The sequence below is a fragment of the Streptomyces sp. NPDC057137 genome (assembly GCF_042670825.1).
In the GTDB taxonomy this organism is placed as follows: Bacteria; Actinomycetota; Actinomycetes; order Streptomycetales; family Streptomycetaceae; genus Streptomyces.
Genome location: NZ_JBHUUW010000061.1, coordinates 1 through 45,647, shown reverse-complemented (window position 1 = coordinate 45,647; position 45,647 = coordinate 1). Strand labels below are relative to the sequence as shown.

45 protein-coding genes are annotated in these 45,647 nt (G+C 71.7%); 27 read left to right on the top strand and 18 right to left on the bottom strand.

Annotated features, from left to right (window positions below; genetic code table 11):
• Positions 1-77: 77 nt before the first annotated feature.
• From ACFT9I_RS32630 to ilvA, 3 genes are all read right to left on the bottom strand, one after another.
• Positions 78-950 carry an ABC transporter permease gene (locus ACFT9I_RS32630; RefSeq protein ID WP_382570256.1) on the bottom strand — a complete coding sequence of 291 codons (873 nt, stop codon included), beginning with the start codon at positions 948-950 and terminating at the stop codon, positions 78-80.
• Entirely contained in the window at positions 947-2,044 is a 1,098-nt protein-coding gene (locus tag ACFT9I_RS32625) for an ATP-binding cassette domain-containing protein (protein ID WP_382570255.1), read from the bottom strand. The genes ACFT9I_RS32630 and ACFT9I_RS32625 overlap by 4 nt, the downstream gene beginning before the upstream one ends.
• A gap of 200 nt (positions 2,045-2,244) precedes the next feature.
• The gene (ilvA, locus tag ACFT9I_RS32620; RefSeq protein WP_382570266.1) at positions 2,245-3,408 is read right to left on the bottom strand and encodes a threonine ammonia-lyase; all 1,164 of its coding nucleotides are present in this window, start codon (positions 3,406-3,408) and stop codon (positions 2,245-2,247) included.
• 411 nt (positions 3,409-3,819) lie between these two features.
• On the opposite strand from ilvA, the gene ACFT9I_RS32615 reads away from it, so the two are divergent.
• The 3 genes from ACFT9I_RS32615 to ACFT9I_RS32605 are packed head-to-tail and all read left to right on the top strand — an operon-like array spanning position 3,820 to position 5,138.
• Positions 3,820-4,350 carry a MarR family winged helix-turn-helix transcriptional regulator gene (locus tag ACFT9I_RS32615; RefSeq protein ID WP_382570264.1) on the top strand — a complete coding sequence of 177 codons (531 nt, stop codon included), beginning with the start codon at positions 3,820-3,822 and terminating at the stop codon, positions 4,348-4,350.
• Between the two features lie 30 nt (positions 4,351-4,380).
• A complete protein-coding gene (locus ACFT9I_RS32610; protein WP_382570254.1) occupies positions 4,381-4,890 on the top strand; it encodes a sigma factor-like helix-turn-helix DNA-binding protein in 510 nt (169 codons plus the stop codon).
• A complete protein-coding gene (locus ACFT9I_RS32605) occupies positions 4,887-5,138 on the top strand; it encodes a hypothetical protein (RefSeq protein ID WP_382570252.1) in 252 nt (83 codons plus the stop codon). Before ACFT9I_RS32610 ends, ACFT9I_RS32605 begins: the two co-directional genes overlap by 4 nt.
• A gap of 31 nt (positions 5,139-5,169) precedes the next feature.
• Here ACFT9I_RS32605 and ACFT9I_RS32600 read toward each other — a convergent pair whose 3' ends face one another.
• A complete protein-coding gene (locus ACFT9I_RS32600) occupies positions 5,170-6,315 on the bottom strand; it encodes a cystathionine gamma-synthase (protein WP_382570250.1) in 1,146 nt (381 codons plus the stop codon).
• Positions 6,316-6,381: 66 nt separating this feature from the next.
• Between ACFT9I_RS32600 and ACFT9I_RS32595 the strand changes: the two genes are divergently transcribed.
• The 4 genes from ACFT9I_RS32595 to abc-f all read left to right on the top strand — a co-directional run bounded on the left by ACFT9I_RS32595 (position 6,382) and on the right by abc-f (position 11,382).
• A complete protein-coding gene (locus ACFT9I_RS32595) occupies positions 6,382-7,485 on the top strand; it encodes a hypothetical protein (RefSeq protein ID WP_382570248.1) in 1,104 nt (367 codons plus the stop codon).
• A 151-nt stretch (positions 7,486-7,636) separates the two neighbouring features.
• Complete coding sequence (locus ACFT9I_RS32590) at positions 7,637-8,731, top strand: hypothetical protein (protein ID WP_382570247.1); 1,095 nt, start codon at positions 7,637-7,639, stop codon at positions 8,729-8,731.
• 83 nt (positions 8,732-8,814) lie between these two features.
• On the top strand, positions 8,815-9,525 hold the full coding sequence (locus tag ACFT9I_RS32585) for a phosphotransferase (RefSeq protein ID WP_382570245.1): 711 nt from the start codon (positions 8,815-8,817) through the stop codon (positions 9,523-9,525).
• Between the two features lie 237 nt (positions 9,526-9,762).
• The gene (gene abc-f, locus ACFT9I_RS32580; RefSeq protein WP_382570243.1) at positions 9,763-11,382 is read left to right on the top strand and encodes a ribosomal protection-like ABC-F family protein; all 1,620 of its coding nucleotides are present in this window, start codon (positions 9,763-9,765) and stop codon (positions 11,380-11,382) included.
• 49 nt (positions 11,383-11,431) lie between these two features.
• Here abc-f and ACFT9I_RS32575 read toward each other — a convergent pair whose 3' ends face one another.
• The 3 genes from ACFT9I_RS32575 to ACFT9I_RS32565 form a co-directional block, all read right to left on the bottom strand.
• The gene (locus ACFT9I_RS32575) at positions 11,432-12,424 is read right to left on the bottom strand and encodes a GNAT family N-acetyltransferase (RefSeq protein ID WP_382570241.1); all 993 of its coding nucleotides are present in this window, start codon (positions 12,422-12,424) and stop codon (positions 11,432-11,434) included.
• Between the two features lie 208 nt (positions 12,425-12,632).
• Entirely contained in the window at positions 12,633-13,901 is a 1,269-nt protein-coding gene (locus ACFT9I_RS32570) for an Ig-like domain-containing protein (RefSeq protein ID WP_382570239.1), read from the bottom strand.
• Positions 13,902-14,079: 178 nt separating this feature from the next.
• A complete protein-coding gene (locus tag ACFT9I_RS32565; protein WP_382570238.1) occupies positions 14,080-14,457 on the bottom strand; it encodes a hypothetical protein in 378 nt (125 codons plus the stop codon).
• 108 nt (positions 14,458-14,565) lie between these two features.
• Between ACFT9I_RS32565 and ACFT9I_RS32560 the strand changes: the two genes are divergently transcribed.
• Positions 14,566-14,730, top strand: coding sequence for a hypothetical protein (locus ACFT9I_RS32560; protein ID WP_382570236.1), 165 nt, complete (start codon positions 14,566-14,568; stop codon positions 14,728-14,730).
• Positions 14,731-14,796: 66 nt separating this feature from the next.
• Here ACFT9I_RS32560 and hutH read toward each other — a convergent pair whose 3' ends face one another.
• From hutH to ACFT9I_RS32535, 5 genes are all read right to left on the bottom strand, one after another.
• Positions 14,797-16,338 carry a histidine ammonia-lyase gene (gene hutH, locus ACFT9I_RS32555; RefSeq protein ID WP_382570263.1) on the bottom strand — a complete coding sequence of 514 codons (1,542 nt, stop codon included), beginning with the start codon at positions 16,336-16,338 and terminating at the stop codon, positions 14,797-14,799.
• Positions 16,339-16,863: 525 nt separating this feature from the next.
• Positions 16,864-18,027: a diguanylate cyclase domain-containing protein gene (locus tag ACFT9I_RS32550; protein WP_382570234.1), complete on the bottom strand. Its 1,164-nt coding sequence runs from the start codon at positions 18,025-18,027 to the stop codon at positions 16,864-16,866.
• Between the two features lie 91 nt (positions 18,028-18,118).
• Positions 18,119-18,922, bottom strand: coding sequence for an enoyl-CoA hydratase/isomerase family protein (locus ACFT9I_RS32545; RefSeq protein ID WP_382570232.1), 804 nt, complete (start codon positions 18,920-18,922; stop codon positions 18,119-18,121).
• Between the two features lie 62 nt (positions 18,923-18,984).
• Complete coding sequence (locus tag ACFT9I_RS32540) at positions 18,985-20,145, bottom strand: adenylate/guanylate cyclase domain-containing protein (RefSeq protein WP_382570230.1); 1,161 nt, start codon at positions 20,143-20,145, stop codon at positions 18,985-18,987.
• A 186-nt stretch (positions 20,146-20,331) separates the two neighbouring features.
• Complete coding sequence (locus tag ACFT9I_RS32535; protein ID WP_382570228.1) at positions 20,332-21,210, bottom strand: biotin--[acetyl-CoA-carboxylase] ligase; 879 nt, start codon at positions 21,208-21,210, stop codon at positions 20,332-20,334.
• 145 nt (positions 21,211-21,355) lie between these two features.
• Between ACFT9I_RS32535 and ACFT9I_RS32530 the strand changes: the two genes are divergently transcribed.
• The 5 genes from ACFT9I_RS32530 to ACFT9I_RS32510 all read left to right on the top strand — a co-directional run bounded on the left by ACFT9I_RS32530 (position 21,356) and on the right by ACFT9I_RS32510 (position 25,183).
• On the top strand, positions 21,356-22,951 hold the full coding sequence (locus ACFT9I_RS32530; RefSeq protein ID WP_382570226.1) for an acyl-CoA carboxylase subunit beta: 1,596 nt from the start codon (positions 21,356-21,358) through the stop codon (positions 22,949-22,951).
• A gap of 9 nt (positions 22,952-22,960) precedes the next feature.
• Positions 22,961-23,167, top strand: a complete 207-nt coding sequence (locus tag ACFT9I_RS32525) for an acyl-CoA carboxylase epsilon subunit (RefSeq protein WP_382570225.1) — start codon at positions 22,961-22,963, stop codon at positions 23,165-23,167.
• Positions 23,168-23,254: 87 nt separating this feature from the next.
• Positions 23,255-23,383 (top strand): morphogenic membrane protein MmpB, encoded by a 129-nt coding sequence (gene mmpB / locus ACFT9I_RS32520; RefSeq protein WP_382570223.1) that lies wholly within the window; start codon positions 23,255-23,257, stop codon positions 23,381-23,383.
• Between the two features lie 111 nt (positions 23,384-23,494).
• Positions 23,495-24,472, top strand: coding sequence for a hypothetical protein (locus ACFT9I_RS32515; protein ID WP_382570221.1), 978 nt, complete (start codon positions 23,495-23,497; stop codon positions 24,470-24,472).
• A gap of 108 nt (positions 24,473-24,580) precedes the next feature.
• Complete coding sequence (locus ACFT9I_RS32510) at positions 24,581-25,183, top strand: Maf family protein (RefSeq protein WP_382570219.1); 603 nt, start codon at positions 24,581-24,583, stop codon at positions 25,181-25,183.
• Positions 25,184-25,187: 4 nt separating this feature from the next.
• Here ACFT9I_RS32510 and ACFT9I_RS32505 read toward each other — a convergent pair whose 3' ends face one another.
• Positions 25,188-25,652: a hypothetical protein gene (locus tag ACFT9I_RS32505; RefSeq protein WP_382570261.1), complete on the bottom strand. Its 465-nt coding sequence runs from the start codon at positions 25,650-25,652 to the stop codon at positions 25,188-25,190.
• A 338-nt stretch (positions 25,653-25,990) separates the two neighbouring features.
• Here ACFT9I_RS32505 and ACFT9I_RS32500 point away from each other — a divergent pair, with 338 nt between their 5' ends.
• Both ACFT9I_RS32500 and ACFT9I_RS32495 read left to right on the top strand, forming a co-directional pair.
• Complete coding sequence (locus ACFT9I_RS32500; RefSeq protein ID WP_382570218.1) at positions 25,991-27,745, top strand: acetyl/propionyl/methylcrotonyl-CoA carboxylase subunit alpha; 1,755 nt, start codon at positions 25,991-25,993, stop codon at positions 27,743-27,745.
• A 205-nt stretch (positions 27,746-27,950) separates the two neighbouring features.
• Positions 27,951-28,556 (top strand): TetR/AcrR family transcriptional regulator, encoded by a 606-nt coding sequence (locus ACFT9I_RS32495; RefSeq protein WP_382570215.1) that lies wholly within the window; start codon positions 27,951-27,953, stop codon positions 28,554-28,556.
• Between the two features lie 136 nt (positions 28,557-28,692).
• Here ACFT9I_RS32495 and ACFT9I_RS32490 read toward each other — a convergent pair whose 3' ends face one another.
• A complete protein-coding gene (locus ACFT9I_RS32490; protein WP_382570259.1) occupies positions 28,693-29,631 on the bottom strand; it encodes a DeoR/GlpR family DNA-binding transcription regulator in 939 nt (312 codons plus the stop codon).
• Positions 29,632-29,797: 166 nt separating this feature from the next.
• A complete protein-coding gene (locus tag ACFT9I_RS32485; RefSeq protein WP_382570213.1) occupies positions 29,798-31,237 on the bottom strand; it encodes an NAD(P)H-quinone dehydrogenase in 1,440 nt (479 codons plus the stop codon).
• Between the two features lie 213 nt (positions 31,238-31,450).
• Here ACFT9I_RS32485 and ACFT9I_RS32480 point away from each other — a divergent pair, with 213 nt between their 5' ends.
• From ACFT9I_RS32480 to ACFT9I_RS32470, 3 genes are all read left to right on the top strand, one after another.
• The gene (locus ACFT9I_RS32480) at positions 31,451-31,888 is read left to right on the top strand and encodes a gamma-glutamylcyclotransferase (protein WP_031229841.1); all 438 of its coding nucleotides are present in this window, start codon (positions 31,451-31,453) and stop codon (positions 31,886-31,888) included.
• A gap of 156 nt (positions 31,889-32,044) precedes the next feature.
• Positions 32,045-32,875: a purine-nucleoside phosphorylase gene (locus tag ACFT9I_RS32475; RefSeq protein WP_382570211.1), complete on the top strand. Its 831-nt coding sequence runs from the start codon at positions 32,045-32,047 to the stop codon at positions 32,873-32,875.
• A 110-nt stretch (positions 32,876-32,985) separates the two neighbouring features.
• On the top strand, positions 32,986-34,635 hold the full coding sequence (locus ACFT9I_RS32470) for a phospho-sugar mutase (RefSeq protein WP_382570209.1): 1,650 nt from the start codon (positions 32,986-32,988) through the stop codon (positions 34,633-34,635).
• A gap of 408 nt (positions 34,636-35,043) precedes the next feature.
• On the opposite strand, the gene ACFT9I_RS32465 is transcribed toward ACFT9I_RS32470, so the two are convergent.
• A complete protein-coding gene (locus ACFT9I_RS32465; protein ID WP_382570207.1) occupies positions 35,044-35,679 on the bottom strand; it encodes a PH domain-containing protein in 636 nt (211 codons plus the stop codon).
• A 135-nt stretch (positions 35,680-35,814) separates the two neighbouring features.
• Here ACFT9I_RS32465 and deoC point away from each other — a divergent pair, with 135 nt between their 5' ends.
• From deoC to ACFT9I_RS32450, 3 genes are read left to right on the top strand one after another with little or no spacing between them, the layout of a single operon-like run.
• A complete protein-coding gene (gene deoC, locus ACFT9I_RS32460; protein ID WP_382570205.1) occupies positions 35,815-36,792 on the top strand; it encodes a deoxyribose-phosphate aldolase in 978 nt (325 codons plus the stop codon).
• Positions 36,793-36,798: 6 nt separating this feature from the next.
• Entirely contained in the window at positions 36,799-38,229 is a 1,431-nt protein-coding gene (locus tag ACFT9I_RS32455) for an aldehyde dehydrogenase family protein (protein ID WP_382570203.1), read from the top strand.
• Positions 38,222-39,124 carry an aldehyde dehydrogenase family protein gene (locus ACFT9I_RS32450; protein WP_382570201.1) on the top strand — a complete coding sequence of 301 codons (903 nt, stop codon included), beginning with the start codon at positions 38,222-38,224 and terminating at the stop codon, positions 39,122-39,124. Before ACFT9I_RS32455 ends, ACFT9I_RS32450 begins: the two co-directional genes overlap by 8 nt.
• 82 nt (positions 39,125-39,206) lie before the next feature.
• On the opposite strand, the gene ACFT9I_RS32445 is transcribed toward ACFT9I_RS32450, so the two are convergent.
• Positions 39,207-39,623: a hypothetical protein gene (locus ACFT9I_RS32445; protein WP_382570199.1), complete on the bottom strand. Its 417-nt coding sequence runs from the start codon at positions 39,621-39,623 to the stop codon at positions 39,207-39,209.
• Between the two features lie 128 nt (positions 39,624-39,751).
• Between ACFT9I_RS32445 and ACFT9I_RS32440 the strand changes: the two genes are divergently transcribed.
• Positions 39,752-40,429 carry a hypothetical protein gene (locus ACFT9I_RS32440; RefSeq protein WP_382570197.1) on the top strand — a complete coding sequence of 226 codons (678 nt, stop codon included), beginning with the start codon at positions 39,752-39,754 and terminating at the stop codon, positions 40,427-40,429.
• Between the two features lie 236 nt (positions 40,430-40,665).
• Here ACFT9I_RS32440 and ACFT9I_RS32435 read toward each other — a convergent pair whose 3' ends face one another.
• Positions 40,666-41,445 (bottom strand): SigE family RNA polymerase sigma factor, encoded by a 780-nt coding sequence (locus ACFT9I_RS32435; RefSeq protein ID WP_382570195.1) that lies wholly within the window; start codon positions 41,443-41,445, stop codon positions 40,666-40,668.
• Between the two features lie 192 nt (positions 41,446-41,637).
• Here ACFT9I_RS32435 and afsQ1 point away from each other — a divergent pair, with 192 nt between their 5' ends.
• From afsQ1 to ACFT9I_RS32410, 5 genes are all read left to right on the top strand, one after another.
• Positions 41,638-42,315 (top strand): two-component system response regulator AfsQ1, encoded by a 678-nt coding sequence (gene afsQ1 / locus ACFT9I_RS32430; protein WP_023539102.1) that lies wholly within the window; start codon positions 41,638-41,640, stop codon positions 42,313-42,315.
• Positions 42,213-43,952, top strand: a complete 1,740-nt coding sequence (locus ACFT9I_RS32425) for an ATP-binding protein (protein ID WP_382570257.1) — start codon at positions 42,213-42,215, stop codon at positions 43,950-43,952. The genes afsQ1 and ACFT9I_RS32425 overlap by 103 nt, the downstream gene beginning before the upstream one ends.
• Positions 43,949-44,572, top strand: coding sequence for a hypothetical protein (locus ACFT9I_RS32420; protein ID WP_382570193.1), 624 nt, complete (start codon positions 43,949-43,951; stop codon positions 44,570-44,572). The genes ACFT9I_RS32425 and ACFT9I_RS32420 overlap by 4 nt, the downstream gene beginning before the upstream one ends.
• A gap of 127 nt (positions 44,573-44,699) precedes the next feature.
• Positions 44,700-45,299, top strand: coding sequence for a VanZ family protein (locus ACFT9I_RS32415; RefSeq protein ID WP_382570192.1), 600 nt, complete (start codon positions 44,700-44,702; stop codon positions 45,297-45,299).
• A 91-nt stretch (positions 45,300-45,390) separates the two neighbouring features.
• Positions 45,391-45,594, top strand: coding sequence for a PspC domain-containing protein (locus tag ACFT9I_RS32410; protein WP_382570190.1), 204 nt, complete (start codon positions 45,391-45,393; stop codon positions 45,592-45,594).
• Positions 45,595-45,647: the final 53 nt, after the last annotated feature.

Here is a 45,647-nt window from a genome sequence, read left to right as displayed (position 1 = left end):
CCCGGTTCTCCCCTCCATCTACGGCCGGGGCGGGCCGCACAACGCGGCCCCCCCGGCGATCGAGGTCCGACGATGTACTACGCGGTGGCCGAGCGGTAGCGCCGTACGGCCAGGGTGCGGAACACCACGATGATCAGGACCGACCAGATCAGCGAGGCCCAGACCGGATGCTCCATCGGCCACGCCCCGGTCACCGACGCCTCCCGGCCCGGGATCGTGTTGCCGAACAGCTCACGCGCCGCCTGCACGGTCGCGCTGAACGGGTTCCACTCCGCGACGTGTTGGAGGAACGCGGGCATGCCGTTGACCGGCACGAAGGCGTTGGAGATGAACGTCAGCGGAAAGAGCCAGATCAGCCCGCCGGACGTGGCGGCCTCCGGCGTACGGACGATGAGCCCGATCAGCGCGCCGATCCAGGAGAACGCGTACCCGAGCAGCAGCAGCAGCGCGAAGCCGCCGAGGACGCTGCCGATGTTCTCGTGCGTGCGCCAGCCGATGATCAGGGCGACGGCCGCGAGGACGACGAGCGTCAGGGCGGTCTGTACGAGGTCGGCGAGCGTACGTCCGGTGAGGACCGCGCCGCGTGCCATGGGCAGTGAGCGGAACCGGTCGATGAGCCCCTTGTGCATGTCGTCGGCGATGCCGGCGCCCGCGCCCGCCGTGGCGAAGGTGACGGTCTGCGCGAAGATGCCCGCCATCAGGAACTCGCGGTAGGCCTGGGCGCTGCCGGCGGGGGCGCCGGGGATGTTGATGGAGCCGCCGAAGACGTAGGTGAAGAGCACCACGAACATGATGGGCTGGATCAGCCCGAAGATGATCATCTCCGGGATGCGCATCATCCGGATGAGATTGCGCTTGGCCACCACGAGCGAGTCGCGGACGGACTGGACGATGCCGCCGCGCGGGTGCGGGGCGAGGGCCTTGGGCGAGGCCTCGGTCACGGCGCTCACTTGGCGCTCTCCTTCGGGTCCGTGGTCGTCTTCGGGTCCGTGGTCGTCTCGGTGTCGGACGGCTTGGCCGCTGTCGCGCCCGGTGCCGTGCCCGGTGTCTTGGCATCCACCGGGCCGTCGCCCTTCTCGCCGTTCTCGCCGTTCTCCCGGCCCTCCTCGGCCGCGTGGCCGGTGAGCGAGATGAAGACGTCGTCGAGGGTGGGGCGGCGCAGGCCGATGTCGTCGATCTCGACGCCGCGGGCGTCGAGTTCCCTGATGATCTCGGCGAGCAGCTTCGCTCCGCCGGTGACCGGGACGGTGAGCTTGCGGGTGTGGTCGGCGACCATCACGTCGCCCTTGCCGAAGCCGGCGAGCACGTCATGGGTCGGGGTGATCTGGTCGCGCTCGTGGACGACGACCTCGACGCGCTCGCCACCCGTGCGGGCCTTGAGTTCGTCGGCGGTGCCGCGCGCGATGACCTTGCCGTGGTCGATGACGCAGATGTCGTGGGCGAGGTGGTCGGCCTCTTCCAGATACTGGGTGGTGAGCAGCAACGTCGTACCGCCCGCGACGAGTTCCTCGATGATTCCCCACAACTGCTGGCGGTTGCGCGGGTCGAGGCCGGTCGTCGGCTCGTCCATGAACATCACCGGCGGGGAGACGACGAGCGCCGCGGCGAGGTCGAGGCGCCTGCGCATGCCGCCGGAGTAGGTCTTGGTGGTGCGGTCGGCGGCGTCGGTGAGGTTGAAGCGTTCGAGGAGTTCGACGGCCCTGGCCTTCGCGGCGCGGGCGCTCTGCTGGTAGAGCTGGCCGACCATCTGCAGGTTCTCACGGCCCGTCAGATACTCGTCGACCGCGGCGAACTGGCCGGAGAGGCCGATGTTCCTGCGGACCTCGTTGGGGTGCTTGAGCACGTCGATGCCCGCGACGAAAGCCTTGCCACTGTCGGGCTGGAGCAGGGTGGTCAGCACACGGACCGCGGTGGTCTTGCCCGCTCCGTTGGGGCCGAGCAGTCCCAGGACCGTGCCTTCGGGGACATCGAGGTCGACGCCGTCCAGTGCTCGTACGTCGCCGAACGTCTTGACCAGGCCTTCGGCATAGATGGCGCCTGGCATAGGGGTACTCCCAGAGTTGTGTCAGATGCTGTCAAATGGTGCAATCCGTGCTAACGGAGAGCTTAAGCCGACGGAAGCAGGCCCTGACGCTAACGCGATACATCGCGACAGGCAAGGTATTTAAGTAAGCTCTATGTAAAGGCGACTGGGCGGTGGTCAGCGGCTCGGACAAGGGGTCCGCCGAGGGGTGAGCCGAAGGCTCAGCCGAGGATCGTGTAACCCGCCTCGCGCAGCGCCGTGGCCACGTCCGCGCAGTGCTCGGGACCCTTGGTCTCCAGATGCAGTTCCACGTCCGCCTCGGTCAGCCCGAGCCGGGGATCGGTCCGTACGTGACTGACGTCCAGCACGTTGGCGTCCGCCACGGACAGCACCCCGAGCAGCGTCGCGAGCGCCCCCGGCCGGTCGGTGATCCGCAGCCGCAGCCCCAGATAGCGCCCGGCCGCCGCCATCCCGTGGCGCAGGATCCGCTGCATCAGCAGGGGGTCCACATTGCCGCCCGACAGCACGGCGACCACCGGCCCCCGGAACGCCTTGGGCGTGCTCAGCAGCGCGGCGACCGGGCTCGCCCCGGCCGGCTCGACAACCAGCTTCGCCCGCTCCAGACAGAGCAGCAGCGCACTGGACAGCTCGTCCTCGGAGACCGTACGCACCTCGTCGACCAGGTCCCTGATCATCGGGAACGTGATCTCGCCCGGCCGGCCCACCTTGATGCCGTCCGCCATCGTCTGCTGCTCGTCGATCGACATCGGCCGCCCGGCCCGCAGCGAGGGCGGAAACGCGGCGGCGCCCTCCGCCTGTACGCCGATCACCTTGATGTCCGGGCGCACCGACTTCACCGCGAGGGCGATGCCCGCGGCGAGCCCGCCGCCGCCGAGACCGACGAGGATCGTCCGTACCTCGGGGCACTGCTCCAGGATCTCCAGGCCCACCGTGCCCTGTCCGGCGATGATGTCCAGGTGGTCGAAGGGGTGGATGAAGACCGCGCCGGTCTCCCGCGCGTACTCCTGCGCGGCGGCCAGGGTCTCGTCGACGACCTGGCCGTGCAGCCGTACCTCCGCGCCGTACTCACGGGTCGCGGCGACCTTGGGCAGCGGCGCCCCGAGCGGCATGAACACGGTGGAGCGCACACCGAGCAGGGTCGACGCGAGCGCGACGCCCTGCGCGTGGTTGCCGGCGCTGGCGGCGACGACACCGGCCGCGCGCTCCTCGGGCGAGAGCCCGGCGATCCGCACGTACGCGCCGCGCAGCTTGAACGACCCCGTCCGCTGCAGGTTCTCGCACTTGAGGTGGACGGGTGCGCCGACCAGGTGCGTCAGATGCCTGCTGCCCTCCATCGCGGTCATCCGCGCCACACCGGTGAGCATCTTCTGCGCCCCGCGGATGTCGTCGAGGATCAGCGCGGGCACGGAGCCACGCGGCGAGGCGGAACTGAATGATCCGGAGGGACGAGACGTACCGAAGGTCATGACGGCCAGTCTCGCAGCTCATCGACCGGTCGGCCGCCCGGAAGAAGGCGGCGTCCACGGGTTTACGCGGGGCTGGTACGGCTACCGGCAGGGCCGCGTACTCTGTCCCCCACCATCCGACCACCGCACGAGAGAGCCCCAGCCATGCCCCCTACTCAGGACATGACTTCCGCTGTGTCGGCCTCCCCGGGCTCCGGCTCCGAATCCTCCGGTTCCGACCCCTCCGGCTCCGCACCTTTAGAGACCGCACCGGCATCTTCCGTCGGTACCGAACCCGTCGCCACCGAACCCGTCGCCGCGGCCGGCGACATCGCGGCTGACGACGCCGCACTTCTCGACGCCCTTCAGCACCAGGTGGCCGTCTTCGCCCGACGGGCGGAACAGACCCGCCTCGGCGGCGTCGGCCAGGTGCGCAACTCCATGGACCGCGCCGCCTACCTGCTGCTCAACCGGCTTGATCTGGAAGGCCCGATGGGCGTCAAGGCGCTGGCCGCGGGGATGGGGATCGACTCCTCCACCGTCACCCGCCAGGTCGCGCCGCTGGTCGACACCGGCCTGGTCAAGCGCACATCACACCCGGAGGACGGCCGCGCCGTCGTCCTCGAACTCTCGGTACGCGGGCTGAGCCGCCTCGAAGAGGTCAGATCCTCGCGCCGTGAGCTGATGTCACAGGTCACGGACGGCTGGACGGAGGACGAACGAGAATCGTTCTGCACCCTCCTGACCCGGTTCAACTCCGCCCTGTCCGCACGGCAGTCGGGCCCCGCGTCGGCCGAACCGCCTCCGCACCGGGCCCCGGTGGACGAACCCTCCGGCACGGAGCCACCGCCGGCCTCTTGACCTGGGCCCGGGTCTGTCCTCATATGAGGTGTGCGAGAGCGACGGCAGGCGAGTACGGATCGCCGTCGCGCCCGGGAGTTCGAGGCGTTCGTCGCGGGCGCGGCAGGCCGGCTGCTGCACGCCGCCACACTGTTGACGGGTGAGCCGGCCGACGCCAAACCACGCGCGGAGCAACTGCTGACGGCCGCCCTGGCCCGTACGTACGCGGACTGGGACCGGCTGCGCGACGGGGACCCGTACGACCGCGCACGCCAGGAGCTGGTCACCCGCTACGCGCGGGGTGCCTGGCGGCACCCCCGGACGGGTGAGGGCCTGCTCGGCCGGCTCAGCCCGCAGGAGCGCCTCATTCTGGTGCTGCGCCTGTACGAAGGGGTGGCCGAGGAGCAGACGGCGGCGCTGCTGGGGCTGCCGGTCGATCGGGTGCGCGCGATCTGCGCGCGGGCGGTCGCCGCGATGCGGCGGCCCGCGCCGCCCCGCCGGCCGGCGGGGCACTGGCCGCTGTCGCTGCTCTCGGCGCACTCCCGGCAGGCCGCGCGATGAGCGGCCACAGCCGTAAGGAGGACGAGGTCCGCCGGATGCTCGACCTGCCGCATCCGCCGGTCCCCGTCGATCTGCCGGCCCGCGCGGCCGCCCGTGGCGTCCGCGCCCTGAACCGCAGGCGCACCGCGCGCCTGCTGTTCTGGTCGTTCGTCGTGGTGGTCGTGATCGTCTTCGCGGTGTGGGCGTGGGTCGTGGAGCCGTGGACGGTCCCGCCGTCCGAGAAGACCCCGCCGCTGGAGGGCTGGTGACCGCCCCCGGCGCCCCCGCGCCCAACTGGCTCTAGGCGAGCGCCTGCTGAAGGTCCGTCAGCAGATCGTCACCGGACTCGATGCCGACCGACAGCCTGATCAGGTCGTCCGGCACCTCCAGCGGGGAGCCCGCCACCGAGGCGTGCGTCATCCGCCCCGGGTGCTCGATCAGCGACTCGACACCGCCGAGGGACTCCCCCAGCGTGAAGACCTTCGCCTTGCCGCAGACCTCGATGGCCGCCTGCTCGCCGCCGACGACCTGGAAGGACACCATGCCGCCGAAGGACTTCATCTGCTTGGCCGCGACCTCGTGCCCGGGGTGGTCGGGCAGGCCCGGGTAGTAGACCTTCGAGACCTTCGGGTGCCGGACCAGCATCTCCGCGACGCGCGTCGCGTTCTCGCTGTGGCGGTCCATCCGGACGGCGAGCGTCTTCACACCGCGCAGCACCAGCCAGGCGTCGAACGGGCCGGAGATCGCGCCCATCGCGTTCTGGTGGTAGGCGAGTTCGTCGCCGAGCGTGTCGTCCGCGGTGACCAGCGCGCCGCCGACGACGTCCGAGTGACCGCCCATGTACTTGGTCGTCGAGTGCACGACGACGTCGGCGCCCAGGGCGAGCGGCTGCTGGAGGTAGGGGCTCGCGAAGGTGTTGTCCACGACGAGCCGCGCGCCGGCGCCGCGCGCGACCTCGGCGAGAGCCACGATGTCGCTGATGCCGAGGAGCGGGTTCGACGGGGTCTCGACCCAGATCGCCTTCGTACGGGGCCGGAGAGCCGCCCGTACCGACGCCGGGTCCGAGGTGTCGGCCACCGACCACTCCACGCCCCAGCGCGAGACGACCTTCGCGAAGAGCCGGAAGGTGCCGCCGTACGCGTCGTTGGGGATCACGACGTGATCGCCCGGCGACAGCAGCGTACGGAGCAGGCAGTCCTCGGCGGCGAGGCCCGACGCGAAGGCGAGCCCGCGCCGGCCGCCCTCCAGGGCCGCCAGGTTCTCCTCCAGCGCGGAGCGCGTGGGGTTGGCGCTGCGGCTGTACTCGTAGCCGCCGCGCAGTCCGCCCACGCCGTCCTGCTTGTACGTGGACACCTGATAGATGGGGGGTACGACCGCGCCGGTGAGGGAATCAGGTGTGTTCCCCGCGTGGATGGCGATGGTCTCGAAGCTGTGCTGGTCGCTCATGAGCCCCGAGGGTAGCGGGCCGGGGCCCGGCGGAGAGCGCCGTCCGCGTCCGGGACAATGGAACGTATGGAGATTCTCTGGTTCCTGATCGCGATGGGCCTGGTGGCGGCGGCCGTCGGCCCGTTCGTACGGCGCCGCCGCGGTGGCATACGCCAGGTCGCGCCCGGCTCGCCCGACGCCGCCGACCCGGACGCGTACGAATTCGTCCGGCAGGAGGACCTCGACGTCCGGCTGCCGGGGCCTGACCAGGACCTTCTCGACGTACTCGACGTCGTGCAGCGCACCCAGGACTGGCGGGCGGCGGCGCAGCTGCTCGCCGGGACGGCCAAGGAGGGCGAGGTGCGCTGGCAGCGCGTGCAGGCGTTCGCGGGCGCCGCTTCGCTGGAACTCCAGCAGAAACCGGGCGTCGGCGGCGCGTGGCTGCGGGCGTGGCGCGCGGACTCGCCGAAGGACGCGGGCGGCGCGCAGGTTCACGCGGAATTCTTGGTTCAACAGGCATGGCGGTCGTCGGCGGCGGGCACGGACGAGTTCCGGATCATCCTGGAGGAGGCGCGCTCGGTCTGCGGCGACGCGGCGCTGCTGTCGCCCGGCGACCCCGTGCCGTACATCGTGGAGCTGGCCGTGGCCCGCGGGCTCGGCTATCCGCACGAGCGGTTCGACCAGCTGTGGGCGAAGATCATCGACCGCGCGCCGGACCACATGGGCGCGCATCTCGCGGCGCTGCACTACTGGTGCGAGAAGTGGCACGGCTCACGCGAGGAGGCGGACCGGTTCGCGACGGCGTCGGCGGCGCGGGCCCCGAAGGGCTCGCTGCTCGCCGCGCTGCCGCTGTTCGCGGTGTACGAGCATCTGCCGGAGGTCGCGCTGGTGCGGGACTTCTACGGCAGCGCGGTGGTCTCCAAGGCGATGGAGGGCGCGCTCTACGCGGTGCACGCGGCCCGCCCCGACGACCCGATGCTCGCGCACGTACGGCATCTGCTGATCCACTTCCTGGTGGGCGGCGGTCGCTGGTCGGAGGCGATGCACCAGCTCGTACGGGTGGACGGCTACGTCGGCGCGCTGCCGTGGACGGTCGACGAGGACCCGGCGGCGCAGTACGCGACGTACCGGGCGCTGGCGGTGGCGGGTTACGAGGCGAACGGCGGCAATCCGGCGACGCTGCCGCGGTAGCGGCTCCGGCCCTTCGGCCGCCGCACCAGGGAGCGCGGCCGGGACCGGACAGCGAGAGGCACCATTGCCCGGCTGACCTGCGGTGGTGCATACTCCGCAGATCCCCCACACCATCTCTTCACCTGTTCTCCGTACCCCTGGGGGCCATCCCATGGCACGCGTTCTGCCCTTCGTCCTCTTCGCGTTCGGCATCTGGTTCTGGCTGAAGGCCCGCCGGAGTGTGTCCTCGCTCGTCGGTACGGAGGCCGAGCTGGGGCTGCTCCCCAGAGACCGGCAGAACACGGAACTGGCGGGCGCGGACGCCGCCCTGGAGCATGCCCTCGCCGAGGCGCGGGCGGACCGCTGGAGGCCGGCGGCGGAGCTGCTGGCCGCGACGGGCAAGGACCGGGACTGGGAGCGCCGCGCGCTCTACGTCCGGGTGCTGGGCGAGGCGGCGGCGCAGGAGGACTCCTGGCTGCGGGCGTGGCGCGCGACGGGCTCCGACGGCTCCCCCGACGTGGACGCGGAGCTGGTCCAGGCATCGGCGACGGTCTCGCGCGCGTGGCTGCTGCGGGGCTCGCCGTACGCCAAGCACACCACGCCGGAGCAGGCGGACAGCTTCCACGAGCTGCTGCCGGGCGCCCGCGCCGACACCGCCCGCGCGGCGGCGCTGGGCCCGGACGACCCGTCGCCGTACATCGTCGAGATCCGTACGGCGCTGGGCGTCGGCTACGGCCCGGAGCAGATGCGCGAACTGTGGGCGGAGATCACGGCCCGTACGCCGCATCCCACGTCGGCGCCGCTGTACGGGGCGCACGAGGCCGCGATGGAGTACTGGAGCGCGCGGTGGCACGGCTCGGCGGAGCTGGCGGAGGAGTTCGCGGCCCAGGCGACGGCCGACGCGCCGCTGGGCACGCTGATGACGGCGTTCCCGCTGATCGCGTGGTTCGACCACCACGACGCGACGGCGAGCGCGCGCGACTACACGACCCAGCGCCTGATGGCCCTGGTCGACGCGGCCCTGACGGACACGGAGACGGCGCCGCAGGACCACCCGCGCCTGCCGGAGCTGCGGCATCTGCTGGCGTACTTCCTGACCCGGCAGGGCCGGCACGAGGAGGCGCTGGAGCAGTTCCGCCTGATCGACGGCTATGTGAACGCCCTGCCCTGGCGTACCCGCCGCGATCCGGTGGAGTTCTTCACATCGACGCGCACGACGGCGATACGCGGCACGGACGCGCGCACCCGGATCCGTAACGGGGTATGACGGGGTGCGGCCGGGGCCGGCCCCCGGCCTGTTGAGGCGGCTGCCCCGAGCCGGACGGAGCGGGGGCCTGGCATCGTGGGGGTATGGAAGAGACTCCTCTGCCCGGCGGGTTCGTCAATCAGGTCGTACGTGTCGGGGACACCGTGCGCCGCTCCCGCACGCCGTCTCCCCAACGCGCCGCTTTCACAAGCGAGTTGCTGGGGCTGTTCGAGGAGCGGGGCTGGGGCGGGGCGCCCCGGTACCGGGGTGTGGACGAGCAGGGGCGCGAGGTGCTCGGTCATATCGAGGGGGAGGTCGATCTGCCCGTGTCGGACGCGCGGCTGGCGCGGGTCGCGGAGCTCGTACGGGAGTTCCACGATCTGACGGCCGGATCACCGCTCGCCGACGGGCGCGAAGTGGTGTGCCACAACGACCTGTCGCCCAGGAACACGGTCTACGCCGACGGGCTGCCCGTGGCCCTCGTCGACTGGGACCTGGCCGCCCCCGGCGAGCGTATCCACGACGTCGCCCATGTCTGCTGGCAGTATCTGGACCTCGGCCCCCGCATCCCCGACGTCGCCGACGCGGCCCGCCGCATCACCCTGGTCTGCGACGCCTACGGCCTGGACGACCGGGACGGCATCGTCCGCACGATCCTCTGGTGGCAGGACCGCTGCTGGCGCGGCATCGACGAGGCCGCCGACCGGGGCGACCCGGCGATGACCGCGCTGCGCGAGCGGGGCGTGGTGGACGAGGTGCGGGCCGCGTACACGTGGGTGTCGGCCCACGCCTTCGAGCTGGCCTCGAAGCTGTAGCCGGAGGGGCGGGCGGGGCGGGCGTAAATTCCGGGCGCCTTCCGGCGTCCCTCGTTACACTCGCCCGCATGGGTGTGTACTCGTACTACTTCTTCCGCTGATTCCGGGCACGGACGCCTAGGCCCAGGTCCTCCTCAGGACCGCCGGCGTCCCCCTCTCCGCCCGTCCGACATCACGCAGCCTCGCCGTGCGCCGACGCGCGCACGCTCGCGGGCATGTCACTTTCAGGGAAGAATCATGCGCGAACGCGCCCAATTGTCGATGAAAGACGTCTCCAAGTCGTACGGCGACCGGACCGTCCTCGATCAGGTGTCACTCTCCGTCCGGCCCGGCGAGAAGGCCGGTGTCATCGGGGAGAACGGCTCCGGCAAGTCCACCCTGCTCCGGCTGCTCGCCGGGGCCGAGGTGCCGGACGGCGGAGAGGTCACCGTCCAATTCCCCGGCGGGGTCGGGCATCTCACCCAGACCCTCGGACTCGACCCCCGGCGGACCGTCCAGGCCGCCGTCGACGCCGCCCTCGCGGACCTGCGGGACCTCGAACGCCGGATCAGGGCCGCCGAGGCCGCGCTCGCGGACGCCACCGACGCCGAACTGCTCGCGTACGGCGATCTGTTGACCGCCTACGAGGACCGCGGCGGCTACGAGGCGGACGCCCGCGTCGACGCCGCCCTGCACGGACTCGGGCTCGCCCACGTCGGCCGGGACCGCCCGCTCGGGTCGCTCTCCGGCGGCGAGCAGTCCCGGGTGGCGCTGGCCTGCGTCCTCGCGTCGGCGCCCGAACTGCTGCTGCTCGACGAGCCGACCAACCATCTCGATCTCCGGGCCACCACCTATCTGGAGGAGCAACTCCGGTCGCACCGCGGCACGGTGGTCGCCGTCACCCACGACCGCGCGTTCCTGGAGCGGGTCGCGACGACGATCCTGGAGGTCGACCGGGACACCCGCGCCGTGACGCGGTACGGCGACGGCTGGACCGGCTACCGCACGGCCAAGGCCGCCGCCCGCCGCCGCTGGGAGCAGGACCATCAGGAGTGGCTGGACGATCTGGCCCGCACGAAGGAGCTGGTCACGGCCGCCGGGCAGCGGCTCGCGGCCACCGGGAAGGACCCGCAGCAGGGCTTCGGCAAGCACCGCCGCTCGCACGAGGCGAAGCTGTCCGGGCAGGTCAGGGCGGCGCGCGTACGGCTGGAGCGACTGGAACGGGAGCCGGTACCCGCCCCTCCCGAACCGCTCACGTTCGCCGGTGTCCCGGCCACCTCGGGGGCCGACGGCATGCTGGCCGAGCTGTCCGGCGTCGTGGTCGGGGACCGGCTGCGGCTGGACTCGCTCCAGGTGAAGGCGGGGATGCGGCTGCTGGTCGACGGGCCCAACGGCGCCGGCAAGACGACGCTGCTGCGGGTGCTCGCCGGGGATCTCGCGCCGGACGCGGGCACCGCGCGCCGTACGGCCGAAGTCGGCTATCTGGCACAGGAGTTGGCCACCGCGTCCACACACTCACGGCTCTCGCTGCTGGGCGCGTTCGCGGCGGGCCGCCGGGGCCTGCCCGAGGAGCACACCGACGAGCTGCTGGCTCTCGGGCTGTTCCGTGCGGAGGATCTGGCCGTGCCCGTCGCCGGACTCTCGGTGGGGCAGCGGCGCCGGCTCGAACTGGCGCGGCTGCTGACCCGGCCCGCCGATCTGCTGATCCTGGACGAGCCGACGAACCATGTGGCACTGAGCCTGGTGGAGGAGTTGGAGCGGGCGCTCGTCGGTTACGAGGGCGCCGTGGTCGTGGTCTCGCACGACCGCCGCTTCCGGAGCGAATTCACGGGCGCCCGGCTGGAGTTGCGGGCGGGAAGGATGGTGTCGGAGAGCTGAGACGGGCCAACGCGCCCCGCCCGTCTGGGTCCTGTCCGGCGGACAGGACCTAGAGCTTGGCCTGGAAGATCCCGGCCGGCCGCTCACGCCGGTAGCCGAGCGCCGCGTTCACGGCCAGCATCGGCGCGTTGTCGTCGGCGACGCTGGTGCTGATCTCCCGTACTCCGGGGTGGCGTTCGGCGAGCGTGCCCAGCAGATGGCGTTTGACCGCCCGGCCGAGTCCGCGCCCGCGGTGCTCCGGGACGACCACCGTGTCGTACTGGAGCGCCCGGGTGTGGGACGGGTCGCGCAGGACGAGTTCGGTGTACGCGGCGACGCTCCCGGCTCCCGTACCGTCCGCGTCCGCGAGCACCACCGAGGTGAGCAGGATGCCGCCCCGGTCGTCGACGAGCCGGGCGGCGCCCCGTACCCGCTCCCTGTCCCAGCTCGGCGTCCGCTCGTCCATACCACCGCTGGGGGCGTCCTCCATGACCTCGTGCGCCCGCGCGAACTCGTCCGCCAGCGCGTCCGGCACGACGCCCTCCCAGTCCACGAAGCGATAGCCGTCGGGCAGCCGCGCCTCGGGCAGCTCCGCGTTCGCCTCCGGGACCCGCTGGACGTACCAGGCCAGCGGCAGCACCTTGCTGAAGCCGAGCCCGTCGACGAACGCCTCACCGGCGCCGCCCAGTTCGAGCATCGTGGAGACCGAGCTGCGCCCGTCGGCGGTCAGTTCGGCCCGTATCGCACCCCACAGCTGTGCGCCCACGCCGCGGCGTCTGGCCTCGGGGCGGACGACCAGGGCGTCGAGAAAGGCCGTGTGCCGATTGCTCTCCTCGGTGAACAGGAGCAGCGTGGCGACACCGTCGTACGACCCGTCGGGGGCGGCCCACACCAGATGCAGCATCCGCCCGTTGGGCGACTGCACACGCAGCTTCCCCGCGGTCTCGGTGCGGCCGGGTTCCGGGACGGACGCGGGCACGTCCTGGAGATGGGCAGCCGCGATCACGTCATGCCAGGCGTCTGTCTCCGCCTCGGACGGCGGGGTTCCCAGAGTCATCAGCATGATCCGAACCTACGCTCACTACCCGCCCCGCGCCCCCGAGTTGTGCGGGCTTTCCGGACAGTGAGACACACTTCCCACGCCATCGGTTGCGCGGGAAGCCACACAATCCTCATAAGCCCCGGTAAGCGGCTCGGTGAACGCACTGCGGCGGCACCCGACCGGGGTGCCGCCGCAGTGGAGAACGGGAAAAGCAGGGAACGGAGAGGAATCAGGCGGCGGAGCCGGCCTGCCAGTCCGCCCAGCTCAGGTTCCAGCCGTTGAGGCCGTTGTCGGGCTGGATGGTCTTGTCCGGGGAGTTCTTGACGATGACCACGTCACCGACGATCGACTGGTTGAAGAACCAGGCGCCCATCTGGTCGGGGTCGTTCGCGCCCTTCGCGTCGTTCAGACCGACGCAGCCGTGGCTCGTGTTGGACGAGCCGAAGATCGAGTCGGCACCCCAGTAGTTGCCGTGGATGAAGGTGCCCGACGTGGACAGCCGCATGGCGTGCGGCACGTCCTTGATGTCGTACTCGCCCTTGCCGTCGTCGTCCGTGAAGCCGACCGTCGCACCGTTCATCCGGGTCTCCTTGAACTTCTCGGAGATCACCATCTGACCGTTGTACGTCGGGTTGTCCGGGGAGCCGGCGGAGATCGGGATCGTCTTGATCGTCTTGCCGTCCCGCTGGACGGTCATGGTCTTGGCCTTGGTGTCGACCGTGGAGACCTGGTTACGGCCGACCTTGAAGGTGACCGTCTTCTGCTGGACCCCGAAGACACCGTCCGCGCCCTCGACGCCGTCGAGCGCCAGCTTCAGCGTGACGGTGGAGCCGCCCTGCCAGTACTGCTCGGGGCGGAAGTCGAGGCGCTGCGAGTTGAACCAGTGGCCGACGACTTCCTGGCCGCTGCTCGACGTCACGGTGATCCCGCCCTGCACGGCGGCCTTGTTGGTAATCCCCTTGTCGAAGTTGAGCGAGACCGGCATGCCGACGCCGACGGTCGAGCCGTCCTCGGGCGTGAAGTTGCCGATGAAGCTGTTGTTCGGCGAGACGGTGGTGAAGGACGAGTTCTCGTGAGCCTCGCGGTTCTTGGAGTCCTTCGCCGTCGCGGTGATCTTGTACGTGGTGGAGCGCTCCAGCTGGCCGTCCGGCTTCCAGCTCTTCGCGTCGGCGGCCAGTGTGCCCTTGACGACGGCCCCGTCGGCGGTGGTCATGTCGACCTTGGTGAGCGTGCCCTTGGTGACGGTGACCTTCGCGTCGTTGTTGATGCCCGCGTTGTCGGCGCCGTTCTTGGGCGAGATGGCTATCTGGGCCTCGGAGGTGTCCTTCGCCGCGGCCTCGTCCACCTGCGCCTGCGAATCCTTCGAACGCTCGGCTCCGGAGTCTTTATCACCGTCGCCACTGCTGCAGGCCGAGAGCACCAGCACTCCGCCGAGCAGTGCGGACGCGGCCGTCAGGCCCTTGCGCCGCTTGCCGTTCGTCATCACACGCTTCTCCATCGTTGCCGATTCCCTGCCTACTGACCTTTAAGAACACCCGTACCGGTTCGTCCGGTTCCACATCGGACGAAGATGTGGGCAACGCCACTCGTACTCCGGGATGTACACGGGCAGCACATGTGTAAGCCCCGGTCCGCTTTCGACGGCGTCCCGGGGCCAAGGGTGTCACGCTCGTGAGCTAAACCACGCCGGGCCGCCCGAGATCCCCGCTTCCGACGGCGTCCGCGCCGCCCTCCTCGTGCTCCCCGTCCTCCTCGTCCAGATCCCATTCCACGGCTTCCGGGTCGTAGTCGATCTGCTGACTGCTCCACGACGCCTGGGCGAGTTCCACCCCGGGCACCTCGCTGACCAGCTCCGACGGCTCGACGAGATAGGCGAGGGCCTCCGCCTCGTCCTCCCGTACCGCCGAGCGGGCATGGTCACGTTCCTCGTCCGGCATCGAATCGTCCGAGGCGATACGGGTCAGGGCGGCGGCGGTCAGCTGTTCCGGGTCGCTGATCTCCAGCACCAATTCAACGTGCAGCCGTACAAAACGGGAGGTCTCAGGAGTGCTCATAACCGGAGAGTAAGCCTCTACCCCCGGGCGACTTTCCCGCGACCCGCTGCTTTCACTAGCATCAGCGCACCCAGCCAATTCGGCGTTTTCCCAAGGGAGATCGATTACGTGTACGTGTCCGTCGTACGCCGACCGCTGCTGACGGCCATAGCCGCCGGAATCCTGCTCTGCCTCATGTGGTTCGTCCCCTCGGCGAACGCCACGAACGAGCAGAGCGCCGGTCAGCAGCAGTCCGCCGGCACCGCCCAACAGGGCTCCCCCGAGTCCCCCTGACCCGGCAGCACCACCGGAGGGGGCCGCCCGGCAGCCGGGCGGCCCCCTCCGCGTACACCCCGGACGTCAGGCCAGCGGACCGGTCACCGGCTCCACCGCGGCCACCAGCCGGCCCTCGTGCACGAACGTGTCCGCCGCCGCGAGATCGGGCGCCAGGAACCGGTCGGGACCCGGCCCCTCGATCCCCGCCGCACGCACCGCCTCGATGGCGGCCCGCGAGGCGGGCGCGGGCACCAGGCCCGTACGCAGCTCGATCGCACGGGTCGCCGCGTACATCTCCACCGCGACGATGCGCGTCAGATGCGCGACGGCCGTACGGAGCTTGCGCGCCGCCGACCAGCCCATCGACACATGGTCCTCCTGCATCGCCGACGACGGGATGGAGTCGACGGACGCCGGGACGGCCAGCCGCTTCATCTCGCTGACCAGCGCGGCCTGCGTGTACTGGGCGATCATCAGGCCCGAGTCGACACCGGGGTCGTCCGCGAGGAAGGCGGGCAGGCCGTGCGAACGGTTCTTGTCGAGCAGCCGGTCCGTACGGCGCTCGGCGATGGAGCCGAGGTCGGCGGCGACGATCGCGAGGAAGTCCAGGACGTACGCGACGGGGGCGCCGTGGAAGTTGCCGTTGGACTCCACGCGGCCGTCCGGCAGCACGACCGGGTTGTCCACGGAGGACGCCAGCTCGCGATCGGCCACGATCCGGGCGTACGCCAGGGTGTCCCGGCCCGCGCCGGCGACCTGCGGGGCACAGCGCACGGAGTACGCGTCCTGCACCCGGGGCGCGGCGTCCTCCTGGAAGTGCCCGGTCAGCCCGGACCCGTCGAGCACCCGCAGCATGTTGTCGGCGCTGGCGCCCTGGCCGGGGTGCGGGCGGATGGCGTGCAGCTCGGGGGCGAGGACCTTGTCCGTACCGAGCAGGGCCTCCAGGGTCAGCGCGGCGGTGATGTCGGCGGAGGTGTAGAGCCGCTGGAGGTCGGCGAGGGCCATGACCAGCATGCCGAGCATCCCGTCGGTGCCGTTGAGGAGCGCGAGGCCCTCCTTCTCGCGCAGCTCGACGGGCGCGATGCCGTGCGCGGCGAGCAGCTCACCGGCGGGCTTCAGGACCCCGTCCGGGCCCTCGGCGTCGCCCTCGCCCATCAGCGTCAGCGCGCAGTGGGACAGCGGCGCGAGGTCGCCGGAGCAGCCGAGGGAGCCGTACTCGTGGACGACGGGGGTGATCCCCGCGTTCAGTACGTCCGCCATGGTCTGCGCGACCTGCGGGCGTACGCCGGTGTGCCCGGACGCGACGGTCTTGAGCCGCAGGAACATCAGCGCCCGCACGACCTCACGCTCGACGCGGGGGCCCATCCCGGCGGCGTGCGACCGCACGATGTTGCGCTGGAGCCGCCCCCGCAGGTCCGGGCCGATGGCACGGCTGGCGAGCGCGCCGAAGCCGGTGGAGACGCCGTACACGGGCTCGGGCTTGGCGGCGAGCGCGTCGACGATCTCGCGGGCGGCGGCGAGCGCGGCGAGGGCGTCGGCGGAGAGCTCGACGCGGGCGTTGCCGCGGGCGACGGCGACGACGTCTTCGGCGGTGGTGCCGGAGGTCCCCACGACGACAGTGTGCATATCCATATTCAGGAGCGTACGTATTGAAACTCAACGTGTCACTAGCGGGGGTTTCGTTTGCCGGTGCCGCGCGTGCGGGCCGGTGGTGGGGTTGTCCTCAAGCGCCGGACGGGCTGGGTGGTTGCGGTGGTGGCCGGGTGCCGCTCCGGGGCCATGGCCGGACGGCATGACTTACGCCGCGTGCAACGCTCGTTGGACCCGACGACCCGACTTGTCCACGCGGCACAAGTCAGCCTGAGTGTCCGACCACGACCCCTGCGCGTCCCCCTTCCAACCCGCGGGCGGGAGTGGGGTTCGAACAGCCCGCGGGGGCGGCGTGAGGGGGGCGGGGCCGCAGGAGGGGTGTGTCCGGACACTCAGGCTGATTTGTGGCGCGTGAGAAACCCGGCTCCCTCGGGTCCAACGAGCCCTGCACGCGCCGTAAATCATGCCGTCCGGACATACCCCTCCGAAGGACCCGCCCCCCGACCGCCAGCCGACAACCGCAACCCACCCGACCACCGGGCGGCAACGAAACCGCACCGTTCACCCACCACCCCCGGAGGACCCCCTCATCCCCCGGAACCGCCTCCGCTCCCCACCCTCCGGCGCCCGCGGCGGCTCGTCCGCCAGTCGCACCACTCCCCCGTCCCGCCCCGCCACCACCGGCCCCACCGACCGCGCCGCCTTCGCGCGGTACTGCGCCGCGTCGGCCAGACGGAACAGGCGCCGGGCGGACTTCAGCGGCCCGATCGCGTCCCCCGTCGACGCGACCCCGCACGCCACCCCCTCACCCAGCTCCAACTCCGCGGCCCGGCGGCACAGTTCGTCGGCGACCGCGACCACCTCGTCCGAGGTCGGCCCCACCGTCAGCAGACAGAACTCGTCGCCGCCCAGCCGCGCCGCCAGCGCCCCCGGCAGTTGCGCGCCGGACACCGAGAGCAGCGAGCCGAACCGTTCCAGCAGCCGGTCACCGACCGCGTGCCCATGCGTGTCGTTGACCCGCTTGAGGCCGTTGAGGTCGCAGACGACGAGGCTGACGACCGACCCGTCCGTACGGTGCAGCGCGACCGCCTCGTCCAGGTGCATGTCCACCGCGCGGCGATTCGCCAGCCCCGTCAGCGGATCCGTGAACGCCAGCCGGCGGACCTCTTCGAGCCGTTCCGTCTGCGCGATCCCCGACGCCACGACGGACGCGATGACGGTCGCGAAGTCCGCGTCGGCTCGCGCGAAGACCGGCACCCCGAGCGGCCTCGCCACGTACAGCTCCCCCCAGGCCCGCCCGTGCAGCACGATCGGCGCGACGACGCAGCACCCCCGGCGGCGCCTGCGCAGCGCCGCGACCCGCTGGTGGCAGTAGCCGGGCGCACCGGCCGCGGCGGCCGGGCCGTCGACCGTCTCGACCCACGCGTTGGGCTCACCCCCGCCCGCCCACCGCTCGTGCAGGAACTCCGCGATCTCGGGGAACCGGTGCACCGGATACGACTCGTCCTCGGGGAATTCCTCCTCCCCCTCCGCCAGATCCCCCGCGTTCACGAGGACCTTGAGCTGCCCGAGGTCCCGCTCCCACACGGACAGCGCGGCGAAGCTGCCGGCCAGCGCGTCGCGCGCGCCGAGCGCGGCGGCCCGCCAGGACTCGTGCGGGGTGTGCGCCGAGGCCATGGCCTGGGCAAGCTCCACCACGGCCCGTAGCCGTACGTCCTCTCCCATCACCCCACCTTAGGGTGTTTTGGGGTGATTTGATCACTCGGAGCGAGGGGGCGTCACTCTCCGTCCACCACGCGAGCGGCCTGCGTACGTCCTACTCGCCCGGCCACTCCGGCTTCCGCTTCTCGTTGAACGCCGCGACACCTTCCGTACGGTCCCCGGAGAAGGCCACCGACCGCCACGCCGCGTCCTCGACCTCCAGGCCGGCCCGCAGGTCGAGCCCGTGCCCGAGCCGCAGGGCCCGCTTCGCCGCCCGGAGTCCGACCGGCGAGTTCGCGGCGATACGGGAGGCCAGCGCCAGCGCCTCGTCACGGTCGGCCGCCTCGCCCACCAGCTGGTCGACCAGGCCCAGCTCGTGCGCCTCGGCCGCCGCCAACCGCCGTGCGGTGAAGATGAGTTCGGCGGCGCGGGCGGCTCCGACCCGGCGCGGCAGCAGTTGCGTACCGCCGCCGCCGGGGATCACGCCCACCGACACCTCGGGCAGCCCGACGACCGCCGTCGGGTCGGCGACGATCAGGTCGCAGGAGAGCGCCAGCTCGAATCCGCCGCCGAGGGCGAAGCCGTGCACGGCCGCGACGGTCGGCATCGGGAGTTCCAGTACGCCGGTGTACGCGGCGCGGGCGGTCGGCCGCTGCCGTACCAACTCCGCGTCGCTCAGCGAGTTCCGCTCCTTGAGGTCCGCGCCGACGCAGAAGGCGCGTTCGTGGGTCGAGGTGAGGACGGTGACGCGTACGTCCCGGTCCGCGCCGAGCGCCGCACAGGCCGCGCCGATGGAGCGCGCCATCTCCGTCGAGACCGCGTTCATGGCCTTGGGCCGGTCGAGCACCAGCTCGGCCACATGACCGTGCCGCCGTACCGCGACGAACTCCCCGAACCGCTGGTCGCCCTCTGCGCCCACCGCACCCACCCGCTTCCCGGTCAACGATCGTTGACCGGGATCATAGGCGGCGGCCCGGACCGTCAGGCCTCCGGCTTGGGCCGCCTCGTGAGCAGCCAGGGCTCCACCACACCCAGGCCACGCACCGGCCGCTGCCACATCGGCTGTATGCCGAAGCGGTACGAGTGCGGCTCCTCGCCCGCCTTCTCGGCCGCCGCGGCCTGCTCCACCGCCTCGGCCTCGGACGCGGGGGTGTCACCCGTCCGGATCAGCTCCTCCGCGAGCGCCCCGTCGACCAGGACGGCGTCCTTGGGAGCTATCGAGGTGAGCCGGCTCGCGAGATTCACCGTGTTGCCGAAGACGTCACCCATCCGGGTGGTCACGGTGCCGAACGCGATGCCCACGCGCAGCGCGGGCATCGACTCGTCGTGCGTCATGGTCTCGATGAGCCGCAGCGCGATCTCCGCGGCCGTGCCCGCGTCGTCGGCGGCGTACAGGACCTCGTCACCGAGGGTCTTGATGAGCCGGCCGCCGTGCGCGGCCACCATGTCGGCGCAGGTCGTCTCGAACGCCTCGACCAGCTCGCCCAGCTCCTCCTCCTCCAGGCGGCGGGTCAGCCGGGTGAAACCGACGAGGTCGGCGAAGCCGACGGCGAGACGGCGGTCGACCATCTCCTCGTCGTCGGCTGCCTGGACGACACGCCCGGTGGCGGCGGCGAGCTGGCGCCGCCACACGTACACCAGGAACTCCTCCAGCTCCGGGAGCAACAGCTCGACCAGGGGATACGTGACCTCGGTCCGTGTCATCCCGGGCTCGGGCGGCTCCGTGAGACCGGCGAGGAAGGAATCGATCTGCCACTCCGCCAGGCGGGCGGTGGTCTGCCCGGTCGACCGGGCGACCTGGATCGACATCGCCTCGCTCAGCAGGCCGGCCTCGACGAGACCCGCGAGACGCCGCAGCGCGAGGACGTCGGCCTCGGTGAAGGCCCGTGCCTGGCCGACGTCCGCGAAGCCCATGGCCCGCCAGAAGCGGGACGCGAGGTCCATCGACACACCGGCGGTACGGGCGGCCTGGAAGGGGGTGTAGCGGCGCTCGGCGCCGAGGATCAGCTGTTCGAGCCGGATGGCGAGGGGGTCGTCGGTGGGCTCGGCCGTGTGGTCGACGGCGTGGTGCGGGTTGGGGTGACCGGAGGAGTCCGACGGCGGCTTTTCGTCCCCACCGGAGGTCGTGTCGTCGACCGTCACCAGCCGCCTCCTGCCCGTTCCCTGCGCACTGCCCCTGCCGATCTGTCGTGGGTCGCCTCAACGATACGGCAGGTCGGGGCTGTCGGGGTCGCCGTTGCGGGTAGTCGCGGAACGCGGGCCGGAGGGACCACGGAGGGGCACCGGAAAGCGGACACCACCGGGCCCCGAAGGTCCACCGGACCCGCCCTAGACCGCGCGCAGGTGCACCACGTCGCCCGCGCCCACCGCCTCCCGTCCGCCGCCTTCCGTCGCGATCACCAGCCGCCCGTCCCCGTCGATCGCCACCGCGTCCCCCACCAGCTGCCGCTCCCCCGGCAGCTCCGCCCGCACCGCGCGCCCCAGCGTCGCGCAGCCCGCCACGTACGCCTCCTGGAGCCCCGACGCGGCCGGGTCCCCCGCGGCGTCCCGCCACGCGCCGTACCACCGCTCAAGACCGCGCAGCACCGCCCGCAGCAGTGGGTCGCGGTCGACGGACACCGCGTTCGCGAGCGCGAGCGAGCCCGCGCCGGGGACGGGCAGCTCGGACTCGGTGAGGCTGACGTTCAGGCCGATGCCGACGACCACCGCGTCGGCCCCCGCGCGCTCGGCGAGGATCCCGCCCGCCTTGCGCTCCTCCTTGTCCGCCTCGTCGCCCTCCTTGCCGCCGACCGTCACCAGCAGGTCGTTGGGCCACTTCAGCGCCGTGTCCACGCCCGCGGCCCGCGCGACGGCCGTCGCCACCGCGACGCCGGTGAGCAGCGGCAGCCATCCCCAGCGCGCCACGGGTACGTCCGGTCCCGGCCGCAGCAGTACGGAGAGGAACAGCCCGGACCGGGCGGGCGCCGACCACGCGCGGTCCAGCCGCCCGCGCCCCCGGGTCTGCTCCTCGGCGACGAGGACCGCGCCTTCCGGGAGGCTGTCCGCGCGGGCGGCGAGGTCGGAGTTGGTGGAACCCGTGGCCGTGACGACGTCGAGCGACGTCCACAGGCGCCCCGGCACGATCAGCCCGCGCCGTAGGGCGACGGTGTTCAGCGGCGGGCGTTCGAGGTCGGTCCAGCGGCTGCCCGCGGCATTCTGCTCGGTCATACGGGCAAGCGTAGGTGTGGTCAACGACGCACTGCCGAACGCCAGGCCCGCCGATACGCTACGGATCAGTAGCCACACGCCGAGCCGCAGAACACCAGATCCGACAGAGCAACAGATCCGCAGACCCGCAGGGAGCCGCATCCCCATGTCCGAGCCGGAAACCGCCCGCGGAACAGAGCACAGCCACACCACCGCGGGCAAGATCGCGGACCTTCAGCGCCGTATCGAGGAGGCCACGCACGCGGGCTCCGCGCGGGCGGTGGAGAAGCAGCACGCCAAGGGCAAGCTGACGGCCCGCGAGCGGATCGACCTTCTTCTGGACGAGGGGTCGTTCGTCGAGCTGGACGAGTTCGCCCGGCACCGCTCCACCAATTTCGGCATCGAGAAGAACCGTCCGTACGGAGACGGTGTCGTGACGGGTTACGGCACGGTCGACGGCCGCCCGGTCTGCGTCTACTCGCAGGACTTCACGATCTTCGGCGGTTCGCTGGGCGAGGTCTACGGCGAGAAGATCGTCAAGGTCATGGACTTCGCGCTGAAGACCGGCTGCCCGATCGTCGGTATCAACGACGGCGGCGGCGCCCGTATCCAGGAGGGCGTGGTCGCGCTCGGCCTGTTCGCCGAGATCTTCCGCCGCAATGTGCACGCGTCGGGTGTGGTGCCGCAGATCAGCCTCATCGTGGGCCCGTGCGCGGGCGGCGCCGTCTACTCGCCCGCGATCACCGACTTCACGGTGATGGTCGACCAGACGTCGCACATGTTCATCACCGGACCGGACGTGATCAAGACGGTCACCGGCGAGGACGTCGGCTTCGAGGAGCTGGGCGGCGCGCGTACGCACAACACGACGTCGGGCGTCGCGCACCACATGGCGGGCGACGAGAAGGACGCCGTCGAGTACGTGAAGTCGCTGCTGTCGTACCTGCCGTCGAACAACCTCTCCGAGCCGCCCGCCTTCCCGGAGGTCACCGAACTGGCGCCCACCGCCGAGGACCTGGAGCTGGACACCCTCATCCCGGACTCGGCGAACCAGCCGTACGACATGCACACCGCCATCGAGCATGTGCTGGACGACGCCGAATTCCTGGAGACGCAGGCGCTGTTCGCGCCGAACATCATCACCGGCTTCGGGCGGGTCGAGGGCTATCCGGTCGGCATCGTCGCCAACCAGCCGATGCAGTTCGCGGGTTGTCTGGACATCAACGCCTCCGAGAAGGCGGCGCGGTTCGTACGGACCTGCGACGCCTTCAACATCCCGGTGGTCACGTTCGTGGACGTGCCCGGCTTCCTGCCGGGTGTCGACCAGGAGTACGGCGGCATCATCCGGCGCGGCGCCAAGCTGATCTACGCGTACGCGGAGGCGACCGTCCCGCTGATCACGGTGATCACCCGCAAGGCGTTCGGCGGCGCGTACGACGTCATGGGCTCGAAGCATCTGGGCGCCGACCTCAATCTGGCCTGGCCCACCGCGCAGATCGCGGTGATGGGCGCGCAGGGCGCCGTCAACATCCTGCACCGCCGTACGATCGCCGCCGCCGAGGACCAGGAGGCGACGCGGGCCGGCCTGATCGCGGAGTACGAGGACGCGCTGCTCAACCCGTACGTCGCGGCCGAACGCGGCTACGTGGACGCGATCATCATGCCGTCCGAGACCCGGGCGCACCTGGTGAAGGGGCTGCGGCAGCTGCGTACGAAGCGCGAGAGCCTGCCCCCGAAGAAGCACGGCAACATCCCTCTTTAGGAGGTCGCGATGATCAAAGTCGTACGAGGCAACCCGACCCCGGAGGAGCTGGCCGCCGCACTCGCGGTGGTCCGGGCCCGCGCGGCGGCCGAGGCGGAGCCCACGCCGGGCGCCGCGCCGCCCGCGCCGAACTGGTCGGACCCGGCGCGCATCGCACGCCGCGAGACCCACCGCGCGGGCCCGCGGGCGTGGGCGCGCACGTACTGGCCCGGCTAGGACGTGCCGGCCGTGTGACGGACGGACGGGGTCGCTTGAGTACGGGTACTCAGGCGTCCCGGCCGCCGCGGCCGCAGGATCGATTGCATGCTCTGGTCGGATCCTGAGAACGAACCTCCCAAGGAAATGCGGGACATGCAGGCGATGATGCGCCGCGCCGGCATCATCCTCGCGCTGGCCATGGTGCTGGCGATGCTCGTCTCCGGCGTTCGCTGACGCCCCGGCCCGGTGGCCCCCCGCGCGTGCCCGGACGGGTGTCGCGTCGTTGAGCGGGGCGTACGGGCCCGGTACCGCCTCCGGGTGTGAGCTGCCCTCCCCGGAGAGTCCATGACTGTGTCCCAGATGATCGTCGTCTCGCTGCCCGGCAGCGGCACCCCGCTGCTGGCCGACCTCACGTCCGCCCTCGGCCATCTCTCGTACGGCACGATGAGCGCCGTCCCGGCCGTCGGCGACCGGCCGGCCGGCACCCCCGAGCTGGTGGCGATGCGGCCGCTGCTGACGGCCGCCCACGGCGCCGACGAGGCCGAACTGCTGCTCAAGCGCGGCGTCGAGGACCGGGAGGCGCTCGACACGGCCTTCCGGGAGGCGGCCGGCGCCCTGTGGCGGGTGTGGTGGATGCGGCTGGGCCAGCCGGTCGCCGTCGCCTCGCCCGCCGATCCGGGACTTGAGGGCCGGCTGGCCCGGCTGCCGGACGCCGAACTGCCCGCTCTGCTGCCGGGGCGCGGCTGCTGGTACGTGGACAGCCTCGACCTCCGGCGGGCGGACGCTGGCCTCCTGCGTGCCTGGCACAACGGCGGGCAGCCGCCGGTCGTCTTCCACCACCGGGACGTGCGGGACCGGATCATCAGCCAGCTCCGTTCGCTGTCCCGACCGGGCGACCCGGCGGGAGCCCCGCCGGAGCAGCTCATCTACCGCGACATCGTCGGCGCGCTGCCGACGATGGAGGCAAAGATCACCTTCGCGCTGACGGACCCGGGCTTCCCGGGGATGGAGGAGGCGCGGCGCTGCCAGTGGCTGCTGCACCACCCGGCGGTGACGGTGATCACCCACGAGGATCTGGCCGGCCCCGCCCACGGGGGTACGGCGGCGGGCCGCGAGCGCGCCGTGGCCCAGCTCCTGGAGGTCACCGGGCTGACCCCGGCCGCCGTCGGTCCTGCGGCCACCGCCCAACTGGCGCGCGAGGACGAGGACTTGACGGTCGGCCAGTGGCGGGGGCTCTTCACTCCCGCCCATGAGCGGCTGCTCGACCAGCGCCACGGCGATCTGCTGGCCACCGGGGCCGCGTCGATCGGGTCCACCGACTGAGTCCGGCGGCCGAGGCCGGCGACCGAGGCCGGCGGCTGAATCCCGCGATTGGGTCCGGCGATTGGGGACGTACGCGCGGCCGGGCCCCGGGTGGCTACCCTTCTCGTCATGACCGCTCAGCGCCGCCTCGTACTCGCCTCCGCATCGCCCGCCCGCCTCGGACTGCTCAAGCAGGCCGGCCTCGCACCCGAAGTGATCGTCAGCGGGGTCGACGAGGACGCCCTGTCCGCCGCCACCCCCGCCGCCCTGGCGCGGGTGCTGGCCGAGGCCAAGGCCGCCGCCGTGGCCGCCCGCCCTGAGGCCGCCGGGGCGCTGGTCGTCGGGTGCGACTCGGTGCTGGAGCTGGACGGCGAGGCCCACGGCAAGCCCGGCGACGCCGAGACCGCGACGGCGCGCTGGAAGGAGATGCGTGGCCGGTCGGGGGTGCTGCAGACCGGGCACTGCGTGATCGACACGGTGACGGGGCGCAGCGTGTCGCAGACCGGCTCGACCGTGGTCCGTTTCGGTGAGCCGACGGACGCGGAGATCGCGGCGTACGTGGCGACGGGTGAACCCCTGCAGGTGGCGGGGGCGTTCACGCTGGACGGTTTCGGAGCGCCGTTCGTCGAGGCGATCGACGGCAACCACGGGAACGTGCTCGGGCTGTCGATGCCACTGCTGCGCGCCCTGCTGGCCGAGCACGGCGTCGCGATCACCGACCTCTGGACCTGAGCGTTCAGGCGGCGGAGGGACCCGTCCCGACCGGCGGCGGCAACGACCCGGCCTCGACAGGCCGCGCCTCCCGCTCGCCGTACGCGACCAGCGTCAGCACGATCAGCCCCAGCACGACCATCATGAACAGGAACGCCGTCCACCCCACCAGGCCGACCGCCAGCGCGCCGAGCAGCCCGTGCAGGATCGCGCAGCTGATCAGGACGGGCCGCGCGAGCCGGCCGAACCCCCGGTCCGTGATCGCCGCGCGCACCAGCAAGGCCGCGCACGCGACCAGGTAGAGGCCGAGGCCGAAGCCCGCCGCCCAGGTCCCGGTGGACATGGCGTCCGGGTCGAGTCCGGCGAGTGACATCTGCTGGTTGTCGACAACGGTGGCCATCAGACCGTTGACGAAAACGAAGCCGACGGCTTCCACGAGCAGCACGATCGCCGCCACCCATGCCACCGGTCTGCGCACCACGGCACCCACCTCTTCCCCTGTTACCCCAAGTACGTACGGCATCGGGAAGGCTACTCATCGGTAAACCCCCGGACAAGGGCCCGGACAGAGGCAAAGAATCCGGCAGGCGTTAGTAGGAAATCAACAAAGAATCGTGAGACGCGCCGGGGCGCCCTGACAGAGACCTCGACCACATACGGCGATTACTGTGCGGTGCGGAGTCCCGGCGTACCCTTGCGTCACAAGGGATTTCGCGACTTGAGCGGGCCTCGGACCACACCGCGTGTGGGCAAGCTCACCACTAGGGACGGGTCGATGGGTCGTGTCGGCAGTCCCTAAACTCAGCTTGTTTCCAGGAGGGAGCCATCGTGCGCAAGGTGCTCATCGCCAATCGTGGCGAAATCGCTGTCCGTGTTGCTCGTGCGTGCCGGGATGCCGGGATCGGTTCGGTGGCTGTGTACGCGGACCCGGACCGGGACGCGTCGCATGTGCGGGCGGCCGATGAGGCGTTCGCGCTGGGTGGGGACACCCCCGCCGCCAGCTATCTGGATGTGGCCAAGGTCCTCCAGGCCGCGAAGGACTCAGGTGCCGACGCGATCCACCCCGGCTACGGATTCCTGTCGGAGAACGCGGAGTTCGCGCAGGCGGTGCTCGACGCGGGTCTGACCTGGATCGGTCCGCCGCCGCAGGCGATCCGCGATCTCGGTGACAAGGTCGCCGCCCGGCACATCGCCCAGCGCGCGGGCGCCCCGCTGGTCGCGGGCACCCCCGACCCCGTCTCCGGCGCCGACGAGGTCGTGGCGTTCGCCAAGGAGCACGGCCTGCCGATCGCGATCAAGGCCGCCTTCGGCGGCGGCGGACGCGGCCTGAAGGTCGCCCGCACTCTCGAAGAGGTCCCCGAGCTGTACGACTCCGCCGTCCGCGAGGCCGTGGCGGCGTTCGGGCGCGGTGAGTGCTTCGTGGAGCGCTATCTGGACAAGCCCCGGCACGTGGAGACCCAGTGCCTGGCCGACACCCACGGCAACGTGGTCGTCGTCTCCACCCGCGACTGCTCGCTCCAGCGCCGCCACCAGAAGCTGGTCGAGGAGGCCCCGGCGCCGTTTCTCTCCCCGGCGCAGAACGAGCAGCTGTACGCGGCGTCGAAGGCGATCCTGAAGGAAGCCGGCTACGTCGGCGCCGGCACCGTCGAATTCCTCGTCGGCACCGACGGCACGATCTCCTTCCTGGAGGTCAACACCCGCCTGCAGGTGGAGCACCCGGTCACCGAGGAAGTCACCGGCATCGACCTCGTACGGGAGATGTTCCGCATCGCCGACGGCGAGGAGCTGGGTTACGGCGACCCGGCCGTCCGCGGCCACTCGATCGAGTTCCGTATCAACGGCGAGGACCCCGGCCGCGGCTTCCTGCCCGCCCCCGGCACCGTCACCCTCTTCAGCCCGCCGACCGGCCCCGGCGTGCGCCTGGACGCGGGCGTGGAGACGGGTTCGGTCATCGGCCCCGCCTGGGACTCCCTGCTCGCCAAGCTGATCATCACCGGCGCCACCCGCGAGCAGGCCCTGCAGCGCGCCGCGCGTGCGCTGGGCGAGTTCCGGGTCGAGGGCATGGCCACGGCCATCCCCTTCCACCGTGCCGTCGTCACCGACCCGGCGTTCACCTCGGCCCCGTTCACGATCCACACCCGCTGGATCGAGACCGAGTTCGTCAACACCATCCCCGCCTTCACCATCCCCGGCGACGCGGACACCGAGGACGAGCCCGGCCGCGAGACGGTCGTCGTGGAGGTGGGCGGCAAGCGCCTGGAGGTCTCGCTGCCCTCCAGCCTCGGCATGAGCCTGGCCCGCACGGGCCTCGCCGCCGGGGCCCGCCCCAAGCGCCGCGCCACGAAGAAGGCGGGCTCGGCGGCGTCCGGCGACACCCTCGCCTCACCGATGCAGGGCACGATCGTGAAGGTGGCGGTCGAAGAGGGCCAGCAGGTCGAAGAGGGCGATCTCGTCGTCGTCCTGGAGGCCATGAAGATGGAACAGCCCCTCAACGCGCACCGCGCGGGCACGATCAAGGGCCTCACCGCCGAGGTCGGCGCCTCGCTCACCTCGGGCGCCTTGATCTGCGAGATCAAGGACTGACGACGCGCGTCCCGACAGCCGCGCGGAGTGGGCCCCGGTACCCCTGGCAGGGGTGCCGGGGCCCACTCGTGCGCGGCGGCCGGTCCCGGCGGGATCCGCAGGCAGGTCCTTGGGCCGATCCACGAGGCCGGCCCGGCCCGCAGTGGCATCCTGGAGCATCAGAGCAGGGCCCACGGCCCCACCCGTAGCGACAGGAAGGACCGCGATGGCGAGCACCAGTGACGCGCCGCCCCGGCCCATGCGTGCCGACGCGCGCCGGAACTACGAGCGGGTGCTCGGCGAGGCCCGTTCCGCGTTCGCCGAGCACGGCACGGACGCCTCGCTGGAGGATGTCGCGCGCCGGGCCGGAGTCGGCATCGGCACGCTGTACCGGCACTTCCCCACCCGCCAGGCCCTGATGAACGCGGTCTTCCAGGAAGCGTTCGCCGATCTGCTCGACCGCTCGCGCGAGCTGGCCGACGCCGACCGGCCCTGCCGCGCGCTGGTGGACTGGCTGCGCGCGCTCATCACTCACGCGGGTGAGTACCGTGGCCTCTCCCGCGCGCTCATGTCGGCTTCGCACGACGCGAGTTCGGCCCTGACGCAGTGCAGCGCGGGTCTCCGTACGGCGGGCGAGTTGCTCCTCGTACGGGCGCAGCTGAGCGGGGACGTACGGGCGGACACGTCCATCGACGACCTGATGCAGCTGACGAACGCCATCGCGCTCGCCGCCGAACAGGCGCCGGACGACCCGGAGTTGGCCGACCGGCTACTGACGCTGACGCTGACCGGGCTGAAGGGCCCCCACGAGACCGCCTCCGGCGCCGGCTGAGCGGACCTGGGAACGGACACGGCCCGGGGCCCGCCACACGGACCCCCGTCCGGCGGCAGCCCGTCCTCGGGTGCCGGACGGAGTGAACCCGCCCGGCGAGTGACGGCAGAAACACCTGTCCGCCCGGCCCGACCGGTCAGCGGCGGCGCAGATCCGCGACCCGCGCGCGCTCCCCCGGCTGCTCGGCGAGCGCCCCGGCCGACGCCGCCGCGCTCCGCAGCGCCTGCGGTCCGGGACCGCCGCCGTGCGTCCGGCGCTGGCCCGGCAGCGGCGTGTCCCGTCGGGGCTGACGCCCCGGCGGGACCGCCTCACCGCCCGACCCCGACCCGGTGGCGCCCGCCACCGTGATCTGTACGCCCTGGTCGGCGAGGGCCTGCAGCTCGGTCCCCGCGCGGTCGTCGTGCGCCGGCGGGTCGTCGGTGACCAGCCGGGTGATCACATCGGTCGGCACGGTCTGGAACATCGTGTCGGTGCCGAGTTTGGTGTGGTCGGCGAGGACCACGACCTCGGCGGCTGCCTGGACCAGCGCGCGATCGACGCTGGCCGAGAGCATGTTGGAGGTGGACAGGCCGCGCTCCGCGGTGAGCCCGCTCCCGGACAGGAACGCGCGGGAGACCCGCAGCCCTTGGAGCGACTGCTCGGCACCACTGCCGACCAGCGCGTAGTTGGAGCCGCGCAGGGTGCCGCCGGTCATGACGACTTCGACCCGGTTGGCATGGGCCAACGCCTGTGCGACCAGCAGGGAGTTGGTGACGACGGTCAGTCCGGGGATCCGCGCGAGCCGGCGGGCCAGCTCCTGCGTGGTCGTACCGGCACCGACCACCACGGCTTCGCCTTCTTCGACGAGGCTCGCGGCGAGATCGGCGATGGCCGTCTTCTCTGCCGTGGCGAGATGGGATTTTTGCGGAAAGCCGGATTCTCGCGTGAATCCGCCCGGCAGTACCGCACCGCCGTGCCGGCGGTCGAGGAGTCCTTCGGCCTCCAACGCCCGCACGTCCCGCCGTACGGTCACTTCGGAGGTCTGGACGACGCGGGCGAGCTCACGGAGCGACACGGCTCCGTTGGCGCGCACCATTTCGAGGATTAACTGGCGACGTTCTGCAGCGAACACGAAACTGACAGTAACCCCAACGGCCGCCCGCTTTCAGCGGTTCGCGCCGAAATACGGAAGGTGTACGTACGGGGTCGCGCCAAGTGGTATGGGAGCGCGGCCTACGGCTCGTACACGCCCATGACCTCGGTCAACCCTCGTCCTCGCTCTTACGGCTGTGCAACTGCCGTGCCACCTCGGCGATCGAGCCCGACAGAGAGGGGTACACAGTGAAAGCGTTTGCGATCTGTTCGACGGTCATATTGTTGTCGACCGCGATCGAGATGGGATGAATCAGTTCGCTGGCGCGCGGTGCCACGACCACGCCGCCGACGACGATCCCGGTGCCGGGACGGCAGAGGATCTTGACGAAACCGTCCCTGATGCCCTGCATCTTGGCGCGCGGGTTGCGCAGCAGCGGCAGCTTGACGACCCGCGCGTCGATCTTCCCGCTGTCCACGTCCGACTGGCTGTAGCCGACGGTCGCGATCTCCGGGTCGGTGAAGACGTTGGACGAGACGGTCTTGAGGTTGAGCGGGGCGACCGCGTCGCCGAGGAAGTGGTACATCGCGATCCGGCCCTGCATCGCGGCGACCGAGGCGAGCGCGAAGATACCGGTCACGTCGCCGGCCGCGTAGACGCCGGGCGCGGACGTACGCGACACCCGGTCGGTCCAGATGTGGCCCGAGTCCTTGACCCGGACCCCGGCCTCCTCCAGGCCCATGCCCTCGGCGTTCGGGATCGCGCCGACCGCCATCAGACAGTGCGTGCCGGAGATGACCCGGCCGTCGGCGAGGGTCACCTCGACGCGGTCGCCGACGCGCTTGGCGGACGAGGCGCGGGAGCGCGACATCACGTTCATGCCGCGGCGCCGGAAGACGTCCTCCAGTACGGCGGCGGCGTCCGGGTCCTCGCCGGGCAGCACGCGGTCGCGGGAGGAGACGAGCGTGACGCGCGAGCCGAGCGCCTGGTAGGCGCCGGCGAACTCGGCGCCGGTGACACCGGATCCGACCACTATCAGCTCTTCGGGAAGCTCCGTGAGGTCGTACACCTGCGTCCAGTTGAGGATGCGCTCACCGTCGGGCAGGGCGTCGGGGATCTCGCGCGGGTGCGCGCCGGTCGCGATCAGCACGGCGTCGGCGGTCAGCGACTCCTCCGTGCCGTCGGCCGAGGTCACGATCACCTGGCGGGAGCCGTCGGTGGCCTGCCGGCCGTCGAGCCGGCCCCGGCCGCGCAGCACGCGGGCGCCGGCCCGGGTGACGGACGCGGTGATGTCGTGCGACTGGGCGAGCGCGAGGCGTTTCACCCGTCGGTTGACCTTGCCGAGGTCCACCCCGACGACGCGGGCGGCCTGTTCGAGCGGCGGGGTGTCGTCGGCGACGATGATGCCCAGCTCCTCGTAGGAGGAGTCGAAGGTGGTCATCACCTCGGCCGTCGCGATGAGGGTCTTGGACGGTACGCAGTCGGTGAGCACCGAGGCCCCGCCGAGGCCGTCGCAGTCCACGACGCTCACCTCGGCGCCGAGCTGTGCGGCCACCAGGGCCGCCTCGTATCCGCCGGGTCCGCCGCCGATGATCACGATCCGGGTCACGAAAAAGTCCGCCTCGCGTTGTCGACCCGACCCGTCTGCCGTCCCGGCCGGGAGTCCGGGGAACCCCCGGAGGATGCAGTACGTACGCCATTGTCCCGCACTCTTCAAGCTGCTTCGCCCCGGGTCCCTCCCCGGGGGCCCCGAACGGCCCGTGGACGGGCCGCGTCCACGGGATTCGCCGGGCACGCGCGTACCTCCCGTACCCTCGTCCCCATGTCGCTCTACGCCGCGTACGCCGGCAACCTCGACGCGCGGCTGATGTCCCGCCGCGCCCCGCACTCCCCGCTGCGAGGCACCGGCTGGCTCAACGGCTGGCGGCTCACCTTCGGTGGGGAGCAGATGGGCTGGGAGGGTGCGCTGGTCACCCTCGTGGAGGCACCCCGCTCGCAGGTCTTCGTGGCGCTGTACGACATCGCGCCGATGGACGAGGACTCGATGGACCGCTGGGAGGGCGTCGGCCTCGACATATACCGGCGGATGCGGGTGCGCGTGGACACGCTGGACGGCAAGGAGCCGGCCTGGCTGTACGTCCTGAACGGGTACGAGGGCGGGCTGCCCTCCGCGCGCTATCTCGGCGAGCTGGCCGAGGCGGCGGAGTCGGCCGGGGCGCCGCACGACTATGTGATGGAACTGCGAAAGCGCGCGTGCTGAACCGGCACCCCACCCGCACGGTGAGGGTCGTCACGGTCCTCGCGACTGCGACAGGCGGCTGACCGGCGCGTTTGTCGGAAACGACAACACAACGATCCGAAGACCGTACGCTCGATCATCTACGCGCGTAGGGCAGGAACGGTTACCCTCTTCCGCGTGAACGCATCTGTTATCCCGGCCACGGCCGACGGATCTGCCGACCCCCACGCCGCCGCCTCCGCAGCCGCGGTGCGCCTGCGCGAGCTCACCGGCGCCGAGACCCATGACGTGGCCCTGGTGATGGGCTCCGGCTGGGCACCCGCCGTCGCCGCGCTGGGAGCACCCGAGGCCGAATTCCCGGTGACCGAGCTGCCGGGCTTCCCCCCGCCGGTCGTCGCCGGCCACGGCGGGACGATCCGCTCCTACGAGATCGCCGAGAAGCGCGCGCTGGTCTTCCTGGGCCGTACGCACTACTACGAGGGCCGCGGCGTCGCGGCCGTCGCGCACGGCGTCCGTACGGCGGTCGCCGCCGGCTGCAAGACCATCGTCCTGACGAACGGCTGCGGCGGGCTGCGCGAGGGCATGCGCCCGGGGCAGCCGGTGCTGATCAGCGACCACATCAATCTGACGGCCGCGTCCCCGATCGTCGGCCCGAACTTCGTGGACCTCACCGACCTGTACTCGCCGCGGCTGCGCGCGCTGTGCAAGGAGGTCGACCCCGGCCTCGAAGAGGGTGTGTACGTCCAGTTCCCCGGCCCGCACTACGAGACGCCCGCCGAGATCAACATGGTCCGGGTCATGGGCGGCGACCTCGTCGGCATGTCCACCGTGCTGGAGGCCATCGCCGCGCGTGAGGCGGGCGCCGAGGTGCTGGGCATCTCACTGGTGACGAACCTGGCGGCGGGCCTGTCGGGCGAGCCGCTGAACCACGAGGAAGTCCTGCAGGCGGGCCGGGACTCGGCCACGCAGATGGGTGCGCTGCTGGCGCAGGTGCTTGAGCGCATCTGAGGCGGGCATCCGAGCGGACACCGGATCCGGCCGCTCATGTACGACCCCGCGTACGACCCCGCGTGACGCGTGCGCCGGCGCGCCGAACCGGGCCCAGGAAGGGAAACACAGTGCAGCAGGACCTCATCGCGCGGGCCGAGGCGTGGCTGGCCGAGGACCCGGACAGCGACACGCGCAGCGAGCTGCGGAAGCTCATCGACTCCGGTGACCCGGACGCGCTCGCCGAACGGTTCAGCGGCACGCTCCAGTTCGGCACCGCCGGGCTCCGCGGCGAACTGGGCGCCGGGCCGATGCGGATGAACCGGTCGGTGGTCGTCCGCGCCGCAGCCGGACTCGCGGCGTACCTCAAGGCCACGGGCCAGGGTGGCGGCCTCGTCGTCGTCGGTTACGACGCCCGCCACAAATCGGCCGACTTCGCGCGCGACACCGCCGCCGTGATGACCGGTGCGGGGCTGCGCGCCGCCGTACTGCCGCGTCCGCTGCCGACGCCGGTACTGGCCTTCGCCATACGCCATCTCGGCGCCGTGGCCGGGGTGGAGGTCACCGCCAGCCACAACCCGCCGCGCGACAACGGCTACAAGGTCTACCTGGGCGACGGCTCCCAGATCGTGCCCCCCATGGACGGCAGGATCGCGGCCGAGATCGACGCGGTCGGCCCGCTGGACTCGGTGGCGCGCCCGGAGGACGGCTGGGAGGTCCTCGGCGACGAGGTGCTGACGGCGTATCTGGAGCGCACGGACGCCGTTCTGAGCGCCGGATCGGCCCGTACGGCCCGCGTGGTCCACACCGCGCTGCACGGCGTCGGTACGGAGACGCTGAACGCCGCGTTCGCGCGGGCCGGCTTCCCCGCGCCCGTACCGGTGGCCGAACAGGCCGAGCCCGACCCGGACTTCCCCACCGTCGCCTTCCCGAACCCGGAGGAGCCGGGCGCGATGGACCTGGCCTTCGCCACGGCCCGCCGCGCCGCCCCCGACATCGTCATCGCCAACGACCCGGACGCGGACCGCTGCGCGGTGGCCGTCCCGGACGCGGAGGCCGGGAGCGGCTGGCGGATGCTGCGCGGCGACGAGGTGGGCGCGCTGCTCGCCGCGCACCTGGTGAACAAGGGCGCGACGGGCGTGTTCGCGGAGTCGATCGTGTCGTCGTCGCTGCTCGGGCGGATCGCGGAGGCGGCGGGGGTCGGTTACGAGGAGACGCTCACCGGCTTCAAGTGGATCGCCCGCGTCGACGGCCTGCGGTACGGCTACGAGGAAGCCCTCGGCTACTGCGTCGACCCCGACGGCGTACGCGACAAGGACGGCATCACGGCGGCACTGCTCGTCGCGGAGCTGGCGTCCGAGCTGAAGGAGCGGGGCCGGGGTCTGACGGACCTCCTGGACGACCTGGCGCTCGCCCACGGCCTGCACGCCACGGACCAGCTCTCGGCGCGCGTGCGGGACCTGTCCCTGATCACCCGGGCGATGGACCGCCTGCGCGACCACCCGCCGACGACCTTGGCGGGCCTGACGGTCACCTCGACCGAGGATCTCTCGGAGGGCGCGTCGGGCCTCCCGCCGACGGACGGCCTGCGCTACCACCTGGACGGCGCCTACCGGGCCCGGGTGATCGTCCGCCCGAGCGGCACGGAACCGAAGATCAAGTGCTACCTGGAGGCGGTGATCCCGGTCCCGAACGCCGGTGACCTGCCGTCGGCACGGGCCCGGGGCGCCGAACTGCTGACATCGCTGAAGCGGGACCTGTCGGAGGCGGCGGGCATCTGAGGGCCCTGGCTTCGACGGCCGACCGGGCCGCGCGGGCGGTCCATCGCCCGGGTGGACCGCGGGTGCGGCTCGCCCGGCGATGGTCTCAGGCCCTCCGCCGGGTGCTGCAATCCCGCCCGGCGGCCATTTCAGGCCCGCCCGATGGGCGCTTCACCTCCACCCGACGGCCGTTTCAGGCCCGCCCGATGGGCGCTTCACCCCGCCCTGGCGGGGGTCTCAACCGCGCCCCACGGCCGTTCAACCGCGCCGCAGGCGCCTCACCCCGCCCGGCGGGCATCTTCAGCCCGTCCGGCGATTGAGGACAACACCACCCACCGGCCGGAACCCATCTCAGCCCGTCCGGCGTTTGAGGACGAACCGGCCCCCGGACGGACCCGGGAAAACCAACCCGCCCAACCCCCGCCCGCGTCACCCCGTCGCGAGCAGTACCACCAGCACCACCAGACCCGCCAGCGCCGGGCCCATCACCTCGTACGCCCACCGCACCTGCGGCTCACCCTGCGCCTCCGGGCGCGACGCGCAGCGCTCCGCCTGCTCGCGCAGGCCCGCCACGGTGTGGTCCGCGCCGGCGGTCCGCGCGTGGGTGTCGGTCACGTCCGCGCTCACCGACGTCCGGCTGTTCGGGTCGTCGTGCGCGCGCTGCGACTGCCGGCGCGCCGCGCGCTTGCGCTTCCTCAGCGAGACCGGCACCGCCCACAGCTGGAACTTCGCGCCGCCCTGGGTGAACACCTCGCTCGAATACCCGGCCCGCACATCGGCCACGGACGCCCACGGCACCACGACCGTGCGGAACGGATTCCTGATCCGCAGCCGGTCGTCGTTGGCGAACACCGCCGGCCGCATGGTGAAGGCCACCACGAGCGGCACGGCGAGCAGCAGACCCGCGAGCGCGAGCCACGGCGTCCTGCCGTGGCCCCGGACCACCGCGTCGATCCCGATCCACGCGCCCAGCGCGAGCAGCAGCGCACCGCCCGCGATGGCGGCGGGCGACCGGAAGACGCGCTCTGCGTACGTCGGCTCGGAGGGCTGCTCGGGACTCGTCATGGTTTCGATTCTGCCGTACGCCACCGACACCCCCGGCACGACTCCCGCCCGGCAGGCCCCCGCCTCGGCCCGGTCGCCCGGTACCCGCCCCCCTGTACATGCTGCTACGCGCGTAGATATGCTCATGTGGTGACCATGCCCACGACTGCACCCTCGCCCACAGGCTCCGCCGTGGGCGGTGCCCCCCTCGCTGACGTGACCGCGTCCGACAGCTCGCTGCGCCGGTTCCTCCACGGGCTGCCCGGCGTCGACGCCGTCGGCCTGGAGGCGCGCGCCGCCTCGCTCGGTACGCGCTCGATCAAGACGACGGCCAAGGCGTACGCCATCGACCTGGCCATCTCGATGATCGACCTGACGACCCTCGAAGGCGCCGACACCCCGGGCAAGGTCCGGTCGCTCGCCGCCAAGGCCCTGCATCCGGACCCGACCGACCGCACCGTCCCGACGACGGCCGCGCTCTGCGTCTATCCGGACATGGTGGAGACCGCCGTCGCCGGGCTCGCCGGGAGCGAGGTGAAGGTCGCCTCCGTCGCGACCGCCTTCCCGGCCGGCCGCACCGCCCTGGCCGTGAAGCTCGCGGACGTACGGGACGCCGTCGCCGCCGGTGCCGACGAGATCGACATGGTGATCGACCGCGGCGCGTTCCTCGCGGGCCACTACCTGAAGGTCTACGAGGAGATCGTGGCCGTGAAGGCCGAGTGCGGCGCCGCCCGCCTCAAGGTCATCTTCGAGACCGGCGAGCTGTCCACGTACGACAACATCCGCCGCGCCTCCTGGCTCGGCATGGTCGCCGGCGCGGACTTCATCAAGACGTCGACCGGCAAGGTCGCCGTCAACGCCACCCCGGCCAACACGCTGCTGATGCTGGAGGCCGTCCGCGACTTCCGCGCCCAGACCGGCGTCCAGGTGGGCGTGAAGCCCGCCGGCGGGATCCGTACCAGCAAGGACGCGATCAAGTTCCTCGTGCTGGTCAACGAGACCGCGGGCGAGGACTGGCTGGACAACCACTGGTTCCGCTTCGGCGCCTCCAGTCTCCTCAACGACCTGCTGATGCAGCGCCAGAAGCTCTCCACCGGCCGCTACTCCGGCCCCGACTACGTGACGGTGGACTGATACACCATGGTCTTCGAATACGCACCGGCCCCAGAGTCGCGCTCGGTCGTCGACATCGCGCCGAGCTACGGCCTGTTCATCGACGGCGAGTTCACCGACGCCGCCGACGGCAAGGTCTTCAAGACGGTCAGCCCTTCTACGGAGGAAGTGCTGTCCGAGGTCGCCCAGGCGGGCGCCGAGGACGTCGACCGCGCCGTGCGGGCGGCCCGTAAGGCGTTCGTGAAGTGGTCGGCGCTGCCGGGCGCCGAGCGCGCCAAGTACCTCTTCCGGATCGCCCGGATCATCCAGGAGCGCTCGCGCGAACTGGCCGTCCTGGAGACCCTCGACAACGGCAAGCCGATCCGCGAGACCCGCGACGCGGACCTCCCCCTGGTCGCCGCGCACTTCTTCTACTACGCGGGCTGGGCCGACAAGCTCGACCACGCAGGCTACGGCGCGAGCCCGCGCCCGCTGGGCGTCGCCGGCCAGGTCATCCCGTGGAACTTCCCGCTGCTGATGCTCGCGTGGAAGATCGCCCCGGCGCTCGCCACGGGCAACACCGTGGTCCTGAAGCCCGCCGAGACCACCCCGCTCAGCGCTCTGTTCTTCGCGGACATCTGCCGCCAGGCCGGACTCCCGCGCGGTGTCGTCAACATCCTTCCCGGATACGGCGACACGGGCGCCGCCCTCGTCGCGCACCAGGACGTCAACAAGATCGCCTTCACCGGCTCGACCGCCGTCGGCAAGGCCATCGCCCGGCAGATCGCGGGCACGGACAAGAAGGTCACGCTCGAACTCGGCGGCAAGGGCGCCAACATCGTCTTCGACGACGCCCCGATCGACCAGGCCGTCGAGGGCATCGTCACCGGCATCTTCTTCAACCAGGGCCAGGTCTGCTGCGCCGGATCGCGCCTGCTGGTCCAGGAGTCGATCCACGACGAGCTGCTGGACTCGCTGAAGCGCCGCCTGTCCACCCTGCGTATCGGCGACCCCCTGGACAAGAACACGGACCTCGGCGCCATCAACTCCGCCGAGCAGCTGACCCGGATCAGGACACTGGCCGACGCGGGCGAGGCCGAGGGCGCCGAGCGCTGGTCGCCGGAGTGCGAACTCCCCTCCTCCGGCTACTGGTTCGCACCGACCCTCTTCACGAATGTCACGCAGGCGCACACCGTCGCGCGCGACGAGATCTTCGGCCCGGTGCTCTCCGTACTGACGTTCCGCACACCGGACGAGGCGGTCGCCAAGGCCAACAACACGCAGTACGGCCTCTCCGCCGGCATCTGGACGGAGAAGGGCTCCCGCATCCTCGCCGTCGCGAACAAGCTCCGCGCGGGCGTGGTGTGGGCCAACACGTTCAACAAGTTCGACCCGACCTCGCCCTTCGGCGGCTACAAGGAGTCGGGCTACGGCCGCGAGGGCGGTCGCCACGGCCTGGAGGCGTATCTCGATGTCTGAGTCCGAGCGACAGTCGGAACGGCTGTCCGTCTTCAAGACCTACAAGCTGTACGTCGGGGGCAAGTTCCCCCGCTCCGAGAGCGGCCGGGTGTACGAGGTGACCGACCACAAGGGCAGGTGGCTCGCCAACGCGCCGCAGTCCTCCCGCAAGGACGCCCGTGACGCGGTCTCCGCCGCCCGCAAGGCGTTCGGCGGCTGGTCGGGCGCCACCGCGTACAACAGGGGCCAGGTGCTCTACCGCGTCGCCGAGATGCTGGAGGGCCGTCGCGACCAGTTCACCGCCGAGGTGGCCGCCTCCGAGGGCATCTCGAAGGCGAAGGCGGCGGCCGTCGTGGCCGCGACCGTCGACCGCTGGGTCTGGTACGCGGGCTGGACGGACAAGATCGGCCAGGTCACGGGCGGCGCCAACCCGGTCGCGGGCCCGTTCTTCAACCTGTCGACGCCCGAGCCCACCGGCGTCGTCACGGTCCTCGCACCGCAGGACTCGTCGTTCCTCGGCCTGGTCTCGGTCCTCGCCCCGGTGATCGCCACCGGCAACACGGCGGTCGTGATCGCCAGTGAGCGCTCCCCGCTGCCCGCCCTGTCGCTCGGCGAGGTGCTGGCCACCTCCGACCTGCCGGGCGGCGTCGTCAACGTCCTCTCGGGCCGTACGGCGGAACTCGCCGCGCCGCTCGCGTCGCACCAGGACGTCAACGGCATCGATCTGTACGGCGCCGACGAGACCCTGGCCAAGGAGCTGGAGATCGCGGCGGCGGACAACCTCAAGCGGGTGCTGCGCCCGCACCCGGTGGACTTCTCCGCCGACCCCGGCACGGGCCGGCTGACGGCCTTCCTGGAGACGAAGACGGTCTGGCACCCCACGGGCAGCCTGGGCGCGTCGGGCTCCGGCTACTGAGCCGTCGCTCGCTTATGTAAGGAGGCCCGGCCGTCACGACGACGGCCGGGCCTCTTCACGTATGCGCGCTCCGCCACGCCGCTCAGCCGGGCAGCAGCCCCGTCACCGGCCCGACCAGCGGCAGGTCCTTCAGACCGCCGCCCTGGGTGACCGAGTCCGTCACGGACGCCGTGGACAGCGGCTTGAAGTCCGCCACCTGCGTGCCGACCGCGTTGTCCAGCGGATCGACGCCCGTCTTGGCCAGCGGGTTGAGCTGCAGGTTCTTGACCGGCCCGACGCCCCCGGCCAGGGTGTGCCCGAGCCCGCCGGCGAGCCCCTCACCGGCCGCCGCACCGGCCGCGGCCAGCTCGCTGTCGGGACCCGAGGCGGGCACGGGCGCGGCCGGTGCCGCCTGCGCCGCGGCGCCGCCGAGCCCGATGACCGCGCCCGCCGCGGTGAGCGTCAGCCCGGCGCGCAGCAGTGCGCCGCGCCGGGGGGTGGGAGCTGAATGACGTGCCATGGGATTCCTGCCTGGGCGAGGGAGTTGAGTAACCGGAATAACACGCACAGTAGTTGAGATGTGACTCTCGATACCAACACCGCAGGCGGGGGTCCCCTGCGCGGGTGTATGCCTCAGACTGGTGTCCCGTGAGTCCCCACCGAACCGCCTCCGCGCGCGTCGTCCTGCTCGCGGGCCCCTCCGGCTCCGGCAAGTCGTCGCTCGCCGCCCGCGCGGGCCTGCCCGTGCTCCGTCTCGACGACTTCTACAAAGAGGGCGACGACCCGACGTTGCCGCTGGTCGAGGGCAGCTCGGACATCGACTGGGACTCCGCGCTGTCCTGGGACGCGGACGCCGCGGTCGCCGCGATCCTGGAGCTGTGCCGTACGGGCCGTACGACCGTCCCGGTCTACGCGATCGCCACCAGTTCCGTCGTCGACACCGAGACGCTCGACATCGGGCGTACGCAGTTGTTCATCGCCGAGGGCATCTTCGCGGCCGATGTCGTCGCTCGCTGTGAGGAGCTGGGCGTCCTGGCCGACGCGCTCTGCCTGCGGGGCCGCCCGTCGACGACGTTCCGCCGCCGGCTGCTGCGGGATCTGCGCGAGGGCCGGAAGTCGGTGGCGTTCCTGCTGCGGCGCGGCTGGCGGCTGATGCGCGCGGAGCGCCGCATCGTCGGCCGGCAGGCGGCGCTGGGGGCGTATCCGTGCGCCAAGGCGGAGGCGCTGGGCCGGATCGCCAACGCGGCGGCGGGCAGCACCCGCCCGCGCAAGTCGGAGACGTCCGACCCGTCCGTACCGGTACGCCAGGCGAACAGCGGCCGTTGAGCGTCGGGGACCAAGCCCGCCGGGGACCAAGCCCTGGGGCCGTCTCCGAATAAATCCCCCGAATCCCCCTGAAACGCGCGAAGACCGGACAGGCCCCCCAGCCTGTCCGGTCCTGCTCCGGTGCACCCCCGTGCCCCCGTGCTTTCTGCCGTCTCCCCCGAGACGGCAGTCCCTCCCCCGGTCCCCCCACTTTCCCCCGGTGTTGCTCCCCCCCCAGGGTGTTTCTCCCCCTGCCTTCAGGCCACCAGCTCGCCGAAGGACTCTTCCTCGTCACGTCCGAAGCTGAGGACGTCGTCCTCGCGCAGCCGGCGGAGCGACCGCCAGATGCTGGACTTCACCGTGCCGACACTGATGTTGAGGATGTCCGCGATCTCGGGATCGGTGCGGCCCTCGTAGTAGCGCAGCACCAGCATCGTGCGCTGCGTCTCGGGAAGGCGCGAGAGCGCCTGCCAGAGCACCGTGCGCAGCTCCGTGCCGCGCATCGCGTCGGTGTCGCCGACCGTCTCCGGCAGCTCCTCCGTCGGGTACTCGTTGAGCTTGCGCCTGCGCCACGCGCTGATGTGCAGGTTGGTCATCGTGCGGCGGAGATAGCCGCCGACGGCCGCCTTGTCGCTGATCCGGTCCCAGGCGCGGTAGGTGGAGAAGAGCGCGCTCTGGAGCAGGTCCTCCGCCTCGAAGCGGTCGCCGGTCAGGTGGTAGGCGGTCGCGTACAGAGAGGCCCGGCGCTCCTGGACGTATGCCGTGAACGCCGTCTCGGCGTCCGTGGCCCCCGTCGTCCCGGTGCGCTCCCCCGTGGCCTCTCCGTACGCCGCGCCCTTGCTCCCCCGCGCCTCGGCGTTGTCCGCCGTGGGCTGCTGCGCCGCGTCGACCGCCGCGATGTACGGCGGTCGGTGCTGACGCCCGGCGCCGCGAACGCACCCCCGCCCGTTCACGGCGCCGGACTTCTCGGTGCTCCGCGCGACGTCGTGGAGACGCGTGATTACTGCGCTTGAGGTCGTGCTGTGCAGTGAGTTCATCTCGCGCCCCCCGTCGGCTGGAGTCTGTTTCTTCCGTCTGCCCAAGAGATTGCCGGGCCAGTTTCATGGGCCTGTCCGCCGACTGTCACAGGCCTGTCACAGGGGTTCTGGATCTTGGCGGGAGATGTGGTGGAACTGTGGGAGCGCTCCGACTGTCGAACTGTGGTCCCCCCATGGGCCAGAATGACCTCTGTGCCTTTCCTGTTGCTGATCGAGGACGACGACGCCATCCGCACGGCCCTCGAACTCTCGTTGTCACGCCAGGGCCACCGAGTGGCCACCGCGGCGACGGGAGAGGACGGCCTGAATCTGCTGCGAGAACAGCGGCCAGACTTGATCGTTCTGGATGTGATGCTGCCTGGTATTGACGGTTTCGAGGTGTGCCGTCGTATCAGGCGGACCGACCAGCTGCCGATCATTCTGCTGACCGCGCGCAGTGACGACATCGATGTGGTCGTCGGACTCGAATCCGGTGCGGACGACTATGTGGTCAAGCCGGTGCAGGGCCGGGTGCTCGACGCCCGTATCCGGGCCGTACTGCGGCGCGGGGAACGGGAGTCGACCGATTCGGCGACCTTCGGGAGCCTGGTCATCGACCGTTCGGCGATGACTGTCACGAAGAACGGTGACGACCTCCAGCTCACGCCGACCGAGCTGCGGCTGCTCCTGGAGCTGAGCCGGCGGCCCGGACAGGCGCTCTCCCGGCAGCAGTTGCTGCGGCTGGTGTGGGAGCACGACTATCTGGGCGACTCGCGGCTGGTCGACGCCTGTGTGCAGCGGCTGCGCGCGAAGGTCGAGGACGTGCCGTCGTCGCCGACCTTGATCCGTACGGTACGAGGCGTGGGCTATCGGCTGGACGCCCCTTCGTGAGCAGCGAGGAACCCACGGCCGGAAGAGCGGCGGACGGACCGGACGGAACGGACAGACCGGACGGGATGGACGACGCCGACGGGGAAGCCGCGGACGGAACGGCCGGGCGGCGTACGCGTAAGAGGGCACTCCTCGCCGGGCTGCGCTGGACGAGTCTGCGGCTGCGCCTCGTCGTCGTCTTCGGGGCCGTCGCGCTGACCGCCGCCGTCTCGGCGTCCGGTATCGCGTACTGGCTCAACCGCGAGTCGGTGCTGAACCGTACGCAGACGGCCGCGCTCAAGGAGTTCAAGCAGGAGATGCGGGACAAGGCCGCGCAGTTGCCGCTGCGGCCGACCCAGGCCGAGCTGGAGGACGCGGCGCAGCAGATGGCCAAGAGCAGCGCCGGGTTCAGTGTGGTGCTGATAGGTGAGCGTGACGAGGACAAGCCGATGGCCGGGGTCTCCGACCAGGACACGTTCACGCTGGACGACGTGCCGCAGTCGCTGCGGACGGCGGTGAACGACCGGCAGAAGGTCACGTCGGGCAACAAGTCGCCGTACCACGTCTTCTGGCAGCGCACGCAGCGCGGCCAGACTCCCTATCTGGTCGGCGGCACCCGGATCGTCGGCGGTGGACCGACGGGATATGTCTTCCTCTCCCTCGAACAGGAGCGGGAGGACCTCAACGCCCTGGCGTGGTCGCTGGCGATCGCGACGAGCCTGGCGCTCGTCGGGTCCGCGCTGCTCGCGCAGGCGGCGGCCACGACCGTCCTGAAGCCGGTGCAGCGGCTCGGTCACGCGGCGCGGCAGCTCGGCGAGGGGAAGCTCGACACCCGGCTGCGGGTGTCGGGGACGGACGAACTGGCCGATCTGTCAAGGACGTTCAACAACGCCGCCGCCTCGCTCCAGAAGAAGATCGACGACATGAGCGCGCGTGAGGAGTCGAGCCGCCGCTTCGTCGCCGACATGTCGCACGAGCTGCGCACCCCGCTCACCGCGCTGACGGCCGTCACCGAGGTGCTTGAGGAGGAGGCGGACACGCTCGACCCGATGATCGCGCCCGCCGTGACGCTGGTCGTGAGCGAGACCCGCAGGCTCAACGTCCTGGTGGAGAACCTGATGGAGGTCACCCGCTTCGACGCGGGCACCGCCCGGCTCGTCCTCGACGACGTCGACGTCGCCGACCAGGTCACCGCCTGTATCGACGCACGGGCCTGGCTGGACGCGGTGGAACTGGACGCGGAGCGCGGCATGATGGCCCGCCTCGATCCGCGCCGGCTCGACGTGATCCTGGCGAATCTGATCGGCAACGCGCTCAAGCACGGCGGTTCGCCGGTGCGGGTCTCGGTGCGCTCGGTCGGCGGGGAACTGGTCATCGAGGTACGGGACAACGGTCCGGGCATCCCGGAGGCCGTACTGCCGCACGTGTTCGACCGCTTCTACAAGGCGAGCGCGTCCCGGCCGCGGTCCGAGGGCAGCGGTCTGGGTCTGTCCATCGCGATGGAGAACGCGCACATCCACGGAGGCGACATCACCGCGGCCAACGCGCCCGACGGCGGCGCGGTGTTCGTGCTGCGGCTGCCGCACGAGGTCTCGGAGGACTTCGACGACGAGGACGGGCCCGGCGACGTACGGGGAGAGGGAGGCGAGGCGCAGTGAGGTCGAGGACTCGGGCCGGCCGGTCTCTCGCCGTAGTCGCGGGCGCGCTCGCGCTGGCGGGCGCCGTGGGCGGCTGCGGCATCAGGACGACCGCGGTGCCGGTGAACGCGGGCGCCGCGCCCTCACGGGTGCCGTGCGAGGTGTCCGAGAGTACTCTGACCACCCAGGCGCAGCCGGGCGGGACGGCGGTCAGGGTCTATCTGGTGTGCGGGTCGGAGCTGGTGCCGGTGGAGCGCACCGCGTCCATACCGGCCGAGAAGGCGCTGGGTGACCGGGTGCAGGTGGTGCGGGCGCTCGTGGACGAGTTGCTGGAGCAGCCGTCGTCCACGGAGCGGGAGGCGGGCTTCACGACGGACGTACGCGGGCCGCTGCGGGTCTCCGAGGGGCGCGCGGGCGATCCGCCGGGCACGCTGCGGCTGAGCCGCCAGCCGGAGGACCTGCCGACGGCCGCGCTGGCGCAGATCGTGTGCACGCTCACCGAGGGCGCGGCGACGGACGGTTCGGTGGTGCTGGGCGGGCCGGGGGCGTACGGCGCGCGCGGGTACCGGTGCGACGACGACACCAAGCGCCGCCCCGAGGCGGCCGTTCCGACGACGGGTCCGCTGCCGTCCGCTTCCTGATGAGGCGGGCGTCGCGCGGCCGGGTGCGCCCGGTGTACGGAGCGCGTCGGGGCCTTCCGGGTGACACCCGTCTCACGTGGGCCTCCATTTGGAACTCCCCGGAACCGTTCCCGGCGGTGGCCGCGTCTTGGGGATCGTGCAGCGCCAAGGTTCGGGCGGCAGTGCCGCTTTCCGCTTCCGCGTGGCGGGGGTCATCCTCCTCCTCGTGCACTTGGTGCTCGTCGCGTGGCTGACGTTGCGCCCGCTGGACGTCGTGTGGATGACCGCGGCGAACTTCGAACCGCTGGCGGGCATCAAGGCCGATCTCGCCCTCGGGCCGCTCCAGGCGGTCCGGCGCATCGGCGAAGGACTCCTGCTGCTGGCCCCTCTCGGGGTTCTCCTCCCCATGGCGGGCGGCAAGCTGGCCGTCTCGCCGCTGGCCTCGCTGACGCGGACCCTGGCCGCCGGGGCGTTCATCTCGCTGGGGATCGAACTGCTGCAGACCGGGATCCCCGGGCAGGTCGTCGACGTGGACTCGCTGCTGCTCAACACGGTGGGAGTCGGTCTCGCGCATCTGCTGGTCGTCCCGGCGGGACGGGCGAGGCTGCGGCGCGTACGCACCGGGCGGCGCGGTCCGGCGCCGGTGCCGGCCCCGCGTGGCACCCGGGTCGTACGTGAGGGGGACCTGCGGGAGGAGTCTCCTCAGGGGACGACCCCGACGATTACCAGGGTCGGTATCGCACCGTAGAGCGACGCTTTGTCCGGTGTCCGCGGGCCACCATTGAGTCATCGGGAGCACACGGAGAGGCTCCCGGAACGGACTCACGAAGGAGCCCACCATGTCCGCGATTGCCCGTCCCCGTGAGGGTCGCATGATCGGTGGAGTGTGCGCGGCGCTGGCACGGCGCTTCGGCACCTCCGCGAACACGATGCGAGTGATCTTCCTGGCCTCGTGCCTGCTGCCCGGCCCGCAGTTCCTGCTCTACATCGCGCTCTGGGTGTTCCTGCCGAGCCGGCAGAGCGCGACGCAGACCGCCTGGTAGGCGGCGGCCGACGGCCACAGATGTACGGCGGGGCCCCACCCGGATTGCCGGGT

What these genes read in the sequence shown, in the direction of transcription:
- ACFT9I_RS32435 (WP_382570195.1), bottom strand. Translation starts at nt 41,445, where the DNA reads ATGAACTCACTGCACAGCACGACCTCAAGCGCAGTAATCACGCGTCTC.
- ilvA (WP_382570266.1), bottom strand. Translation starts at nt 3,408, where the DNA reads ATGCTCACCGGTGTGGCGCGGATGACCGCGATGGAGGGCAGCAGGCAT.
- ACFT9I_RS32480 (WP_031229841.1), top strand. Translation starts at nt 31,451, where the DNA reads ATGTCGCTCTACGCCGCGTACGCCGGCAACCTCGACGCGCGGCTGATG.
- ACFT9I_RS32575 (WP_382570241.1), bottom strand. Translation starts at nt 12,424, where the DNA reads ATGCTGATGACTCTGGGAACCCCGCCGTCCGAGGCGGAGACAGACGCC.
- ACFT9I_RS32570 (WP_382570239.1), bottom strand. Translation starts at nt 13,901, where the DNA reads ATGGAGAAGCGTGTGATGACGAACGGCAAGCGGCGCAAGGGCCTGACG.
- ACFT9I_RS32490 (WP_382570259.1), bottom strand. Translation starts at nt 29,631, where the DNA reads ATGGTGCGCGCCAACGGAGCCGTGTCGCTCCGTGAGCTCGCCCGCGTC.
- ACFT9I_RS32450 (WP_382570201.1), top strand. Translation starts at nt 38,222, where the DNA reads ATGTCTGAGTCCGAGCGACAGTCGGAACGGCTGTCCGTCTTCAAGACC.
- ACFT9I_RS32550 (WP_382570234.1), bottom strand. Translation starts at nt 18,027, where the DNA reads ATGGGAGAGGACGTACGGCTACGGGCCGTGGTGGAGCTTGCCCAGGCC.
- ACFT9I_RS32605 (WP_382570252.1), top strand. Translation starts at nt 4,887, where the DNA reads ATGAGCGGCCACAGCCGTAAGGAGGACGAGGTCCGCCGGATGCTCGAC.
- ACFT9I_RS32585 (WP_382570245.1), top strand. Translation starts at nt 8,815, where the DNA reads ATGGAAGAGACTCCTCTGCCCGGCGGGTTCGTCAATCAGGTCGTACGT.
- ACFT9I_RS32510 (WP_382570219.1), top strand. Translation starts at nt 24,581, where the DNA reads ATGACCGCTCAGCGCCGCCTCGTACTCGCCTCCGCATCGCCCGCCCGC.
- ACFT9I_RS32455 (WP_382570203.1), top strand. Translation starts at nt 36,799, where the DNA reads ATGGTCTTCGAATACGCACCGGCCCCAGAGTCGCGCTCGGTCGTCGAC.
- ACFT9I_RS32515 (WP_382570221.1), top strand. Translation starts at nt 23,495, where the DNA reads ATGACTGTGTCCCAGATGATCGTCGTCTCGCTGCCCGGCAGCGGCACC.
- abc-f (WP_382570243.1), top strand. Translation starts at nt 9,763, where the DNA reads ATGCGCGAACGCGCCCAATTGTCGATGAAAGACGTCTCCAAGTCGTAC.
- ACFT9I_RS32465 (WP_382570207.1), bottom strand. Translation starts at nt 35,679, where the DNA reads ATGACGAGTCCCGAGCAGCCCTCCGAGCCGACGTACGCAGAGCGCGTC.
- mmpB (WP_382570223.1), top strand. Translation starts at nt 23,255, where the DNA reads ATGCTCTGGTCGGATCCTGAGAACGAACCTCCCAAGGAAATGCGGGAC.
- deoC (WP_382570205.1), top strand. Translation starts at nt 35,815, where the DNA reads ATGCCCACGACTGCACCCTCGCCCACAGGCTCCGCCGTGGGCGGTGCC.
- ACFT9I_RS32625 (WP_382570255.1), bottom strand. Translation starts at nt 2,044, where the DNA reads ATGCCAGGCGCCATCTATGCCGAAGGCCTGGTCAAGACGTTCGGCGAC.
- ACFT9I_RS32530 (WP_382570226.1), top strand. Translation starts at nt 21,356, where the DNA reads ATGTCCGAGCCGGAAACCGCCCGCGGAACAGAGCACAGCCACACCACC.
- ACFT9I_RS32600 (WP_382570250.1), bottom strand. Translation starts at nt 6,315, where the DNA reads ATGAGCGACCAGCACAGCTTCGAGACCATCGCCATCCACGCGGGGAAC.
- ACFT9I_RS32525 (WP_382570225.1), top strand. Translation starts at nt 22,961, where the DNA reads ATGATCAAAGTCGTACGAGGCAACCCGACCCCGGAGGAGCTGGCCGCC.
- hutH (WP_382570263.1), bottom strand. Translation starts at nt 16,338, where the DNA reads ATGCACACTGTCGTCGTGGGGACCTCCGGCACCACCGCCGAAGACGTC.
- ACFT9I_RS32445 (WP_382570199.1), bottom strand. Translation starts at nt 39,623, where the DNA reads ATGGCACGTCATTCAGCTCCCACCCCCCGGCGCGGCGCACTGCTGCGC.
- ACFT9I_RS32590 (WP_382570247.1), top strand. Translation starts at nt 7,637, where the DNA reads ATGGCACGCGTTCTGCCCTTCGTCCTCTTCGCGTTCGGCATCTGGTTC.
- ACFT9I_RS32535 (WP_382570228.1), bottom strand. Translation starts at nt 21,210, where the DNA reads ATGACCGAGCAGAATGCCGCGGGCAGCCGCTGGACCGACCTCGAACGC.
- ACFT9I_RS32595 (WP_382570248.1), top strand. Translation starts at nt 6,382, where the DNA reads ATGGAGATTCTCTGGTTCCTGATCGCGATGGGCCTGGTGGCGGCGGCC.
- ACFT9I_RS32410 (WP_382570190.1), top strand. Translation starts at nt 45,391, where the DNA reads ATGTCCGCGATTGCCCGTCCCCGTGAGGGTCGCATGATCGGTGGAGTG.
- ACFT9I_RS32565 (WP_382570238.1), bottom strand. Translation starts at nt 14,457, where the DNA reads ATGAGCACTCCTGAGACCTCCCGTTTTGTACGGCTGCACGTTGAATTG.
- ACFT9I_RS32495 (WP_382570215.1), top strand. Translation starts at nt 27,951, where the DNA reads ATGGCGAGCACCAGTGACGCGCCGCCCCGGCCCATGCGTGCCGACGCG.